61 protein-coding genes, 1 other RNA gene, 2 pseudogenes and 1 riboswitch (1 of these 65 running past the window's edge) are annotated in these 56,981 nt (G+C 45.9%); of the genes and pseudogenes, 11 read left to right on the top strand and 53 right to left on the bottom strand.

All coding sequences use genetic code 11. The features are described 5' to 3' along the window. Positions 1–54: 54 nt before the first annotated feature. The 5 genes from C5I45_RS09150 to C5I45_RS09130 all read right to left on the bottom strand — a co-directional run bounded on the left by C5I45_RS09150 (position 55) and on the right by C5I45_RS09130 (position 5,918). Complete coding sequence (locus C5I45_RS09150) at positions 55–312, bottom strand: YpbS family protein (protein WP_003153568.1); 258 nt, start codon at positions 310–312, stop codon at positions 55–57. Between the two features lie 67 nt (positions 313–379). Beyond that, positions 380–3,961: a dynamin GTPase gene (locus tag C5I45_RS09145; RefSeq protein WP_107994340.1), complete on the bottom strand. Its 3,582-nt coding sequence runs from the start codon at positions 3,959–3,961 to the stop codon at positions 380–382. Between the two features lie 182 nt (positions 3,962–4,143). Further along, positions 4,144–4,239 (bottom strand): Fur-regulated basic protein FbpC, encoded by a 96-nt coding sequence (gene fbpC, locus C5I45_RS09140; RefSeq protein ID WP_025284905.1) that lies wholly within the window; start codon positions 4,237–4,239, stop codon positions 4,144–4,146. Between the two features lie 72 nt (positions 4,240–4,311). Then, a complete protein-coding gene (locus C5I45_RS09135) occupies positions 4,312–4,818 on the bottom strand; it encodes an isoprenylcysteine carboxyl methyltransferase family protein (RefSeq protein ID WP_003153565.1) in 507 nt (168 codons plus the stop codon). Beyond that, positions 4,818–5,918, bottom strand: coding sequence for a type III polyketide synthase (locus C5I45_RS09130; protein WP_024085520.1), 1,101 nt, complete (start codon positions 5,916–5,918; stop codon positions 4,818–4,820). The genes C5I45_RS09135 and C5I45_RS09130 overlap by 1 nt, the downstream gene beginning before the upstream one ends. Before the next feature lie 165 nt (positions 5,919–6,083). On the opposite strand from C5I45_RS09130, the gene C5I45_RS09125 reads away from it, so the two are divergent. Next, positions 6,084–6,692, top strand: coding sequence for a GNAT family N-acetyltransferase (locus tag C5I45_RS09125; protein ID WP_025852545.1), 609 nt, complete (start codon positions 6,084–6,086; stop codon positions 6,690–6,692). Between the two features lie 29 nt (positions 6,693–6,721). On the opposite strand, the gene C5I45_RS09120 is transcribed toward C5I45_RS09125, so the two are convergent. After that, positions 6,722–7,030, bottom strand: a complete 309-nt coding sequence (locus C5I45_RS09120; RefSeq protein WP_014305272.1) for an MGMT family protein — start codon at positions 7,028–7,030, stop codon at positions 6,722–6,724. Positions 7,031–7,251: 221 nt separating this feature from the next. Here C5I45_RS09120 and C5I45_RS09115 point away from each other — a divergent pair, with 221 nt between their 5' ends. Both C5I45_RS09115 and C5I45_RS09110 read left to right on the top strand, forming a co-directional pair. Then, a complete protein-coding gene (locus tag C5I45_RS09115) occupies positions 7,252–7,515 on the top strand; it encodes a hypothetical protein (RefSeq protein ID WP_025852546.1) in 264 nt (87 codons plus the stop codon). Positions 7,516–7,860: 345 nt separating this feature from the next. Continuing rightward, positions 7,861–8,430: pseudogene (locus tag C5I45_RS09110) on the top strand (DUF421 domain-containing protein). Positions 8,431–8,633: 203 nt separating this feature from the next. On the opposite strand, the gene C5I45_RS09105 reads toward C5I45_RS09110, so the two are convergent. Next, positions 8,634–9,200: a cysteine hydrolase family protein gene (locus C5I45_RS09105; RefSeq protein ID WP_003153556.1), complete on the bottom strand. Its 567-nt coding sequence runs from the start codon at positions 9,198–9,200 to the stop codon at positions 8,634–8,636. 351 nt (positions 9,201–9,551) lie between these two features. Here C5I45_RS09105 and C5I45_RS09100 point away from each other — a divergent pair, with 351 nt between their 5' ends. After that, on the top strand, positions 9,552–9,827 hold the full coding sequence (locus tag C5I45_RS09100) for a hypothetical protein (protein ID WP_015388084.1): 276 nt from the start codon (positions 9,552–9,554) through the stop codon (positions 9,825–9,827). Positions 9,828–10,238: 411 nt separating this feature from the next. Here the strand turns inward: C5I45_RS09100 and pbuX are convergent, their stop codons facing one another. The 5 genes from pbuX to C5I45_RS09075 all read right to left on the bottom strand — a co-directional run bounded on the left by pbuX (position 10,239) and on the right by C5I45_RS09075 (position 16,286). Next, on the bottom strand, positions 10,239–11,543 hold the full coding sequence (gene pbuX, locus C5I45_RS09095; RefSeq protein WP_014305276.1) for a xanthine permease PbuX: 1,305 nt from the start codon (positions 11,541–11,543) through the stop codon (positions 10,239–10,241). Further along, positions 11,540–12,124 carry a xanthine phosphoribosyltransferase gene (xpt, locus tag C5I45_RS09090; protein ID WP_003153553.1) on the bottom strand — a complete coding sequence of 195 codons (585 nt, stop codon included), beginning with the start codon at positions 12,122–12,124 and terminating at the stop codon, positions 11,540–11,542. The genes pbuX and xpt overlap by 4 nt, the downstream gene beginning before the upstream one ends. A 99-nt stretch (positions 12,125–12,223) precedes the next feature. Then, positions 12,224–12,323: riboswitch (purine riboswitch) on the bottom strand. Positions 12,324–12,456: 133 nt separating this feature from the next. Further along, positions 12,457–13,959 carry a carboxypeptidase M32 gene (locus C5I45_RS09085; protein ID WP_025852639.1) on the bottom strand — a complete coding sequence of 501 codons (1,503 nt, stop codon included), beginning with the start codon at positions 13,957–13,959 and terminating at the stop codon, positions 12,457–12,459. Positions 13,960–14,070: 111 nt separating this feature from the next. Next, on the bottom strand, positions 14,071–15,990 hold the full coding sequence (locus C5I45_RS09080; protein ID WP_017418013.1) for an ATP-dependent DNA helicase: 1,920 nt from the start codon (positions 15,988–15,990) through the stop codon (positions 14,071–14,073). A gap of 104 nt (positions 15,991–16,094) precedes the next feature. Further along, complete coding sequence (locus tag C5I45_RS09075; RefSeq protein ID WP_107994339.1) at positions 16,095–16,286, bottom strand: hypothetical protein; 192 nt, start codon at positions 16,284–16,286, stop codon at positions 16,095–16,097. 166 nt (positions 16,287–16,452) lie between these two features. Between C5I45_RS09075 and C5I45_RS09070 the strand changes: the two genes are divergently transcribed. Then, entirely contained in the window at positions 16,453–16,605 is a 153-nt protein-coding gene (locus tag C5I45_RS09070; protein WP_003153548.1) for a YpzG family protein, read from the top strand. Positions 16,606–16,645: 40 nt separating this feature from the next. Here the strand turns inward: C5I45_RS09070 and C5I45_RS09065 are convergent, their stop codons facing one another. The 9 genes and pseudogenes from C5I45_RS09065 to C5I45_RS09030 form a co-directional block, all read right to left on the bottom strand. Continuing rightward, entirely contained in the window at positions 16,646–17,812 is a 1,167-nt protein-coding gene (locus tag C5I45_RS09065; protein WP_024085525.1) for a THUMP domain-containing class I SAM-dependent RNA methyltransferase, read from the bottom strand. 96 nt (positions 17,813–17,908) lie between these two features. Continuing rightward, positions 17,909–18,290, bottom strand: an RNA gene (gene rnpB, locus C5I45_RS09060) — RNase P RNA component class B. A gap of 55 nt (positions 18,291–18,345) precedes the next feature. Next, entirely contained in the window at positions 18,346–18,645 is a 300-nt protein-coding gene (gene gpsB, locus C5I45_RS09055; protein WP_003153541.1) for a cell division regulator GpsB, read from the bottom strand. A 79-nt stretch (positions 18,646–18,724) separates the two neighbouring features. Further along, a complete protein-coding gene (locus tag C5I45_RS09050) occupies positions 18,725–19,273 on the bottom strand; it encodes an SLOG family protein (RefSeq protein WP_014305282.1) in 549 nt (182 codons plus the stop codon). A gap of 88 nt (positions 19,274–19,361) precedes the next feature. Next, positions 19,362–19,598 (bottom strand): spore coat protein CotD, encoded by a 237-nt coding sequence (gene cotD / locus C5I45_RS09045; RefSeq protein WP_003153539.1) that lies wholly within the window; start codon positions 19,596–19,598, stop codon positions 19,362–19,364. An 83-nt stretch (positions 19,599–19,681) separates the two neighbouring features. Beyond that, positions 19,682–19,789, bottom strand: a pseudogene (locus C5I45_RS19655) (hypothetical protein); the annotation flags it as partial. Between the two features lie 121 nt (positions 19,790–19,910). Then, positions 19,911–21,149 (bottom strand): ribonuclease H-like domain-containing protein, encoded by a 1,239-nt coding sequence (locus C5I45_RS09040; RefSeq protein ID WP_025852649.1) that lies wholly within the window; start codon positions 21,147–21,149, stop codon positions 19,911–19,913. Positions 21,150–21,168: 19 nt separating this feature from the next. Next, complete coding sequence (locus tag C5I45_RS09035; protein WP_025852651.1) at positions 21,169–23,415, bottom strand: DEAD/DEAH box helicase; 2,247 nt, start codon at positions 23,413–23,415, stop codon at positions 21,169–21,171. A 98-nt stretch (positions 23,416–23,513) separates the two neighbouring features. Next, on the bottom strand, positions 23,514–24,020 hold the full coding sequence (locus tag C5I45_RS09030) for a PTS sugar transporter subunit IIA (RefSeq protein ID WP_003153536.1): 507 nt from the start codon (positions 24,018–24,020) through the stop codon (positions 23,514–23,516). A 138-nt stretch (positions 24,021–24,158) separates the two neighbouring features. On the opposite strand from C5I45_RS09030, the gene C5I45_RS09025 reads away from it, so the two are divergent. Further along, positions 24,159–24,572, top strand: a complete 414-nt coding sequence (locus tag C5I45_RS09025; RefSeq protein WP_003153535.1) for an alpha-crystallin domain-containing protein — start codon at positions 24,159–24,161, stop codon at positions 24,570–24,572. A gap of 29 nt (positions 24,573–24,601) precedes the next feature. Here C5I45_RS09025 and C5I45_RS09020 read toward each other — a convergent pair whose 3' ends face one another. Next, positions 24,602–25,003, bottom strand: coding sequence for a YppG family protein (locus C5I45_RS09020; RefSeq protein ID WP_048367441.1), 402 nt, complete (start codon positions 25,001–25,003; stop codon positions 24,602–24,604). Positions 25,004–25,189: 186 nt separating this feature from the next. Here C5I45_RS09020 and C5I45_RS09015 point away from each other — a divergent pair, with 186 nt between their 5' ends. Continuing rightward, positions 25,190–25,372: a YppF family protein gene (locus C5I45_RS09015; protein WP_107994338.1), complete on the top strand. Its 183-nt coding sequence runs from the start codon at positions 25,190–25,192 to the stop codon at positions 25,370–25,372. A gap of 38 nt (positions 25,373–25,410) precedes the next feature. Here the strand turns inward: C5I45_RS09015 and C5I45_RS09010 are convergent, their stop codons facing one another. Beyond that, positions 25,411–25,779 (bottom strand): YppE family protein, encoded by a 369-nt coding sequence (locus C5I45_RS09010; protein WP_003153529.1) that lies wholly within the window; start codon positions 25,777–25,779, stop codon positions 25,411–25,413. A 45-nt stretch (positions 25,780–25,824) separates the two neighbouring features. Next, positions 25,825–26,070: a DUF5446 family protein gene (locus C5I45_RS09005; RefSeq protein WP_003153527.1), complete on the bottom strand. Its 246-nt coding sequence runs from the start codon at positions 26,068–26,070 to the stop codon at positions 25,825–25,827. Positions 26,071–26,275: 205 nt separating this feature from the next. Here C5I45_RS09005 and sspM point away from each other — a divergent pair, with 205 nt between their 5' ends. Then, on the top strand, positions 26,276–26,380 hold the full coding sequence (gene sspM, locus C5I45_RS09000; RefSeq protein WP_003153525.1) for an acid-soluble spore protein SspM: 105 nt from the start codon (positions 26,276–26,278) through the stop codon (positions 26,378–26,380). A gap of 43 nt (positions 26,381–26,423) precedes the next feature. Here sspM and C5I45_RS08995 read toward each other — a convergent pair whose 3' ends face one another. Beyond that, entirely contained in the window at positions 26,424–27,386 is a 963-nt protein-coding gene (locus C5I45_RS08995) for a DUF2515 domain-containing protein (protein ID WP_014305287.1), read from the bottom strand. A gap of 41 nt (positions 27,387–27,427) precedes the next feature. On the opposite strand from C5I45_RS08995, the gene recU reads away from it, so the two are divergent. After that, the gene (recU, locus tag C5I45_RS08990; RefSeq protein WP_003153521.1) at positions 27,428–28,036 is read left to right on the top strand and encodes a Holliday junction resolvase RecU; all 609 of its coding nucleotides are present in this window, start codon (positions 27,428–27,430) and stop codon (positions 28,034–28,036) included. 38 nt (positions 28,037–28,074) lie between these two features. Next, a complete protein-coding gene (locus C5I45_RS08985; RefSeq protein ID WP_025852655.1) occupies positions 28,075–30,858 on the top strand; it encodes a PBP1A family penicillin-binding protein in 2,784 nt (927 codons plus the stop codon). 77 nt (positions 30,859–30,935) lie between these two features. Here C5I45_RS08985 and C5I45_RS08980 read toward each other — a convergent pair whose 3' ends face one another. The 18 genes from C5I45_RS08980 to C5I45_RS08895 all read right to left on the bottom strand — a co-directional run bounded on the left by C5I45_RS08980 (position 30,936) and on the right by C5I45_RS08895 (position 47,151). Further along, on the bottom strand, positions 30,936–31,427 hold the full coding sequence (locus C5I45_RS08980; RefSeq protein WP_032857086.1) for a YpoC family protein: 492 nt from the start codon (positions 31,425–31,427) through the stop codon (positions 30,936–30,938). Then, positions 31,424–32,083 (bottom strand): endonuclease III, encoded by a 660-nt coding sequence (gene nth, locus C5I45_RS08975; RefSeq protein WP_003153517.1) that lies wholly within the window; start codon positions 32,081–32,083, stop codon positions 31,424–31,426. The genes C5I45_RS08980 and nth overlap by 4 nt, the downstream gene beginning before the upstream one ends. Positions 32,084–32,101: 18 nt before the next feature. Next, positions 32,102–32,800, bottom strand: a complete 699-nt coding sequence (dnaD, locus tag C5I45_RS08970; RefSeq protein ID WP_003153516.1) for a DNA replication protein DnaD — start codon at positions 32,798–32,800, stop codon at positions 32,102–32,104. A 94-nt stretch (positions 32,801–32,894) separates the two neighbouring features. Then, entirely contained in the window at positions 32,895–34,187 is a 1,293-nt protein-coding gene (gene asnS, locus C5I45_RS08965; RefSeq protein WP_003153515.1) for an asparagine--tRNA ligase, read from the bottom strand. A gap of 134 nt (positions 34,188–34,321) precedes the next feature. Continuing rightward, positions 34,322–35,503: a pyridoxal phosphate-dependent aminotransferase gene (locus tag C5I45_RS08960; protein ID WP_044053365.1), complete on the bottom strand. Its 1,182-nt coding sequence runs from the start codon at positions 35,501–35,503 to the stop codon at positions 34,322–34,324. A gap of 22 nt (positions 35,504–35,525) precedes the next feature. Continuing rightward, positions 35,526–36,011, bottom strand: a complete 486-nt coding sequence (gene tseB, locus C5I45_RS08955; RefSeq protein ID WP_014305291.1) for a cell wall elongation/penicillin-binding protein regulator TseB — start codon at positions 36,009–36,011, stop codon at positions 35,526–35,528. A 9-nt stretch (positions 36,012–36,020) separates the two neighbouring features. Continuing rightward, entirely contained in the window at positions 36,021–36,191 is a 171-nt protein-coding gene (locus C5I45_RS08950; protein WP_003153512.1) for a YpmA family protein, read from the bottom strand. 147 nt (positions 36,192–36,338) lie between these two features. Then, the gene (gene dinG, locus C5I45_RS08945; protein ID WP_014305292.1) at positions 36,339–39,125 is read right to left on the bottom strand and encodes an ATP-dependent DNA helicase DinG; all 2,787 of its coding nucleotides are present in this window, start codon (positions 39,123–39,125) and stop codon (positions 36,339–36,341) included. A 121-nt stretch (positions 39,126–39,246) separates the two neighbouring features. Then, a complete protein-coding gene (gene panD / locus C5I45_RS08940) occupies positions 39,247–39,630 on the bottom strand; it encodes an aspartate 1-decarboxylase (RefSeq protein ID WP_003153510.1) in 384 nt (127 codons plus the stop codon). Between the two features lies 1 nt (position 39,631). Next, entirely contained in the window at positions 39,632–40,492 is an 861-nt protein-coding gene (gene panC / locus C5I45_RS08935) for a pantoate--beta-alanine ligase (protein WP_060657622.1), read from the bottom strand. A gap of 3 nt (positions 40,493–40,495) precedes the next feature. Then, on the bottom strand, positions 40,496–41,329 hold the full coding sequence (gene panB, locus C5I45_RS08930) for a 3-methyl-2-oxobutanoate hydroxymethyltransferase (RefSeq protein ID WP_032857093.1): 834 nt from the start codon (positions 41,327–41,329) through the stop codon (positions 40,496–40,498). A gap of 244 nt (positions 41,330–41,573) precedes the next feature. Next, a complete protein-coding gene (locus C5I45_RS08925; RefSeq protein ID WP_003153505.1) occupies positions 41,574–42,551 on the bottom strand; it encodes a bifunctional biotin--[acetyl-CoA-carboxylase] synthetase/biotin operon repressor in 978 nt (325 codons plus the stop codon). Further along, positions 42,536–43,726, bottom strand: a complete 1,191-nt coding sequence (locus C5I45_RS08920; protein WP_003153504.1) for a CCA tRNA nucleotidyltransferase — start codon at positions 43,724–43,726, stop codon at positions 42,536–42,538. The genes C5I45_RS08925 and C5I45_RS08920 overlap by 16 nt, the downstream gene beginning before the upstream one ends. Positions 43,727–43,730: 4 nt before the next feature. Further along, on the bottom strand, positions 43,731–44,864 hold the full coding sequence (gene bshA / locus C5I45_RS08915; protein ID WP_107994337.1) for an N-acetyl-alpha-D-glucosaminyl L-malate synthase BshA: 1,134 nt from the start codon (positions 44,862–44,864) through the stop codon (positions 43,731–43,733). Beyond that, positions 44,861–45,574, bottom strand: coding sequence for a bacillithiol biosynthesis deacetylase BshB1 (bshB1, locus tag C5I45_RS08910; RefSeq protein WP_003153501.1), 714 nt, complete (start codon positions 45,572–45,574; stop codon positions 44,861–44,863). The genes bshA and bshB1 overlap by 4 nt, the downstream gene beginning before the upstream one ends. Beyond that, on the bottom strand, positions 45,567–45,980 hold the full coding sequence (mgsA, locus tag C5I45_RS08905) for a methylglyoxal synthase (RefSeq protein WP_003153499.1): 414 nt from the start codon (positions 45,978–45,980) through the stop codon (positions 45,567–45,569). Before mgsA ends, bshB1 begins: the two co-directional genes overlap by 8 nt. Positions 45,981–46,003: 23 nt before the next feature. Further along, entirely contained in the window at positions 46,004–46,807 is an 804-nt protein-coding gene (gene dapB, locus C5I45_RS08900; protein ID WP_003153497.1) for a 4-hydroxy-tetrahydrodipicolinate reductase, read from the bottom strand. 8 nt (positions 46,808–46,815) lie between these two features. Then, a complete protein-coding gene (locus C5I45_RS08895; protein WP_003153495.1) occupies positions 46,816–47,151 on the bottom strand; it encodes a nucleotide pyrophosphohydrolase in 336 nt (111 codons plus the stop codon). Between the two features lie 142 nt (positions 47,152–47,293). Between C5I45_RS08895 and C5I45_RS08890 the strand changes: the two genes are divergently transcribed. Next, positions 47,294–48,166: a YitT family protein gene (locus C5I45_RS08890; RefSeq protein ID WP_003153493.1), complete on the top strand. Its 873-nt coding sequence runs from the start codon at positions 47,294–47,296 to the stop codon at positions 48,164–48,166. Between the two features lie 23 nt (positions 48,167–48,189). On the opposite strand, the gene C5I45_RS08885 is transcribed toward C5I45_RS08890, so the two are convergent. From C5I45_RS08885 to aroA, 10 genes are all read right to left on the bottom strand, one after another. Beyond that, a complete protein-coding gene (locus C5I45_RS08885) occupies positions 48,190–49,365 on the bottom strand; it encodes an oxalate decarboxylase family bicupin (protein WP_107994336.1) in 1,176 nt (391 codons plus the stop codon). 29 nt (positions 49,366–49,394) lie between these two features. Beyond that, positions 49,395–50,177: a sporulation protein YpjB gene (gene ypjB, locus C5I45_RS08880; RefSeq protein WP_014305298.1), complete on the bottom strand. Its 783-nt coding sequence runs from the start codon at positions 50,175–50,177 to the stop codon at positions 49,395–49,397. Positions 50,178–50,244: 67 nt separating this feature from the next. Beyond that, positions 50,245–50,838, bottom strand: a complete 594-nt coding sequence (locus C5I45_RS08875) for a lipoprotein heptaprenylglyceryl N-acetyltransferase LhaT (protein WP_024085533.1) — start codon at positions 50,836–50,838, stop codon at positions 50,245–50,247. A gap of 106 nt (positions 50,839–50,944) precedes the next feature. Continuing rightward, on the bottom strand, positions 50,945–51,712 hold the full coding sequence (locus C5I45_RS08870) for a menaquinol-cytochrome c reductase cytochrome b/c subunit (RefSeq protein ID WP_003153486.1): 768 nt from the start codon (positions 51,710–51,712) through the stop codon (positions 50,945–50,947). Positions 51,713–51,743: 31 nt separating this feature from the next. After that, positions 51,744–52,418 (bottom strand): menaquinol-cytochrome c reductase cytochrome b subunit, encoded by a 675-nt coding sequence (gene qcrB / locus C5I45_RS08865; RefSeq protein ID WP_003153485.1) that lies wholly within the window; start codon positions 52,416–52,418, stop codon positions 51,744–51,746. 1 nt (position 52,419) lies between these two features. Beyond that, the gene (locus C5I45_RS08860) at positions 52,420–52,923 is read right to left on the bottom strand and encodes a Rieske (2Fe-2S) protein (RefSeq protein WP_003153484.1); all 504 of its coding nucleotides are present in this window, start codon (positions 52,921–52,923) and stop codon (positions 52,420–52,422) included. A gap of 137 nt (positions 52,924–53,060) precedes the next feature. Further along, the gene (locus C5I45_RS08855; RefSeq protein WP_003153483.1) at positions 53,061–53,507 is read right to left on the bottom strand and encodes a YpiF family protein; all 447 of its coding nucleotides are present in this window, start codon (positions 53,505–53,507) and stop codon (positions 53,061–53,063) included. Positions 53,508–53,561: 54 nt separating this feature from the next. Further along, positions 53,562–54,101, bottom strand: a complete 540-nt coding sequence (locus C5I45_RS08850; RefSeq protein ID WP_003153482.1) for a ReoY family proteolytic degradation factor — start codon at positions 54,099–54,101, stop codon at positions 53,562–53,564. A gap of 73 nt (positions 54,102–54,174) precedes the next feature. Then, a complete protein-coding gene (locus tag C5I45_RS08845) occupies positions 54,175–55,446 on the bottom strand; it encodes a tetratricopeptide repeat protein (protein WP_017418032.1) in 1,272 nt (423 codons plus the stop codon). 318 nt (positions 55,447–55,764) lie between these two features. Then, positions 55,765–56,981: the 3' portion of a 3-phosphoshikimate 1-carboxyvinyltransferase gene (aroA, locus tag C5I45_RS08840; RefSeq protein WP_107994335.1), read on the bottom strand. Its footprint extends 70 nt past the window's final position; the window shows 1,217 of its 1,287 coding nt (coding positions 71–1,287); its start codon lies off the right edge, out of view; the stop codon is at positions 55,765–55,767.

Here is a 56,981-nt window from a genome sequence, read left to right as displayed (position 1 = left end):
GATACGGATAGTATGTACAGCAAGCGCTGATGACACACGCGGCAGGTTCATCCATTACTGTCTGCTGACGAATTCTTTCACCATCTCTTCACTTACGAATCGTCTTTGCGGCACGATGCCCTTTTTCGCCAGCTGGTTCATTTTTGCGGTAATGCCATTGATGGCATCTGTCGTGAACGGTTCATTCTGTCTGCATTTTACAATGGCTTCTTCAATGGCCTGTTCACGCTGGTAGTCAAGCTGTACAAATGTTTTGACGTGCTGATGCTGTTTTGCGGAATGTGCTGAAATTGCTTTATGGACTTCTGACATAAAAGGTTTCATCTCGCTTTTTTCATTTTAGTCTACCACGACTGTTATCTGCCCGCCAACCGGATTTTTAAATTTTCAGCATTTCATCTTTCTTTTTCCATGCTTTTTCGGCTTCGTAAAGGTGTTCAATTTCCCTTGCACTCGTATTATCCGCAAGACCTTGTAAATAAGTGTCCCGCTGCTCGCGGATCTGGGACAGGCTTTTATCCGCCATGTCTTCTTGCAGACGGCGCACCTGCTCAGTATATCGCTCTGAAAGGCTTTCTTTCTCCTGCTCAAGCCACTTTTCTGTCACTTTTTGCAGGCTGAGCCTGAGCCCTTCTACAAACGCTGCTTTTCCGTTCTGTTCAAAAAACTGCTTCGGCGATTTAACTTCTTTTATGTGATGTGTGAATGCCGAGACGTCAATGACCGGAGCGACTTCTTTCAGCTGAACGGCAAATTCGTTTTCGGCGCTCACATAAATGGAGAAATCTCCGTCTTCCATAAGCTTCTTCTGACAGTTTTCCATCCATTCCTCAGTCATATGGCGCTCAATAAAACCGGTCATCCGGATATCGAGCGTTTTCAGCTCTTGAATATATTCAAAACGGAATTCCTTGAGCGCTTCATTCAGCGCCGCTGCTATATTTTGTTTCCAATCGCCGTTTTGAAGGCCCGGATGGAAGGCGGTTTTCAGCATATCATTCGCATAAAATGTCAGGCGATGTTTAATGTGATAGAGCTGTTCTTCCGTATCTTTCATCACCTTTCGAATGATGACCTCAGACGTACGGCGCTTTGAAATGTCAGCGAGAGCTTTTTCATAGGAAGACTCCAGACGCTGTTTCTTTTTCTCTTTTTCTTCTGCCGACTGGTGAAGAGATTCGTGAAGCTGTTCCACCATATCGCACAATTTGTCCGCCTCTGTTTTCAGCTGGGCGCAGCTGGCCCTCATTACATCTTCCTCAATAAAGTGCTCAAGTCCGGTTCTTACATCAGAGAACCTGTTATAAAAAGCTGCTTTTTTACCCGCAAGCTCTTCTTTACTTGAGACATGATATAATTTCGGCCGGTTAATTCCCTCTTTTGAGAGTTCTGAGCGGACATAGTCTTTGACGGTTTCCAGCTCGCTTTCGGTTTTGGCCAGATCGGCGGCGTTAATGACAAAAAACATTTTATCCATGCCGAATGATTCTTTGACGAGGCCGAGTTTCTTCAGAAAAGACCTGTCTCCTTTTGAAAAAGAATGCTGATAGTACGTCATATAAAAGAACGCGTCAGCATCTTTTATATATTGAAAGGCAAGTTCCGTATGGCGCTTGTTTATACTGCTTGCTCCCGGCGTATCAACAATTGTGATGCCTTTTTGCGTGAGAGGCGAATCATAATACACGGTGACTTCTTTTACGCAGCAGGCCGTTTTTTCTTCGGCAGCATACGGTTTTAAATCTTCCACCGGCACCGTCAGTGTCTGCCTTTGACGGATCTGTTCTTCATACGTATCAAACGCCTGCAGCATCGTCTGAATCACCGGGATAAGTTCATCCGGAACTTTCCCCTTTTTAATGGCATAATTCCATCTCTCTTTCAGTGAACGCCCCTTTACATCAGCGTCTTTCAGCTCAGTCAGCTGAAGCATTTCAGCGTCCAGATCCTCCTCCGTCTTAAAAACGATCTCCGCAGATTTATGCGGTTTGCCGGCTTGCGGTTTCGTTATTTTGTTAATCGTAGCCGTTGTGGGCGTCGGTGATGACGGAAGCACGTATTCACCTACAAGCGCATTTGCAAATGATGATTTACCGGAACTGAATCCGCCGAATAACGCCAAGGTAAACTGGCGGTTTTCAAGCCGCTCAATCCTGCTTCGAAAGGCTTCTGCCTGTTTTCCTAATATGCTCGAGGATTCAAGAATCCCGGCAAGCTCATAGAACCGATCAGTCTGCTCTTTTATAGGAAGTTCCTTCATCGCATTTTTTTCGGGTTTGTTTACTTCATACTGTACAGTCTCTTTTGGTTTCTCTTTTTGAACGGGCGCTTTTGCAAGGCGTTTTTTTCGCGTATACCAGTCGCCGCTTCCCGTATCACAGGTCAATTCTTCTTCCCACAAAGCGCGGACCCGGGCTGCTTTTTCCAAGGCATTGCGTTCTTCTTTTGCCGATTGCGCGAGCTCATCCCTTATCTTCTTTTCTTTTTCGAGCCGGTTTTTCAAGTTCTCAATGAGCGGTCCGTTTTTTGCCTGAACATAAGCGGTCAGCTCCTCAATGAGTTCCGCTGTCTGTCTTTTGGCTTCCCTTCTGATCATCTCAGCGAGGTCTTTCGTATAAGTTAATACGTATTCAGATGAAAAGGCCGCCCCCTGCTTAAGGGCCTGAGCGGTGATATCATCAGAAAGCGGTGTGCGGTACGCCTGGATTTTCTTGATCAGTTCGTCCGAATCCGCTTCATACCGCTTGGCCGCTTTCGTAAATGTGTCGATAATGTGCCAATCCGCTTCCCCTTCCGTTCTTTTTTTAATATCGGCAAAGAATTCAGCATGCCTTCTCTCTTTCTCCTGAGCCGTTTTCGCTTTTGAAAAGAATAATCCGGTTTTAAATGAGGGCTGCTGTGATTCAATATAAGCAGATGCAAGCTCCCTCATCTCAAAGGGTGTCAAATTAGCGTTTTGCAATATGTTCTGCACGTCTTTTCTGATGTCTTTCTCTGCTGTTTCAGCCTGTTGAACGGCTTTATTAAGCTCATCTTCAACAGAACGGACAAGTGCTTCTTGTTTGTCAAACTGCTCTCCGCTTCCGTTTTTATCATCTTTTACGAGCATCTCTGTATGCTCTTTGACTAAGTGTGCGACTTTTCTCTCCGTTAAGGACCATAAATTTGTTTTTGCCTGCTGTTTCAGCTTCTGCAGATGTTTTTTCAGCTGTTCCATGCCGTTTAAAGGATGGTCAGGCTCAGTGACAGACGTAAAGAAAAGCGATTCTTTCGGTATTCCCGCGCCTTCAAGCATATCTTCCACCTGCCTGCGGTACTCTTCAAACTTCGTTTCAGTTTCATCATGCCTGTCAATTTGGTTGACGATCAGAAACAAATTCGGAATACGGTCTTTGATGGAGCTGAGAAACAGCATATTTTCTTCTGAATGAACGTGATTATAATGAACGACGTAAAATAAAGCGTCAGCCTGATGGAGAACCGAAGCGGCAGATAAAAAATGCGCTTCGTCCGTCGAATCAATTCCCGGTGTGTCAATGTAGGCCGCATAAGGCTCTGACTCCTTAAAGCCGGCATAGACTTCCACCGTTTCAATTTGCTCACCGTCTTTACAGAATTGCTGCACTTGTTTTTTATCGTAACTTCCTTTAATTTCTGCATAAGCCCCGTCCGTCGTATGAAGCACGACTTTATCTTCACCGTGCCGGATGACAACGAGGTTGGCGCTTGTGGGAATCGGGCTTGTCGGCAGTATGTCTTCACCGAGCAATGTGTTTAATAAAGAGGACTTTCCGGCCGAATAATGCCCGGTAAACGCGATATAAACCTCTTCATCAGCCGCTTTTTTCATAATGGCCGCGAGCTGATCGGCCCGTTTTTCATCCTGGTGATCCAAAAATTGTACGTATAAGGCACCCGTTCTGCTGAAAATCTCCCTGTTATGGCGTTCTTCTTCTGTCATGTGTCTTTACCCCTTTGTGTCTGTCGCATCAAATGACGTTTTCATTTTTAGAAAGCTCTGAAAAAAACCTCTCCCCCATTTTACACAAGAATGGCCCACTTTTCTTCAGGAAACGTAAAAAAGCCGCCGATATCGGCAGCTGATAAAGAAAAAACACCCGCGGCATTAAAAACCGCAGATGTTTAAGAAGACATCGATTTATTCGAAACTTTTTTCAATACGAAACCAATCAAAACACTGTATGTACAAACGGCTGCAAATAAAAATAACATTGTCATTTTCGGCACCACCTTGAATGAGAATCATTTTCATATTTACATCTTATCATGAGTGAGAATGATTTTCAATCTCTATTTTGCGGTGTTTTCTTCTAGCGCTTTCTCTTCGGCGCGAATCCTCACAGTGAGCATGCAGGCATTGAGAATCGAAAAGAGAAACAGTGTCCAATACGCTCCGTATAACAGCGGCAGAAAAATAAATTCTAAGATGACGACCGCGTAGTTCGGGTGCTTCATCCACCTGTACGGCCCCTTTCTGACAAGCTCCGCATCCGGCACGACAAGAATTTTCGTATTCCAATACCGCCCTAATGATAATAGAGCCCAATACCTGATCCCCTGTACAAATAAAATAATACATATAATGGCGGCCCACCTTGGAGAAAGCGTTTTTTGAAACGCCGCCACCTCAGCTGTAAGAGAGACAAAAAAGAGCACGTGCATCAGGACGAGAAAGGGATAATGTCCTTCTCCGTATTCGACTGCGCCTTGCTTTTTCACCTTCTGCTCATTGCGCCGGGCCACGATCATCTCCGCAATCCGCTGGGCCGCAAGCAGCATGATAAACAGCCAAAACATTAAGAAGCCCCCTTTTCCCAGCTGAACAGCAAAAGCTCAGACGAAAATCCCGGCCCGAGAGCGCCGATCAGCCCTTTTTCGTTTTCTTTCTGCCGGCCGCGGAGCAACTGTTCTTTTATCACATGAAAAATAGTTGCGGAAGACATGTTCCCATGTTTTTGCAGCACCTTCCGAGATGCCTCCAGCTGACCGATGTCCATTGAAAGACTCGTTAAATAGGCGTCAATGATCTTTTTCCCGCCTGGATGGGCAAGAAAGGTTTTAATGTCGTGAGGACCGACACCATATTCTATTAAAAATTCATCAACATTGTCCTTCAGCCACTGTGAAACCAGGGTGGGAATATCTCTTGAAAAAATGACTTGAAAACCGCTGTCGGTGAATTCCCAGCCCATCACATCTTCCGCATCCGGCATCATCACCGATTGAGTGGCGAATATCCGCGGAAGAAGCGGCTGTTTGACGCCGTTTCGGTTCGCCTTTTCTCCTCCGACTAGTACTGCGGCAATGCCGTCCGCAAACAGGGAAGTTCCGATTAAGTTGCTTTTTGACTTGTCGTTCGGCTGAAACGTTAAGCTGCAGAGTTCAGCCGCGATGACAAGCACGTATGCTTCAGGATATGCGCGGCAGTATTCGTACGCCCTGGACAGGCCGGCCGCTCCGCCCGCGCATCCTAAGCCCCAGATCGGTATCCGTTTTGTTTTCGCAGAAAACGGCAGCTGATTCATCACTTTCGCTTCAATGCTGGGTGTCGAAAGCCCGGTGCTGGAAATAAAAAAGATCGCATCCACTTTTTCATAAGGAAAGGGATTTGTTAAACAATCCGGGTTTGTTAAACAATCAAGCGCCGCATCCGCACTGTGCTTAACGGTTTCTTCCGTATACAGCCGGTTCTTTTCTGAAAAACCCCGCGCCGTTTTATACCATTCAATCGGCCGGACAAACTGCCTTGATTCAATTTCGCCGTTTTGAAAGGCTTTTAACAGCCGGTCAATATCCTTAAATGAATCGGCAAACATCCCTCTCGCAAAATCCGCCGCCGTTTCTTGCGAGACATGATATTCCGGAATGCTCGTTCCGACCGATAACACATATGCCATGCCCATCACCTCTTCACATAAAGGTTTCCGCTTTTTTCCTGAATGTATGCATAAGATTGAATCGAGGATTTCACTGACATGCCATTTTAATTTAAAATTGGCCCTTTTGAATGATAAACCGTTCGACTATACTTGATCCATTCATAAAAAAAGGTTGTGATAAGAATGCTGAAGCCCGTCATTCTTAAAGGGTCACTCGTTCAGTTAGAGCCGATGACGATTGATCACACTCAGGCACTTTGTGAAGCTGCTTCAGAAAATAGGGCGACTTACGCTTACACCCATGTTCCTGACGGAATCGAAGAAACAAAGCGTTATATTGAACGTGCGCTTTCCGATTATGAAAAAGGACTTGCATTGCCATTTGCAGTACGGAGTCTTGAAAAAGAGCGAATCGTCGGAAGCACGCGGTTTATGGATGCGGAAGTGTTTACGCGGCCGGCGGACGCAGCCCCGGAAGTGTGTGAGATCGGCAGCACATGGTATGCCTCTGCCGTACAGCGGACCGGTGTCAATACGGAATGTAAACTTCTGTTGCTGACCCATGCGTTTGACGCGTGGCAAGCTGTCAGGGTGACGCTGAAAACCGATGTTCGCAACCAGCGCTCACGAACTGCGATTTTGCGGATCGGTGCCCAATTTGAAGGGATCCGCCGCGCGCATATTCCGGCTGTCGACGGCGGCCTCAGAGATACCGCCTACTACTCCATCCTTCGGGAGGAATGGCCTTATATCCGGCAAAACCTTTCTGGCCGGCTTGCAGCATATAACTGAAAAACCTGCCGATATATACGGCAGGTTTTTTACATATTCGGATCATGGACGTATAAATTGAGATCGATCCGTCCGTCTGACGTGACCGCTACGCCCTCAGCTTCAAGAGACAGCTTCTGTACAGAAAACATCTCTTCATCTCTTAATCCGATTTCACCCTTTGCATTGATGACCCTGTGCCAAGGAAGACGATGCTTTTTACTCATGGAGTGAAGAATCCTCACAACCTGCCTCGCTCCCCGCGGACTTCCCGCAAGACCGGCAATTTGACCATACGTCATCACTTTTCCTTCAGGAATCTGTTTGATAATGGCTACCGCCCGTTCCGTAAATGTCATGTAACTCCTCATTTCGCAAGAGCAGATGATTTTCGAGAAAATCATCTGCTTCCTGATCTTATTTTTATAGATGATAATTGCTTCATCATCATACTTATTACATCTCTGCGTTTAAATAGATTATCTGTTTGTTCACAAAAAATTAACAAAGATAGGCATGTACATATTTAACATAATATGTAATAATACAATTGTATTAAAAAAGAAAAGGAGTGTTTGCAATGAAAATGAAAAAAGCTTTAGCCGGCTCAGCCCTATCACTCGCTTTACTCTGTTCTGCCGTCCCTGCTTTTGCCGCAGGTCCTGCTGATACACCTTCTGCAGAAAGCAAAACGAAGGAAGTATCTGCTTTGGCGACGTTCATACTTAATGGTTATGGCCCTGATTACCCTACTTCAATTTACCGGAATGGAATCACCTATTATTTAGACAACATCACCTTCCATGGTGCTGATGGCACTTGGACAGCCGTCTACAAAAGCTGATTTTTCATGACGGCGGAATGATTGTCTCAAGTAACAACTAAAAAGCTGCTAATATAAGGGGGCTTTGCCCCTTTTTTTAGTTTCACTCCATTTTATAATTGATCCAGCATATAGCACCTAGGTGCGTAATTTTATTACATCCGATGATCATTATTAGTTGTAATGTTTCTGCTTTTAGACGCAAAAACACATAAACTAAAATTCTCTCCCGCGTGTCTATCCAAAAGCCGAGTCTCAACTCTATCAATCCAGAACGTTTTATCGACGCCTGAGTTCCCCAGCTAACGTTAAGAAACCTCTTACTTGCTCTTTCATTTTTGATAAAACACAATCCAGGGTGATAACATGAGATTTGCTTGGGAAGAATTAATTATAATTGCATTCGGAATGATTTTACTGAGAATTTCAGGGAGAAAATCCATTGCACAAATGACCATCGCACAGACAATGGTGATGATTTCAATCGGTACGATTATCGTTCATCCCATTTTAGAAACCAGTTTATTGAAAACATTAATCGCTGCGTCTATCCTTTTAGTGCTTTAATGTTGATGGAATGGTTTCAAGTAAAAGTAAACTGGATTGAATTTTTTTAACCGAAAAATCTAAATTCGATATAGAAGACGGCCAACTAATATACAAAACTTAAAGAAGCTGAGACTGACAGCAGATCAACTCGAAATGCGTTTAAGGCTTCTTGGCATTTCAATTAAATATGCCACTTTAGAAGCTAATGGACAATTAGGCTACGAATTAAAAGATGACTGTAAGCCTTTAACCATCAAAGATTTTAAAAATGTGACCGACCCAAAATGTCTTAACAAAGAGCCTCAGCCACAAAAAGATGATCAAGCCAATCTATTCGAGGAAATCAAAAGACACCAGACTCAGCACAAGCCAAAAAATCTTGAATAATTCGCTGATTAGTAAAATCTTTTGTTATTCAAAACCGAAGCCGAATCAGACCGTTAACCGCGCCGATCATTTTTTACCAGCCCGTTTTACAAGAAACAAAAAAGCATCTGAAGCAGATGCCATTTTTCAGACGAGATCCTTGTATGCGACTGAATATGCTTTTCAGCCGCTATACCCACCGCCGGCCTTAGCCATAATGTTAATCAGTTTGTTTTTATAAAATCATTGATTAATTGATCAGTCGTTAATATTGTGGCAAATTCGTCATGCAATGTAGCCAGAGATATATTGTGAATAGTCTCGGCATCATAATATGTATCATTTTGGTCTTTCATTCCGAAGGCTGCTGTCGCATCTGAAATGAGGTAGGTATCAAACCCTAAATTACCGCTCATTCTTGTAGTTGTTGAAACACAATGGGGCGTAGTCAAACCAGTTATTACGACAGTTGTTATATCATTTGATTTTAAAATCTCTTCTAGATTAGTCCCGATAAAGCTGCTGTTTACTTTCTTGGTTATAATGACCTCTTTATCCATAGGTTTAACGATTTCCTTTATAGCAACCCCCTCATTTTTTGGATAAAATAAAGAACCAGGTTTATCAGAAATATGTTGTATGTATATGACTGTCCATCCTTTTTCTCTCCATAATTTCAGTATTTTACTAATGTTTTCTTCCGCTTTTACGTTATTTCGTTCTCCCCATTTTTTATCATCGAAAGCTTTTTGTACATCCACAATGATTAAAGCTTTTTTCTTTTCTGCCACCAGATAACCTCCTATATTGAAAATTAGTATTTATAACATTTTAAATAAAGTTTTTACTTTTGTACAATTGTTTCACCTTTCCCGTTGGAAAAGCGCTGGAATAGCTAAAGCAAACACTCACTCAAAGGCTGCAGCTCACCAGAGGCCAGCAATAATCAACTCTTTTTCTCTATATACATATCAGTATCCTGAAATAAGCTGCAACAGCGGATGAAAGGATTGCCCCTTTTGCCATCCACTCCCCTAAAAAAATTCACGCTGCGCCCACAAAATATTAACAAAAAACCTCTTGGTTATTATTGTATTTTGTGTAATAATACAATTGTATTAAAAAACAAAGGAGTGTTAAAAATGAAATTAAAAAAAGTTTTAACTGGTTCTGCCTTGTCTCTCGCTTTACTCGTTTCCGCTTCCCCTGCTTTTGCATCCAGCCCTGGCAATACAAATAGCGACTCAACTGAAACAAAAATTTCGACACAAGCGACCAAAGATTCTTTTACAATGGATTACCTTCATAGATGGGATATCCCAAATACAACTGTTAAAAATGGTGTTACTTATTACCTTAAGAAAGTAGAGATAATCGAAGGGTTCTATCGCGCAACTTTTGAAGGATGGATTAATTAGAAGAAGGGGCTTTCCCTTCTTTTACTCTCTTTTGTAAGGATCGGTGCACAAGACACTCCCCCTCAGCGCCCATTCTGCAGTTGCACTTCGGCATCGGGCATTTCATTCCATGTCTAAACCAAGTTTCGTGTCATCACCGTCCGAACAATGATATTCGTTTATGATATGATCCCCCATTCTCCTTTTTTTCTTACATTCAGTCATATGTTCACGTACATATAGTTCGGGACGGTTTTTCGGCGAAATAAGGCGGATGCCGCATCACTCAATTTATTTCTTTTCAAACAATGAAACTAATAAAAAAAGAGGATGCCTCACAAAAAGTTCAGCAAACTTTCGGAAGCATCCTCGATCTCGGGATTTCATAAAGAAATGTTATTAAAATGTTATTTTTTTAAGAAAAACGGATCACTAACCCTCTTGAACCCTTGTCACATCAAGAGTTTTTTTCGTTTTAGGAATCATATTATAAACAATATTCAAAAGCACGGCGGTAAAGCTTCCGGCGACGATTCCGTTTGTGGTCAGCAGATTTAAGTAAGACGGCAGGTGCTTAAACATATCGGGAACGACGGTTACACCGAGTCCCAATCCGACCGAACACGCGACGATCAGAAGATTTTCCTGCTTTTTAAAGTCAATTTGACTGAGCATTTTAATGCCGTAGGAAATGACCATGCCGAACATGGCCACCATCGCGCCTCCCAGTACTGAAGACGGGATGATGGTCGTGAAGGCTGCGATTTTCGGAAAAAGGCCGAATAGCATTAAAAGTGCGCCCGTGACACCGATGACCGCGTTTTTCTTAATCCCCGTCAGCTGCACGAGGCCGACGTTTTGGGAATAGGCCGTATACGGAAAAGCATTGAAAATGCCGCTGATGAATACCGCCAGGCCTTCCGCGCGGTAGCCTTTTGCTAAATCACGTTCAGACAGGCGCCGGTTTGTCAGGTCACCGAGAGCGAAATAGACGCCGGTTGATTCAACAAGGCTGACAATGGCAACGATGGACATCGTAATAATCGGTGCCGCATGAAATGTCGGCGTCCCGAAGTAAAACGGTTTAATCATTTGAATGGCGTCAGCATTCGCCACATTGTCAAATTGCACTTTTCCCATAAAATATGCGATGGCCGTCCCGATGACAATGCCGATTAAAATCGAAATGGATTTCAAAAATCCTTTTGTAAACCGATAAAGCAGCACGATAATGACGAGCACCGTAAATCCGAGGGCAAGGTTAGCCGGATCACCGAAATCCTTGCTGCCTTCCCCGCCGGCAATATGATTCATCGCGACCGGCATTAAGGTCATCCCGATAATCGTCACGACAGATCCGGTTACGACAGGCGGGAAAAAGGATACGAGCTTGCCGAAGAAAAACGACAGCAGAATGACAAGCAGACCCGATGCCAAAATGCTTCCGTAAATGGCTGAAATCCCGTACTCCTTACCGATGGAAATAATCGGCGCTACCGCGGTGAACGTACAGCCGAGCACAACAGGCAAGCCGATGCCGAAACATTTATTCCTCCATACTTGAAGCAGCGTAGCCGCCCCGCACATAAAAATGTCAATTGATACGAGATATGTCAGCTGTTCTGCGTTCAGTCCCAATGCCGCTCCTACAATTAAAGGAACGACGACGGCGCCGGCATACATGGCAAGCACATGCTGGATACCGAGGGAAAGTGTTTTGGCATAGCCGTTTTTCATGAACGGACCTCCTGTACAAATGTCACTTTTCCGTCTTCAAGCGATTGAATTCTCGCCAGTGATTCGACCCGGCATCCTTTTTTTACCAGCTCGTCTCTTCCCGGCTGAAATGACTTTTCAATGACGATTCCGATCCCGCAAACCGCTGCGCCTGCTTGTTTTACGATGGACAAAAGCCCCTCTGCCGCCTGTCCGTTCGCTAAAAAGTCGTCAATGATTAACACGCGGTCTTCTTTCGAGAGATGATTTCCGGAGATTGCAATCTGACTTTCTGTTTTTTTCGTGAAAGAATAGACGGACGCCGTCAGCAGATCATCCGTTAACGTGAGAGACTTCCTTTTTCTCGCAAAGATGACGGGAACGCCGAGTTCAAGGCCGGCCATTACCGCAGGGGCAATGCCCGAAGATTCAATTGTGACGATTTTGGTTATCTCGTCTTTTTCAAAACGCCGCGCAAATTCCCGGCCGATCTGCTGCATGAGAACCGGATCAATTTGATGGTTTAAAAAAGAATCCACTTTCAGCACTTGATCAGAAAGAACGATTCCGTCTTCTGCTATTTTTCGTTTTAATGCTTCCACAATGATTACCCCCGCTTATAAAAAATAAAAAAAGCATTGCCCGCTCTCCAAAAAAAGAGCAAGCAATGCCGAATGATCTACACGTAACGGCCGAATAAAGCCGTTCCATTGCTCACTCATAGTCGGACATTTACGGTGACCGGTAGAAACTTGCGTGCCATATCCACGCGATTATATGAGTGTTCGTATGATATTAATCAAATTATAACAAGATACACTTCTTTTGCATAGTGAAATTTGAATATTTCCGAACTTTTACAAAGAATTAGTTTTCGATTATTCGTCTTTTTAGAATTTTTAGAAAAACACCCGGTGTATAGCGGGCGTTTCGTTTATAAATATAAATTTGAATATTTGCCGACGAGATACTCAATGAGATATTGAACGTTCAGCTCTTCTCCCGTTGCATCTTTTATGATGTCAAGCGGCATTTTGCGTCTTCCGTGCTGATGAACCTTTTCTGTCAGCCATTGTTTGATCGGCTCAAAGTCGCCCCGTTCTATTAATTGATCAAATTCAGGCAGATCCTCAAGCATGGTATGCTTCAGCTGTGCCGCATACATATATCCGAGCGCATAGGAAGGGAAATAGCCGAAATCGCCGCCCGCCCAATGTACGTCCTGCAAAATGCCTTTTGCGTCAGATGGCGGCGTAATGCCTAAATAATCATGATATTTTTGATTCCACAATGCAGGCAGTTCTTCCACTGTCACTTCATTGCTGAAAATCGCTTTTTCAATTTCATAACGGATAATAATATGAAGCGGATATGTCAACTCATCGGCTTCAATTCGGATAAAGGTCGGTTTCGCCTCATTTACGGCGCGTACAAAGTCCTCTCTTTTCACATCTTGAAATTGATCAGGCGAAGCCTCAACCATTTTTTCATAATAGGCGGTCCAGAAATGTTGATTTCTGGCGATAAAGTTTTCATAAAATAACGATTGGGATTCATGAATTCCCATGGATGCACCGTCAGATAAGTTCGTTCCGCTCAGCGCTTCGTCAATATTCTGCTCGTAGATCGCATGCCCGCATTCATGAATCGTTCCGAAAATCGCCGTGCGGAAATCGTTTTCGTCATATCTGGTCGTCACCCGCACATCGCCGCGGTTGATTGTCGTCGCAAACGGATGCACCGTCTCGTCCAGGCGGCCGCCGTCAAAATCATACCCGAACTCTTTTAAGAAATACAAGGAGAGGTCTCTTTGTTGTTCTTTCGGAAACGTTTTCGTTATAAAGGAAGTGTCCGGTTTATTGCCGGATTCCGTCACTTTTTTGATAAGCGGAATGATCGCTTCCTTCAATTCAGAAAACAGCTGATCCAGCACCTTTACCGTAACACCCGGTTCGAAAATATCGAGCAATGCGTTGTATGGATGATCTTCATAGCCCCAGTAAGAAATAAACCGCTTATTAAAATCAATCAGCTTCTCAAGGTACGGAGCAAACATAGAGAAATCAGAGGCCGCCTTTGCATCCTCCCAAGCCGTTTCCGCTTTCGATGTTAAAATGACATATTCTTTATACTCATCTTCAGGAATTTTTTTATTATGATCATAATCTTTTTTCGCAAGTTCCGCCGCTTTCACTGTATCTTCAGAGAGCTCTTCTGCATGCACGAGAAGGATGTCGATCAGCTCTTTCATCCGGTCGGATGTCTGGATTTGAAAAACGTCAGCCGACAGCTGTCCGATGCTTTCCGCCCGGTCATCAGAGCCTTTTTTCGGGGCTCCCGTTCTTAAGTCCCAATGCATGAGCGCAATGGCTTCTTCATAGTGGGATACTCTTTTTAACAGATCAAAAAACTCTTTTTCATATGTATGTACATCCATATCCGTTCCCCTCCCTTTTCACTATCAATTACAGGCTAATGGAACGCCGTCATAAAGTCAACTTCCCGGATTAAAAAAAGCCGCAGGATAAGATTCCTGCAGCTCTTGTTTTTATACGATTTTCGGTGTAACAGGCAAGACCTTTTTGACTTCGGCCAGGACCCGTTCACTTTCTCCGCCCGCATAAATGGATATGGTTCCGCTGTCCTGATTAGAACGGATGAGGCGGCCGATTCCCTGCCGGACTCTCAAAAGCATGTACGGCAGATCAACTTCCTCAAACGGATCTTTTTTCGCTCCGTTCCGCTTTGCGGTAAACACAGGATCATGAGGCGGATACGGCAATGCCCAAATGGTCACATTCCGGAGCGAGTCACCGGGAATGTCAAGACCTTCCCATAAGTGGACGGAACAAAGCACGGATTCTTCATCCCGCTGGAATTTTTCGACCAGACTGCTGATCTCTTCGTCACCTTCGTAGTAAATCGGATACGGCAGCTCCCACGCGGCAGCCTGTTCTTTAAATTCCTTCATGTCTTCAAAGGAAGGGAAAAGAACGAGGGTGCGTCCTTCATTCTCCTTAATGGTTTCAATCGTTTCGGCTGTTTTCTGCTCAGACGTCATGTCACCGTGAAGCGCAACAGACATTTGCTCCTCGTAATCGTACGGAGATTCAACGGTAAATGATAAAGGATCACGGATTCCGAGACTGTCAGCGATATAATCAAATGAACCGCCCTCAGAAAGAGTGGCCGATGAGAAGATATAAGGTATCTTTTTAGAAAAGACCTTTTCTCCCAAAACTTCGGCTACAGTTCTCGGCATAACGACAAACGTTGAGTCTGTATCCCGCGTTTCAAGCCAGCTGATGGCATCCTTTTGATACAGCGACAGCGAATATGCCATTTGTTCGACGTATTCTTCTACAACTGACAGCTCGTACTTATCAATCGTATACATTTCCGATTCAAATACGAGCGCCTCGCCGATTTTATCGAGCAGACGGCACAGTTCGTCAGCCGCACGCTTAACACGCTGGTCGTTTTGGATGTCCAATCGGTGAGAGCCGGCGATTTCCTTCGATTCCTCTGACAGCACATAGAAAAACTCATCGTTTGCGGCAAGGGCATCTTCAATCAGTTCGGCGAATTCCTCTCTGATGTCATTTTGAAGCAGACGCTCTAAAAACAGCTCAAGCGTCGACTGCTTCACACGATACGTTAACGCTTTTTGCGCGGCGAATTCCAGCAGATGTCCTTCATCAAACACGACGGCGCTGTGATCCGGCAAAAGCGGCAGCTGCCCTTCCCTTTTGCGTGATTCTTCCGTCCATACATGCTCCATGTAGAAATCATGGGAGCAAACAATCAGATCCGTTGATTTTCTGTAATGATCTCTTGAAAGTGTTAAACCGCATCTATGTCTCATATCACATGTTAAACAATCTTGGAAGGAATCATAGCTGACGCCTGCCCACTCTTCATTTGTCAAATCAGCGTACTGTTTGCGGTCGCCGTACGGATAAAAGCGCTGCATCGCTTGTGATTCGTGTACGAATGAAGGCAGCGACTCATAAAGATCCAGCCACTTTTCATCATCAGAACGCTGCATCGTTTTCTCCAGCTTTTTCAGACAGAGATACTGCTCATGGGATTTGGACAGCCGTGTATCAATCTGCAGATCCAAATGTTCTGTCAGCTTGGAAATGTCGCCTTCTTTTTTGACAAGCTGTTCAATTAACGTTTCATCGGCGCATGCGATAATGGCCGGTTTACCCGTATATCTTGCATAGCTGATGGCAAACAGCAGATACACCAGCGTTTTCCCCGTACCGACTCCTGCCTCAGCGAACATGACCTTTTTCTCTTTAAAAGCCCGTTCAAGCTGAAACGCCATAAATACCTGCTCATCCCGAAGGTCAAATCCTTTCTCGGGAAGGATATCGTAAAACACGTCACCAATCCAATTGTTCAATTCTTCGTAAAAATTCTTTTCTTTTGTTAAAGCAAAAGGCAAACGTGATGTTGTCACCCAACTCCAACCCCTAACTATTCGGCATTCAGACCATCTATAATATCATTTAACCCTTTTCAATACAACAAAAAAACTTGGCCACGCCAAGTTTTTGTCATTACTCATTTCCGGTTAATGATATGTGTACATAGGAACGGATGGTCTGTTGAATGTGTATGTTTTACCGCATTTTCAAGTTCTTCCTGTGCGCGTGTCATGACGGAAGGACCGAACTCAGCTCCGGCTTCCTCCAGCCGGAAAGCAGTTGCGTCTAACGCCTTTTGTATTTTACTGAAGTGCTCGCTGTTCAGCATAAAATAAGATCACCTCTCAAATAGAAATAATCATCATTCTATGCCGATGCTTCACTTTCTATACATGCCATCCTGAATGATCCGCACCTGACCTGCACAAACTACAACAGATATTCGATCGAATATCCATCTTCACAAAATTATTCTATCCGGGAGTGATGGTTACATGAGTTATAAAGATCGATTAGATCAGCATTCTGAATTGTTTCATCACAATTGGACGCGGCCGAAACGCTCTAAATCGCAGGTGAACGGCCACACCGAAATGTCCCAGACCAACATTATTTTACGGAGCAACGCAAAAGCGCACCGCTGGTAATGGCAGAATAAAACGTAAAGATGCCGGAGAAGACGCTGTTTCAGGCGTCTTCTCTTTGTTGCGGCTTTTTCCGCTGCGGCCGCACTTTAGCCCAGTACTGATAATAATCCGTTTTGATAAAACCGTTAAAGAGCTTCCGTTTTTTTGTTGCTTTTCTTCCGTAGACCTCTTCAAATTGTTCATTTGACGTTAACATGTAGACAGACCATGTATCAAGAGATTCAAATGCCCGGCCCATTTCTTTATACATCTGCTCTACTTCCCTTTTTTCGCCGAGCCGTTCGCCGTACGGAGGGTTTCCGACGATAACACCGAATTCGAGTTTCGTCGTAAAATCCTGCACTCGCATCTGCTTGCATTCGATCAGGTCCCCAAGTCCCGCTTCTTCTGCGTTTTCTTTGGCGATGTTTACCATCCGGTGATCCACGTCACTGGCAAAGATCTGCAGCGGCTGATCATAGTTCGCCTTTTCTTCCACTTCAAGGCGCGCCTTGTCCCACAGTTCTTTTCCGATCCATTCCCAGTCTTCTGAAGCAAAATCACGGTTAAAACCCGGAGCAATGTTTTGCCCGATTAAAGCGGCTTCGATGGCGATCGTGCCGGAACCGCAGAACGGATCGACGAACGGACGGTCAGGCGTCCAGTTGGTTAACAGAATTAACGCGGCAGCGAGCGTCTCTTTAATCGGAGCTCCGCCCTGATCAACCCTGTATCCCCGTTTGTGAAGGCCTGTTCCTGATGAATCCAGTGTAAGTACGGCTTTATCTTTTAAAAGGGAAATCTCCACCTTATACTCGGGTCCCGTTTCTTCAATCCATTCATTTTGTTTTCCTGATTGAAGTTTCAGCTTTTCCGCTATCGCCTTTTTGACGATCCGCTGGCAGTCAGGCACACTGGCAAGCACTGATTTCACGGACTTTCCGATAACGGGGAACTTTGCGTTTTCCGGAATGTACGCGCGCCAGTCAATCGCTTTTGTTTTTTCAAACAGCTCATCAAACGTTTTTGCCTGAAACTCGGCGACCTGTACTTTGATGCGGTCAGCCGTCCGCAGCCATAAGTTAGCGCGGCAGATCGCAAGCGCATCTCCTTCAAAAATGACTTTTCCGTTGTCTACTTTGCATTCATAACCTAAATCACGCACTTCTTTGGCGACGATCGCTTCAATTCCCATCGGCGCCGTCGCTATTAGTGTGTACTTCTTCATCGTATCACCCTGTCTCTTTTAAGCTTTCGTTTCATTCAAGATAAAAGCTCCCCTTTAAAGGAGAGCTCTAATTTGTCATATCAATAATGTTTAACGTTCTGTAAGCCATGTTTTGTTCCGTCGTACTGCAATCGGCTCATCACCTCGTACTCAGGCGGCAATCATCTATCTACAGAAAGTATTCTGTCCTTCTATCTGTTCAGTTCCTTCAAGAAGGTTCCCCTACCAAAATTTGGGTTTCTCGCTCGAGGGGTTTACCGCGTTCCACTCTCAACATTTCTGATGAGACTTCGTCACTGTGGCACTTTCAAGGATACTCAGCCATATCCGGAGACGTAGGCTTTTTTCCTGCCGTCAGCCTATCAAGGCTGCCCTAGCTTATTTCTTCGCTAGGCACGAACACTACGGGCATCTCAGCACCGTGCGAGCATGGACTTTCCTCTACAGATTCAAAGACCTGCAGCGATTACCCGAACGTTAAGAACACTTGTTCATTATAAAGCAACTTGTCTCATTTGACAAGTGCATCTGCCTTATTCGTCATAAAGTTTGCTGCCGAATACATGTTTCTCAAGGTTGGACAGCCTTTTCAGAATATCAAAGTTGGTCGTATTGGACTGCACCGGCTGTTTTTTGCTTGCTTCTTCAAGCTGTTTTTTCAGCTGCAGATTTTCCTGCTGCAGTTCTTCAATTTCTTGATGAAAGGTTTCATAATCCTTAATAATCATATCTAAAAATTTGTCAACGTCTTCTTGTCTGTAACCTCTAACGCCTGTTTTAAATTCTTTTTCCAAAATGTCTTTCGCAGAAAGCTTTACTTTATCAGCAAGCATCTTTTTCACCTCATATCGTGAATCATCATGTTATATTTTATTCAGAAACACGTCCCGTTGTCAAATATTCTCTGACGTGTTATGTAAAGAAATCTTCTTCCTCAACGGCGGCACGGAGATCATCCATCGTAATCGAATAAATCGGATATCCGTCTGTTTCACGGCGTTTTTCTGCCTGCTGCAGCATATATTTCGGCGATCCTTCCACCTCCGGATCATATAAAAGCAAAAGCGCATCTGACTTTTCAATAAAGAACGCGTTTTTCTGCCGGAATTGGAGCGGACTTTCGTACGGCCGATGCGTCAGGCTCTCCTCATAATCTGCCTGAGCAAGCACCGCTTCATACATTTCTTTATTCGGCTCCTTCCACTTTTCCTCCTGGCCGTAGAAAGGCGTGATAACGGCAACCTTTAATTCCGGATACTCTTCTCTGAGATCGTACGCCGTTTCTGCCGCCCAAAGCTCAGTCCCCAGCTGTCCGGATATGAGAATCCATTCCAAGCCTTCGTCAATAAAGCTTCTGAGTCTGGTTTCTATCGCCTTTTTTATATAAACAAGCGCCCGGTCATCCTGTTTAAAAATCCCGAGCTCAAACGGCTTGTACCCCGTTACGGCTAATACTTTCAATTGATCACCTGCTTAAAAAATGGGGCTCCCCATCGGGCCCCATTTTGATTTGCTGATATCCTAACCGATCTTGCTTAAGCGTTCAATACTAATGATCGCAGCAAGGGCTTCCGCACTGAAAATGCTGGTGAGTTGTCGGGTCAACATTTGAAAAAGTGTGCGGATAGTAATGAACGTGCTCAAAGTTGTGGTGATTTACGTTAGTTGTATGTTGCGGATGAATATGCGGCACAACCGTGTTAGAAAAGCAATGGTGTTCACAGCAATGAGTCGGATGGACAATCGGCGGCATCACGTTTGGTCTGCAACAATGATGATGAAACATGCTAAATCCCCTCTCCATTAACTTTTATTACACTGTTAGGTTATGAAGAAAAGAGGGTGCATGTTCTAATTCAATCACCCAATTTAAAAGTGTGTCAGCAAACTGTCTTTAAAATTCGAAAATACAAACGCAATCAAAAAAACCACGACAAAGAACAAGTAAAAAACACCTTTATACATACCAACTCTCCCCTATAAATAACTAACGCTATTTTACAAGATGCGGCACCATTCTACAACAAAATCGATGCGGATTCAGAAAAAAATATTTTTGGCGAAACAGCTCGGCTTTTGCGCTTTCCCGGGCAATATTTCAAGAGGAATATTTCCTCTTGAGCCGGGCAATTCTCACATGGAGCTTCTCGGCTTCTTTTTCCGATATTTCCTCGTCTTCTGCCGCCTGCTGCGCGGCCTGCAGAGCTTTTTTGTAATCTTTTGCGTAATGCTCAAAATAGATCGCCAGCTCAACCGCTGATTGGTGTCTGCATGTGTGAAGATCAGAGTCCGTCAGTTTCTCCCAAAGGGGCACGGCGTCTTGCCTGCGGTTTTGTTTTTTATAAAGCATCGCTAAGTCAAAAAGGGCCCGATCCGAATCTTCAAAGTCTTTGCCTTGCAGCGCTTCCAGCTGCAAAACGGCGCGATCGGTTTCTTTATGAGCGATAAACCATTTCGCCATGGCGTATGCTTCCTGACGTTCTGACGTCTGATCAGAAGATGCAAAAATCTTTTTTGACATATGGATGTAAAGAGCGATGAGGGAAAGCACATCTTGTTCATTATGCGAGAGCACTCCCTTTAAAAGAGCCGGGTCCTCCGCCTTTAAAAATTGAAAATACAGCATCGGCGCCAAATAACCAGGGGTGTCTTCGTCCCTTTTAAAAGCAAGCTCTTCATTTTCAACCGCCGAAAGCGATACACGCTCTAATTTATGTTTCCAAAGCCGTCTCGCCCCGTGCAGAAGATCAAAGTGCCCGAAGTCAGGAAGTTTCGGAAGCCTGTCCCGCAGCAATGTATGCCTGGTTTTTACCTGCGGCCAGTCAAAGGCTTTTCCGTTATACGTAACAAGGGACGTAATGTCAACCTCACTTAAAAAGCTTTTGTAAAGAGCCGTCTCGTTTCCCGGTTTAGGGAGCAGATGCTGTTTAACCGCTACACGGTCTTCATACACTCTTGCATGGCCGAGCAAAAAGATCATATTGCCGGCCCCGCCGCCGAGGCCGGTCGTTTCAGTATCAAAGAAGAACAGCTGGCTTTTTTCGTATCCTTCTGCTGATAAAGTATGTGTCAAACCGCCTTTATTCCATAATGCCATGACGTCATCAAGTTCACTGAAGCTGTACCGTCCGTGGCGGTGCGAAAGCGGATAGACGGTTTCGCGGATAAGACAGTATTCATCCTCAAAAAAGAAAGGCTTCACTCCGAGTGCCTCCCATTCTTCTCTAAACGGGACTTGAATATCCGGGACCGAAAGTTGTGAAGCTGCCGGCTTTTTTTCAGCTTCCGGCACATTCAAGTGGTTTTTCATCCGCTTTAATTTATTTTTCAAGGACATCTTTCGTCCCCCTTTTCTTTTACACGTAATTCAAGAGCCGGAGTATCGCTTTCTTTGCATCTATTCCTTCTATTTCGGAGCCGATGCAGGAAGGACACCCGTCTTGACATGGACATTGTCGGATCAGGCGCTCAGCCCCTTCATTGATTTCATCAAATCGTTTATATACTTCATCGGCAAGTCCGATTCCGCCCGGATAATGATCATACAGAAAGATTGTCGGAAGTCCCGTATGTGCGGCTTTGATTTGCGGCACGACATGCACGTCATTTCGATCGCACATGACGTATACAGGCACGATATGCTGCAGGACGTGGGCAATGCCTAAAAGCAGCTGTTCAAGCGTTTTTTCGCCGATTTCCGAATCCGTTTCTTTTAATTCAAGCCAGGCTGCACTGGTATGCAGTTCTTCTTCAGGAAGATGAATCGGTCCTGATCCTATATTTTCAAATGTCGTCATTTTAATTTTTTTAAATATTGTCGGAAGTGCGTTCACGGTGACGTCGCCGAAATGTAAGGCCGTTTTCTTTCTGCTGTCCGTTCTGTCAATGTCCAGCACTTTCAGCTGCACCGCTAAATTGGCATCTGTATAATATTCGACATCGACCTTTCGCACGTACGCTTTTTTATGGTCCCAATCAAGCTTTTCAACCTGATACTGCACCCCTTCATGAAGATAAATCGCTTCATCATGAAGAAGCGTCATCGCGCTGAAGCGGTCCATTTCTCCGATGATTTTTACATCAGCCGTCTCTGACCGGTCAACGATGACCACGTTTTCCTGTGACGCTGAACGGAGACTGATATTGGAGGCGGGAAAAGATTCGCTCGCCCAGTGATAGCGTTCGCGGTTTTCGTGAAGCACCCCTTCTTCCTCTAAATACTCGAGAATGTCCCTCGCATCATTTTCTCCGAATGTTTCATCGGCTCTGAAAGGCAGCTCATATGCGGCGCATTTCAGGTGGTCGACCAATATAATGAGATTATCGGGATTAATCCTTGCAGATTCAGGCGAGCGTTTAAAGAAATAATCAGGATGGCGGACAATATATTGGTCAATCGGATCAGAGTTCGCCACCATCACGATAAGCGCCTCACCCTGCCGGCGCCCGGCCCGGCCCGCCTGCTGCCATGCGCTCGCGACACTGCCCGGGTACCCCGTCATCACGCAGACCTGAAGCTGGCCGATATCAACGCCGAGCTCCAGCGCGTTTGTGCTGACAACGCCGAGAATGCTGCCGTCTCTTAACCCCCGCTCTATTTCTCTTCTTTCTTTCGGTAGATATCCGCCGCGATAGCCTCTGACAGACTTCGCGCCGATTTCTTTTTTTACGATCTCCTGAATGTGGCTTAAAATAATTTCGACCCGGACACGGCTTCTGGCAAAAACAATCGTCTGGATCTTATTTTTTAAAAAAGTTTTGGCAAGTTCGTTCACTTCCACGGTGGCGCTTTTTCGAATATGCAGCGGTTTATTTACAATCGGAGGATTGTAAAAAGCAAAGTGCTTTCTTCCTGCCGGGGCACCGTTGTCGTCAATCAGGCGCACGGATTTTCCCGTCAGCTGCTCCGCCAACTCCCTCGGATTGGCGATTGTGGCGGATGTACAGATAAATGACGGCTTGCTTCCGTAAAAAGCGCAGATTCTCATTAAACGGCGGATGACGTTCGCCACATGGCTGCCGAATACACCGCGGTACGTATGTAATTCATCAATGACGATATATTTCAGGTTTTCAAACAGACTCACCCATTTTGTATGATGGGGAAGAATGGCTGAATGAAGCATATCGGGATTTGTGATCACAATATGCCCGGCCTTTCTGACTTTCTGCCTGATAGCCGGAGACGTATCTCCGTCATAGGTGAAGCTTTTAATATCCATGCCCGTCTCGTCTATGATTTCATTCAGCTCGCTTTTTTGATCCTGCGCGAGCGCCTTTGTCGGAAATAAATAAAGTGCGCGGCTTGTGGCATCTTCCGCGATAGACTGAAGAACCGGAAGATTATAGCACAGTGTTTTTCCGGAGGCCGTCGGTGTGACGGCCACAATGCTTTCTCCGTTTTGAACCGTCTGAAAAGCGGAGTATTGATGTGTAAAAAGCCGCTCGATCCCCCTCTTTTCGAGAGCCGCCCGAATGTTCGGATCTACTTGCTCCGGCATCGGCATGGTTTTCGCCTCCCGCGGTTCCTCTTCATGCCAATGCACAATATTTTCATGATTTTTTAATTCCTGAATCAGTTCGCTCAGTGATTTTTTCTTCATCGTTCACACCTCTTTATGAGGTACAGTTTACCGAATATTTGTTTGCCTGGCTAGATGAAAATCCTGCACAAGAAAAAAAGCAGGGAATCAGCCCCTGCCTACTTCATTTTTATCGTAAAAAGCTCTGTTTGTCCTTTTTTCGCTTCATTTGCGCCTGCAAATTGCAAAGGTTCTGCGGCATCGCCATTCATAATCACCATAGGGATGACGGTGCTGCTTGCTTTTTCTTTTATTAAATCCAGCCGGCACGTTAAAAGCAGATCGCCTGTTTTCACTTTGTCTCCTTCTTTTACATGCGCTTCAAAGCCTTCGCCGTTCATATTGACGGTATCCAAACCGACATGTATCAAAAGTTCCGCTCCGGAAAGGGTGCGGATGCCGACAGCGTGTTTTGTATGGAACAGCTGAATCACTTCTCCCTCAACCGGTGAAACAATTTCTCCGTTTGCAGGCTCGACGGCGATCCCGTCCCCCATCATTTTTTGTGAAAATACAGGATCCGGCACTGAAGCCAAATCCATCACCGCTCCGTCAGCCGGAGAAAAAATCACTTCCTCGGCCGGCTTTTTCCGGCTGTCTCCCAATCCGAATAATTTTTTCAGCAATGTGTTGTGCTCCCCTTCCTAAATGTGAATCCGTTACCAGTTTATTCTCCACTATTTAACCATACTTTCTTTTTTCCTTCAATTCTTAACCATACGGCATAGCATCGCATAGTCTGTTTGTAAAAAGGCGGTGGTCATATGGATCAATCCCAAAACGATAAACTTGATCCGCAAAGTAATGAGGACATCATCAGCCATGCGATGGACCAATTTTTTCACTCAGGTCCCTTCGCAGAATTGATGCAGGGTTTTCAGCACCTTGTCAATTCGGCTTTTACTGAAGCGCAAGTGACGATTGACGTCAGAGAAGAGCCGACGGGGCTCGCGGTTGATATCGGCGTTCCCGAGACGTTCCGTGACGGGGATATGCTGGTGGAAACGAAAGGGTGCTACCTTCACGTTACAATCCGCTACGATCATAAACAGGCTCAATCATCCCATGTGTCTTCAAGCATGACAAGAACCGTTGTCCTCCCGTATAAGGTAAGTGAAGAAGATATGGAAACATCCTGGAATGAACAGACGCTTACCCTCTTTTTCCCTAAAAAATAAGCATGAATGATGGATATCATTCATGCTTTTTATTTGAAGATACTGGTGAAGCCTTTCACCAGCGATCCGACCTGATTTACGGCGCTTACCATCTGCCCCGTTGTATCCATCATTTTATTGAAGTCAAACTGTCCATTCGTTTTTTTAAACTGGGAGAGTATGCCTGAGAATTGGGAAGACTGCTGCTGATTCGGTCTGGGAACGGGGTAAGGATTCACAAACCCCGGCTGGCCCCCGGGCATGCCTGCCTGAGGAGGAGCAGGAGCAAACGGCTGCTGTATATGACCGTATTCCTGATTCGGATAAAATTGCTGCGGGTACTGCCCTTGCTGATGATATGGCGGCTGCTGCAATGGCTGTATCTGCTGCGGGTAGAAATATCCCGCCGGCTGCTGGTACATATTTTGATATGGCTGCGCTCTCCATTGCATATGACATTCCCCCTTGTCTCTCACTAAGTTTCTGCTATATATGTATGAATTCCGCCTTGGTTATGTGCTTTCGGTGATTCTGATCTTTGTCAAATGCTGTCGAAAGTCTTAATTTTTTAAAAACAGAAAAAAGTCGAATCGTTATGTTAACATAATCTCAACATACATGAGAGGGGATGCACCATTATGAACGTATCATACTTAAGAAAGCGTTTTGCTGAAGTGAAAAAATATGAAACAGATTGTGCAGATAAACTGATGGACTTTGCAAAATTCCTCTATATTCAAGGCCATTTCACCGCAACCGAATTTCGAAACAGTATGAAGGTTCTCGAAGCAAGTGGAGCAGAAAACCCGGCGTATGAATAACATACCCGACCCCTTTATATAAAAGAAGGCAGCCGTTTTCAGCTGCCTTCTTTTTCAATTTCATCCCTTAATATACGAAGCGTATATAAAACAGATTCAGTTAAATCCCTGTATCTTTTTTTATGAATATGATGAACATATGATTGGAGCATCAGCTCCCCGAAATTTTCTGTAACGGCCTGAATTTGTGCATGATGAACGTATTTCGGACGGTTTTCCTGAATAAACGCAAGCGCTGCTTCTGTCCAAAGCGCGCAAAGCCGGTCTCTTTTTTCAACATCGGGTTTAATCGTCTCAAAAAAATCATATGAACGGCCTGACTCTTTTCCATCCTGATACCTTTTTTCGGCTTCCAGAACCGCCTCTATCATTTGTTCTGTCAGCTCCAATAACGACTGTGTCTGCAAACGGACTCACCTCAGTACATATGGTACCAAAGTTTTTGCACAAAATCAGCTTATCCGGCAGACTCGCGGCAAATCCTTTTTACGCCGGTCAGTCAAAAACAGGTCATCAATACAAACATGAAGCTCCCGCGCCTCTTCCTCAAGACGGGAAAGTTTCTCCTGTCTGATTTCTTCAGCTTCCGCCTGACAGCATCTGACTGCTTGGGTAAGCGTTTTTTCAGCAGCAGAAATCCGGATTTCGATATCAGAAAGCAGACGGAGAATATCAGCCTTGCTCGTGTAAACAGACATTCATGTTCCTCCCTTTTATCACTTGCATCTCTTTCAAATATAATTCTCGTTTTCATACCGCTCTCCTCTGCACATGACAAAACTAGAAGCAGTTCGGCAAACAAACAGAGATTATCCTAAAAGGCGTGCCTTTCGACAAAAAAGTGCCGCAAACTTTGTATGAACCGGCACGTTAATGCAAACGATACAGTTGAGGAGGTGCCGTATGAAAACGAGACCGAAAAATGCAGGTAAACAGCAAAAAACCGAAGCAAAAACGACTGATACGCTTGATAAAAAATTAGGCGGCCCAAACCGCCCTTCCACGTAACACATCAGCAGCCCGAAACCCCAGCGAACGGTTTCGGGCTTTTTCATTTCTTCAGCCACTCTTTAACCGCGAAGAGCGCATGGAGCTCCCGTCTTTTCTGGAAGTACCAGTCCGTCAGTTCAAGCTGTTTCGGCATTTTCTCCTGTAAGAAAGCCCCTTTTCTTAACCTTTTTTGAAACCAATCCGCCCTTTCGCCGTCTAATGGGTGGGCAACAATGGGATAGGTTGTCCTAAGCATCGGTGATGTTCTTTTTTTGATGCCGATCATTTTCTCCATATCAAAGCGTGAACCGGTATGAGGAACGGTATCAAGAAAACGGTAAAAAGAAGCGTGAAGATCAGGGCTGAACAGAAGGCGGGCCAGCTGTTTTCCGAGCGTAATTCTCTCTTCGGTTTTTGAAAACCGTTTGACGGAAATTCCGTATAAATGTCCGTCAAATGAAGGGAATATCACCGTATTAAAGTGAAACCAATCACTTAAATAAAAAGGAATCGTGCCAAAAACATTCTTTTTAAACGAAGGATTTTGTATAATAGGTGCTTGGATAGTGTTTTGTTCATTTATAATAAGAGCATACATGAGCCGTTCCGTATCTCCGTCACGCCAAAAGCGGAACCATTCTTCCTGCATAAAAGCCGAGACGCGGAAATAAGGAAGATGACGGAAAAGAGGTTCGCCGATTTGTTTTGACCACTGGTAGACCAGAAGCTGAGGATAGGCATCAGAAAAAATCAGCCAATTCGCCCTTTCATACGAAAGGAAAAACCAGTTTTTCTGACTGCTGTCAAGGCCCTCCTGATAAAGGACGCCTCTTAAATCAGTCATCGACCAGCCCGCATTGCGGGACACAAAGGATGCCAAAAGCGGCCACTTGATCTCAGGATGGCGGTCATAATATGCTTTATAGGCATTCGTCCGGGAAATATTATCGGCATTTTTTATTTTCGTCTCTTTTTCGATCAGGCGAAGAATGGCGGTTACGGTCTGTCGTTTATGCACGTTCATTCACTTCCGTCACTATTAGTTTGATAAGGAGGATGGAAAAAGTGATTCGGTACCCGAATGGAAAAACTTTTCAGCCGAACAAAACGGTTTCATCCCAAAACAGCCAGAAACGGTCTCATTCATACAGTAATCGCGGCATGACCCTCGAAGACGACCTGAATGAAACGAATAAGTATTATCTGGCTAACCAAATTGCTGTCATTCACAAAAAGCCGACACCCGTCCAGATTGTAAACGTCCACTATCCGAAAAGAAGCGCCGCAGTCATTAAGGAAGCTTATTTTAAACAGTCTTCAACAACTGACTACAACGGCATTTATAAAGGACGCTACATCGATTTCGAGGCAAAAGAAACAAAAAACAAAACGGCATTTCCCCTGCAGAATTTTCATGATCATCAGATTGAGCATATGAAGCAGGTGGTCAGGCAAGACGGCATTTGTTTTGTTATTATATCCGCTTTCGGAAAGGTTTATTTCCTCGAAGCCGACAAGCTGTTTGTCTTTTGGGAGAGAAAGGAGAAGAACGGCAGAAAATCAATTCGCAAAGACGAATTAGAAGATGCTTCCTTTCCGATTTCCCTTGGATACTCACCGAGAATTGATTATATTAGTATTATTGAACAGCTTTATTTTTCGCAGGAACAGTAGACTGAGCGAAAGGTTGATAAACGAAAGGTTGAGATGTTATGTCAGATCAATTTACGAGCCGTGAAGAACGCCGTAAGGCAAGGCAGACGAAAAGCACTAAGCCCTCTTCACCGAAAAAAGGCAAGAAACAGCGTAAAGGCGGTTTATTCAAAAAGATTGTGCTGTCCTTGGTTATTCTGTTTGTCCTTGGCATAGTCGGCGGAGCGGCGGCATTTGCCGTTTTGGTTTCCGGCGCGCCGTCTTTGGACGAAGCCAAGCTGAAAACGCCTTACTCTTCAACGATTTACGATAAAAACGGAAAAGAAATCGCGGAAGTGGGCGGTGAAAAACGAACCTACGTCCCGATTAAGGATATACCCGATGTTGTGAAAGAAGCATTTATCGCAACTGAAGACGCCCGTTTTTATAAGCACCACGGTATAGACCCGATTCGTATCGGAGGCGCTTTGGTCGCCAACTTTACGGATGGGTTCGGTTCAGAGGGAGGAAGCACAATCACCCAGCAGGTTGTGAAAAACTCGCTTTTGACCCATCAGAAAACGATTAAACGGAAAGCACAGGAAGTGTGGCTTTCCCTGCAGCTGGAGCGCCATTATTCTAAAGATGAAATCTTAGAAATGTATTTAAACAGAATTTATTTCTCACCGCGCGCCTACGGCGTCGGAAAAGCGGCTGAAGAATTCTTCGGCGTAAAAGACTTGAGCAAGCTTACGGTTGAACAGGCGGCGACGCTTGCCGGAATGCCGCAAAGCCCGACCGGATATAACCCGGTTAAAAACCCGAAGGCTTCCGAAAAACGACGAAACATCGTTCTCAGCTTAATGGAAAAACAAGGATTCATTTCAAACTCTGAATACCAAAAAGCGAAGAAAGTGTCCATGAAAGATGAAGGCGTCGTCAGCCAAAAGGAATACGATAAAAAGGACACAAATAAATACAGCGCTTTTGTCGAAGAAGTTATGAAAGAAATTGAGACAAAAGAAAAGAAAGACGTCGATATTTCAACTGACGGACTGAAAATTTATACGACTCTTGATACGAAAGCACAAGATTATCTTGATCAATTGATGAACGGCGATACAGCCGGATTTACCGAAGGCATGCAGGGCGGCGTCACGCTCCTTGATACGACAAACGGAGAAATCCGCGCCATCGGAGCAGGACGGAACAGAACTGCAGGCGGATTCAATTATGCAACACAAGGTAAAACCCAGCCCGGTTCAACCATAAAACCGATTCTTGATTACGGCCCGGTCATTGAAAATAAAAAATGGTCGACGTATGAGCAGATTGACGATTCTGCATATACGTACTCTAACGGCACACCGATCCATGATTATGACAATAGATACAGAGGCCAGATATCAATGCGAGAGGCCCTCGCAGACTCACGTAATATCCCTGCTTTAAAAGCATTCCAAGCAGTTGGAAAGGATAATGCCGTGGACTTTGCAAACGACCTGGGATTAGGTTTAAACAAAGATCAAGTATATGAGCCCTATTCTATCGGCGGTTTTGGGGATGAAAATCGCGGTGTATCTACTATGACCATGGCAGGCGCCTACAGCGCTTTCGGAAATAACGGAACGTACAATGAACCGCATGCGGTCACATCAATTGAATTTAATGACGGCACTAAGCTTGATTTAACACCGAAACCGAAAAGTGCTATGAGCGATTACACGGCATTCATGATTACCGATATGCTCAAAACAGTCGTGCAGTCAGGAACAGGCAGACTGGCTCAAGTACCGAACGTGGAAGTCGCCGGTAAAACGGGTACGACAAACTTTACTAAAGGTGATATTCAAAAATATAACATTGCTCCAGGCGGAGTTCCGGATTCCTGGTTTGTCGGATACACCCCTCAATATACTGCGGCGGTTTGGACCGGAGTTGAGTCTGGCAACAAAGCAGGCAAGAAATCACTGTCTTCTGCAGACCAGCAAGTCGCAAAACGGATTTTCCAAAAGCTGATCTCATACGTTGATGACGGTAAAGGAAGCTTCAAGCAGCCTGACAGCGTCGTAAAAGAAACAGTTGAGAAAGGCTCGAATCCTGCCGCTTTAGCCGGACCGAACACGCCGGATGATAAAAAAGTGACGGAGTACTTCGTGAAAGGGACGCAGCCAACTGCCGTTTCTAAAACGTATACGAAAGAAAAAGCCGATAAACCGACAGGATTGCAAGTGAAATACGACAAAGATAAAAAATCATTAACCTTAAGCTGGAATTATGACGGTGATGCAACATTCAATGTCAAACAATCCGTTGACGGCGGAAGCTACAGTGACATTCAAAACAGTTCGGCAAAAGAAGCCGTCGTCTCAGATGTCACGCCAGGCTCCACATACAGCTTCCAGGTGACAGCGGAAAACGATGACGGAAAAAGCGATACGGCATCAGCATCTTTCAAAGTCCCGAAAGATGAAGAAGACGATGCGGATAAAGATAAAGCGACTGACGATGAACAGAAGACTGATGAAGATAAAGATAAGGACAAGACGCAAACCGATGATTCAAACAAAGATGACGATCAGACAAATACGTCTGACGGATCGGATCAAACACCAACTGATGACCCGGATAAAAATCAGGATCAATCCGATAAGGATCAAACAGATAACAACAATCAGAATCAGCCCGGCAACGGGACCGATAACAACGGACAGCAAGATAACGGCTCTGATAATGATTCCGATTCCGGTTCAGACGGCTCAAATAAACCTGACAGCGGTCAAACGGATAAAAACCAAGACTCATCTTCAACTATCAACGGGCAGTCCAATTCGTCAACCATCCAGTCAAATCCCGCTCATTAGCGGACGAAATCCTTCACCCCAAACAGGTGAAGGATTTTTTTCGTACAAAAAAACCTCCTTATGGGAAAAGGAGGTTTTTAACATTTGTTCATGGCTTCATATTTATGATATTGTTTCTTCATCTCCGTCATCAATTCATCCAGCTGAATAAACGAGTGATATTGAGTCGGTTTTGTTAAAATAAACGCCATTCGCTCCGCCCAATTGATCGGTTCCGCGGGAAAATGCTTTGTTTCAAGCACAGTCCAGTCGAGTGATGTGACCCGCTCCCCTGCCGTCCAATGAAAAGCGGCAATCAGACAGGCTATTCCCTTCAGCATGTCATTTTGATCACACCTCGATTTTCTTGTTTGAAAAACGGGAAGCAGCGTTTCTTTCGTTTCATTCCAAATCTGAAAAAGAAACGGGACATATTCGCCCCTTTCCCTCCATGGCTGCACTGTTGGCTGGCCGCTGAAATCCATATACAGCGGATGGCGGCGCAGCGCCGCTTTGATCTCGAGGCTTTCCAAGTCCGTAAGGCTGCGCAGGTATGTTTCATAGCCTGCCAGAATGTCAATCGCCGTCACCGTTTCACCAGCCCTTTTTTGTCACGCTTCTGCCCTTCTCTGCATAGCGGAAGCAAAGGACATTCCGCACAGCGGGGAGATTGCGCTTTACAGTGATACCGGCCGAAAAATATTAATCTGTGATGCGTAACAGACCAATCCTCTTTCGGCACTTTTTTCATTAATGTTTTCTCTACTTCCAAAACAGAGTCCTTCCAGCGGCAGATGCCGAGCCGTTTAGAGACCCGCTCCACATGAGTGTCTACTGCGATCGCAGGTACGCCGAAAGCAACAGACACGACCACATTTGCCGTTTTCCGTCCGACACCCGGCAGCTTCACAAGCTCATCCCGGTCTTTCGGCACTTCTCCGCCGTACTCTTCAATGATCATTTTGCTCAGCTTTTGAATATTTTTGGCTTTATTACGGTACAGACCGATTGATTTAATATCCTGCTGGAGTTCTTCCAGCGATACGGCAAGATAATCTTCAGGCCGTTTATATTTTTGAAATAGCGTTTTTGTCACTCTGTTGACGAGAGCGTCCGTACATTGTGCGGATAATGCGACTGCCACAACCAATTCGAAAGGATTTGAATGGACAAGTTCACATTCTGCGTGCGGAAACATATCGCCGATTTTTTCAAGACAATATTCAATCTGCTTTAAATTTAACACGTTTCTCCCCTTCTCATGTTATTGTTCCAGCCAATTGTAAAAAGGCACCTGCCTCGTATACTCTTTTTGCGGATCATTCTGTTTCGTTTGAACACGCCGGAATTTTTGGCTGTGCGCCTTCGCCTGCTCAACCGTTTTGAAGCCGTTCTTTTTCCATTCAAATAAAATCCGGTCAATATAGCGAAAACTGAGTTTCCCCGATAAAACGGCTTCTTTTAAGGCGTGTTTAATCAGAATCGCATCATGCTGATCCTGATCCTGCCATATGGCCAGCGTCTCGCATTCAAGCGGCGACAGCGGTCTTCCGAACTCTTCTTCAAAGATGGTATACAGGCTTTTTTGTTCTCTTTCTGACGTTCTTTCCTGCGTTTCATTTTGAGAATGCTGCATGTAATCATACAGCTTCGCCCATAACGGCTGCAGAGAATATTTTTCAAACTTTATGCCGTTATGGTCTTCACATTCTTCAATAAACAGAAAACCTTTTTGAATAAACATTCTCAGGCAGCTTGTACACTCTTCAGCAGAGATGGACATGCCTGATTGAAGTTCAAACGGCGTCGGAAAATAAGAGCCCTTTTCCAAATGCATTTTAATCTTCAAAAGCAGGATCAATTCGGTTTCATTCAGCCCGAGCTGCCGGTAATGTGTCAGCAGCAGGTTGGGAATGCTTGAAATGCCGAGTTCCTGCATATCTATAAATTGCTGTTTTTTCATCCTTACACCTCTTACTGTAAAAGGTTATCTCCGGGAGCTTTCCCCTTTACTTAGAAAAAGTCTCCCTTGCAGGAGACTTCGTTTTTCATAACTATTACGGATACAGACGGTTCAGAAGTCTCGGGAACGGAATCGTTTCACGCACGTGAGGCGCTCCGCTGATCCAAGCCACTGTCCGCTCAAGTCCGAGGCCGAAGCCGGAGTGCGGAACTGAACCGTATTGTCTGAGTTCAGCATACCATTTGTAAGCATCTGAATCCAGACCGTGTTCTTTTAATCTTTCTTCCAATAAATCCATATCATGAACGCGTTCTGAACCGCCGATGATTTCCCCGTAGCCTTCCGGAGCGATTAAGTCGGCACATAACACGACATCGTCACGATCTTTGGCAGGCTGCATATAAAACGGTTTTAATGACGTCGGGTAATGAGTGATAAACACCGGTTTGTCATAGCTTTCTGCAATCGCTGTTTCATGCGGCGCACCGAAGTCATCTCCCCACTCAATATCGTCAAAGCCTTTTTCTTTCAGGAATTCAATCGCTTTATCGTACGTAATGCGCGGGAATGGCGCTTTGATTTGTTCAAGCTTCGATGTGTCTCTTCCTAATGTGTTCAGCTCGATCTTACAATGTTCCAGCACACTTTGTACGATGTATGCAACATAATTCTCCTGAACTTCAAGGTTTTCTTCAAATTCAACAAATGCCATTTCAGGCTCAATCATCCAGAATTCGATGAGATGGCGTTTCGTTTTCGATTTTTCCGCTCTGAACGTCGGTCCGAAAGAGAATACTTTTCCGAGCGCCATTGCAGCTGCTTCCATATACAGCTGGCCGCTTTGAGACAAGAAGGCGTCTTCATCAAAATATTTCGTCGCGAACAGCTCAGTCGTGCCTTCGGGAGCGCTTCCCGTCAAAATCGGCGGATCAACTTTCACGAAGCCTTCTTTGTTGAAAAATTCATAAGTCGCACGGATGATTTCGTTACGGATTTTCATAATCGCGTGCTGGCGTTTCGAACGGAGCCATAAATGTCTGTGATCCATTAAGAATTCCGTACCGTGCTCTTTAGGCGTAATCGGATAATCAGTCGCTTCGTGAATGACTTCAATGGATGTAACAGCAAGCTCATAGCCAAGCGGTGAACGCTCGTCCTCTTTCACAATTCCTTTTACATAAAGTGACGTTTCCTGCGTCACTGATTTCGCAATTTGGAAGATGTCTTCTTCTACTTCAGCTTTGACGACAACTCCCTGAATGAAGCCGGTACCGTCTCTCAGCTGTAAAAATGCGATTTTACCGCTTGAGCGTTTATTAGCGACCCAAGCTCCAATCGTTACTTCCTCGCCTGTGTGTTTATACACTTGGTTGATTGTTGTTTTCAAACTCTTTCCCTCCAGAACAAGAAAGACATTCAGGAATCTGCCTGAATCTCTTTTTTCATCACTTTATTATACCCGTTCTACTCTAACGGGGTCAATGTAAGTGAAAAGCGGCTTTAAAAGCCGCTTTTTCAGAATCAGCTGTGTTTTTCCGTAAAGCGGCGGATTCTCTTGACCGCTTCTTCTAAAAGATCGAGTGACGTTGCGTAAGATAAGCGGACGTTGTCCGGTGAACCGAAACCCGAGCCCGGCACGATGGCGACTTTTTCTTCTTCCAGAAGCGCCTTGACGTATTCATCGACATCTTTGAATCCGCAGTTTTCTGCGGCCGCTTTGGCGTTAGGGAACAAGTAAAACGCCCCTTCAGGTTTGACACAGGTGAATCCGGGAATCTCACTGAGCTGAGCGTAAATGGTATTCAGTCTGTCCTCAAATGCCTGTCTCATCTCTTCAAGCGGCTCAGCCGGCCCGTTATAGGCCGCAATGGCGCCGTATTGAGCGATGGACGTCGGATTGGATGTGCTGTGGCTCGCAAGGCTCGTCATCGCTTTAATAATCGTCTCCGAACCCGCCGCATAGCCGATCCTCCAGCCCGTCATGCTGTGAGATTTCGAAACGCCGTTAATGATAATCGTCTGCTCTTTCAATTCATCTGAAAGCTGTGCGATTGAGACGTGTTTTTTTCCTCCGTATGTAAGCTTCTCATAAATCTCGTCAGAAACGATCAGAATGCCATGCTCCAGACACACTTTTCCGAGTTCCGCAAGCTCTTCCTTCGTATACATAACACCTGTCGGGTTGCTCGGTGAATTGATAATGAGGGCTTTTGTTTTCTCGGTGATAGCCTGCTTCAGCTGCTCCGGTGAAATTTTAAACTGATTGGATTCCAGCCCTTCTGCATAGACGGGACGCCCCCCTGCCAGTTTCACCTGCTCAGGATAGCTGACCCAGTAAGGAGTCGGTATAATCACTTCGTCCCCTTCATCGAGAATGACCTGAAATAATGTATACAGAGCGTGTTTCGCTCCAGTGCAGACAATGATTTCTGACGGCTTATATTCAATCCCCTGATCGTTTTTGAATTTTTTTGCGATACTGTCTTTCAAGGCCGGCAGACCGCCTGAAGGCGTATATTTCGTATAGCCTTCATTCATGGAACGCACCGCGGCATCTATAATGTGCTGAGGCGTATTAAAATCCGGTTCTCCTGCTCCGAGGCCGATGACATCATGGCCTTCCGCTTTCAGCTCTTTCGCTTTTGCGGTAATTGCAAGTGTTGCAGACGGTGTTAATGCGGATACTCTTTTTGCCAATTTCAACTTGAACTCCCCCTAATACGTCTCACGGTGTGATGTTTTTGAGAATCTTGCCGCTTGTAAAGTCCACATAGCTAAAGCTATACTGCCCGCTTTTGTTGATATAGGTCACTTCCCATAACGGAACATTGTTTTCTCTCGCCGGGTGAACGCCATTCAGCTTGGAAACAAGCCCTTCGTCCCGAACGATCTTGGCAGCCTTGCCGCTTGAAATGCCGTCACTGGCTTTTTTTGAGAGAATTTTTGCTTTTTTGTCGGCCGGAACCCATACATACATATCTTTTCCATGTTTATCCGTTCCGGTAACAACATAATATTTCTGTTTGCCGACAAAGGTCTCCACTTTCTCAGCGTCTGTCAGATTCGTTTTTTCTTTAGCGGCTGCGGCAGCTGTTTCGTGGCCTTCTTCTTTTTGAGCCATTGCAGATTTAAAAATGCTGGCCGAAAATAAAAGAACTGCTAAAAAAATAATACCAAATACGGCTGTAAATATTAATGCTTTTTTTCTCATCTTTTTCACCTATGTGCGATAAATGGTGAAGACCGCTTCATTTTGATTTTCTTCGTCGAGCGCAAGGCCGAACATCAGGTTGTCCCGTTTCAAAGTCCGGTTTAATGTATCGACGATTTTATATAAATCATCTGAATGCTCCACATTAATCGTTGACAGAATTTCAATTTTGCTTTCCATTTTTATACCCTCCATCGGTCGAACAAATTTTGTTAGTCATAACGGGATGCGCCCGCGGCATAATAAAATCACAAGGCGGCATGAACCCGCTTTTACTATAAAAACAATTCCTCATCCCACACCACGAAAGCCGCGTTTATGCGGCTTTTATTCCGTTTGGCTGACATAAGCCCCGAGTTCGGCATCCGTCAGCTCCAAAAGGGATGAAGTCGGGAGCGCTTCAAGAAACAGCCGTCCGTATCCCGCCGTCTTTACACGCTGATCTAAAAGAACGATCGTTCCCTTGTCTCCCGCCGTACGGAGCAGGCGCCCGATCCCCTGTCTGAACGTTAACACGGCCTCAGGCAGGGAAATCGTCTGAAACGGATTTTTCCCCTGCTTCTTGGCAAATTCGCATTTTGCGGCGTGAAGCGGATTATCAGGCGCCCTGAAAGGAAGTCTTGCGATCATGACGGTTGACAATTCATCCCCCGGAAAATCAACGCCTTCCCAGAAATGATTCGTTCCGAGCAAAATCGCCCGGCTTGCCGTTTTAAAGGTTTTCATTAATTTACCGGGACTCCCGCCTGAAATACCTTGGGCGAGAAGCTGAATGCCTGAGATCTCCATACTGAGTTTCAGTTCCTGATACACTTTTTTCAGCATATCATGAGACGTAAACAGGACAAGGATCTTCGGCTGTTTTCCCTTTGACATGATTTCTGCATACTTGGCAATATGCTCAATGACTTCCCGCTCCCCGTCATATTTAACGGATTTCATCTCTTTCGGAATGATGACGTTCATCTGATCATCGTAAGAAAAAGGAGACGGGATGCTTTTGGTGCGCGGATAAAAATCCGCAAGTCCGAGCCTTTCAATCATAAATTGAAAAGACTGCTCCACCATTAAGGTCGCTGATGTGAGCACAACGCTTTTTTTGCGGGCGAAAAACTGGTCTGCCAGCATTTCACCGGGCTCCAAAGGCTGCGCATAGATGCTGACGGCATTTTTTGCGCCCTTCGCATCAATTTCAACCCAAACGGCTTCTTTCTCATCATTTTCAAACAGCAGCCTGCTGAACGTATCGCGATATTCTTTCAGCCCCCTGATACACTTTACATATTCGCCCGCTAAAAAAGCCGCTCCGCTTTTCATCTGATCAAGCTTTTGGTGTAACAGTTTCTCCTGTACGGAAAACATGTCAAGCAGCTGATCCAGCATCGCACAAAGCCGCTCCGCTCCGTCCGTTATCATGTGAAACCCTTTATCCTGGCTTTTATGATTGAGACTATAGACGAGACGGTTCAGATCGTCTTTAGGTTTTCTTCGTTTGACAAAAGAATGCACTGAACTGAAAAATGCGTCGCTTTCCGATTGAATATGCTTCATCCACTCATCGGCGTCAAAAAAACTTTCCGCCGGCAGTTCATACGTATAAAACAGTTTTCTCATCCGCTTTAACAGTCCGTGTTCCTTTAAGGTCCCGATTCGGCTGAGCTTTGTGTGCAGTCCGATGTATGAAGCTCTCTTCCCCAGGTGCTCGCTGGCGGCGCGTTCGAAATGATGCGCTTCATCAATGATGACCGTTCCGCTTGCAGGCAGTTTTTTCGTTTCACTGCTTTGATCTGAAAACAGCAAAGCATGGTTTGTGATAATCAGATCTGCGGCCTGCGCTTTTTCTTTAGCCCGTTCATAAAACCCGGCAGCCGAGTCCTTCCCTTTTTTCATAAAAGAATTCTCATCGTAAGCCATGCGCTCCCACAGCAATCTGCCGCCTGATGGAAGATTCAGCTCAGCGGCGTCGCCCGTTTCAGTCTCCGTCAGCCAGACGAGAAGCTGCGCTTTCGTCAAAACCGCATCATAGTTGTCATCTTCCTCATGCAGAATATGTTCAAACTTCGGCAGGCACAGATAATGTGATTTCCCTTTTAAAATAGCAGCTTTGACCGGCCAAGGAAACATACGCTCCAAAAGCGGAAGATCTTTAGACATGATCTGCTGCTGCAAAAGAGTAGAGTACGTGCTGATAATGACGGGAGTTTGTTCCGCTTTGGCAAATAAAACAGCCGGAACGAGATAACCGATCGTTTTTCCGATGCCGGGCGCCGCTTCAATCAGCGCATGCTCCCGATTGCGGAAGGCGCCAAGCACTTCATCCATCATCGTAAGCTGTCCTTTCCGCTTTTCATAGCGGGGGATGATGCCGGACAAGATCTGTTCTTTTTCTTCGTTCCACTTTTCAAGGTCAATGGCCGCATTCACCGGACGGGAAACCGGAATGTGATCGGGCTCTTTAATTGAAAAAGAGGCGTATGGAATGCAGCTCTTTTCTTCCGCCGGCCTGCTTTCATGAATAAAAGAATCCAAAAGCAGCGTCAAATCGCTGATAAAATGCTGTGAAAGCCTTCTAAGCTGCTTTAACGTCGGTAAAGGCAGATGTTTCAGTTTATGTAAAATGTCTAAAAAGACCAGGCCCGTAACCTCCGCATCGCTGTCTGCGCGGTGAGGGCGGTCATGAACAATATTCAGCTCTGCGCACAACTCACCGAGCTTATATCCTTCAAACCCCGGGAAAACAATACGCGAAAGCTCAACCGTATCAAGCACTTCACAATCCGGCAGCTCATAGCCCGCTTCGCTCAGTTCATGCCGGACAAATCCGAGGTCGAAATGAATATTGTGGGCAACAAAATACGCGCCGTCAAGCAGATGAAAAATCTCCTCTGCGACCGCTTCAAACGGCAGTTCATTTTCAACCATTCCGGACGAAATTCCGGTCAGCTGTTCAATAAACGGCGGGATGGCCTGATTCGGATTGATATATTTTGAAAACCGCTCAGTTATTTGTCCATTTTCAATGACAACCGCTGCGATTTGAATGATTTTATCGCCCTTTTTCGGCGAATTTCCTGTTGTTTCGACATCTATGACAACGAACCGTTGTTTGTTCATTAAAATGGACACCTCAATTCTTGCATACGAGAAAAGTGTAACACGTTTTGTTGAGAAATGGAGCGGAAAAACAGCTTTTGCCCCTAAATCTTAAAAGAAAACCCCCATGAAGGGGGCTCTTTTACAAAATCGTGTGTGCCGGCTCCTGGCCCAGCATCTGCTCGATTTTATTCTGATCATCCAGAACGGCCACCTTCGGCTGATGGCTTTTTGCTTCCTGATCAGACATCATTTGATAAGAAATAATAATGACTTTATCTCCTTCTTGGACGAGACGGGCGGCAGCTCCGTTTAAACAGATGACGCCGCTCCCCCGCTTACCGGGAATAATATACGTTTCAAGTCTCGCTCCGTTGTTATTATTCACAATCTGAACTTTTTCATTAGCGAGCATTCCGACGGCATCTAAAAGATCTTCATCAATCGTGATGCTGCCGACATAGTTTAAATTGGCTTCCGTCACGGTAGCGCGGTGCAGTTTTCCGGCCATCATAGTGCGGTACATATTATGATCTCTCCCATTCATCAATATCAATAATGATATTATCAATCAGTCTGGCTTTAGAAAATTGGACGGCGCAGGCCAGAATGACCTTGCCGTTTAATGTTTTAAGCGGAGTCAGCTCCGGATAAGCGTACAGTTCGGCATAATCAATGACGCCGCTTGTGTTTTCGATGATACCGGTGACGGTTTTTATAACGGTTTCCGGATTTCTTTCACCGTCTCTGACCAGTTCGGCACCTTGCTGCAATGCTTTATAGATCATCGGCGCTTCTTTGCGTTCCTGCTCAGTCAGATAGACGTTGCGAGAGCTTTTGGCAAGTCCGTCTTCTTCTCTGACCGTGTCCACTGCAACCAATTCGATATCCATAAAGAAATCCTCAATCAATCCGTCCACAACCGCTGCCTGCTGGGCATCTTTCAGGCCGAAGTAGGCGCGGGTCGGTTTAACGAGATTGAAAAACTTCGTCAGCACAGTGGCCACTCCGTCAAAATGGCCGACGCGGGAGACGCCGCACAACACGTCAGTTCTCCTTTTCACTTGCACGGCAACATTTTGCTCGCCCTTATACATGTCACTCGGAGACGGCGTAAACAAAACATCTGCTCCCGCCTGTTCTGCAAGCCGGGCATCGCGCTTTAAATCTCGCGGATATGCTTCGTAATCCTCGCCCGGTCCGAATTGAGTCGGATTGACAAAGATGCTCATCACGACAATATCGTTTTCTTTGTTTGCTTTTTCAACCAGGGTCAGGTGTCCTTCATGAAGAAAACCCATTGTCGGGACGAATCCGATCGTCCGGCCTTCTGAGCGGTATTGTGCAATTAATTCTTTCAGCTGTTGAGTTTCTGTCAGTTGTTTCATCGCTTACTTTCCTCCGTATAAGCCTTGCAGCACAGTTTGGTTTATCTGAAAGGAATGCTTTTCTTCCGGGAAAACCCGTTCTTTCACATCACGGACATAATCGCTGAGGGCCGACTCAATCGTGCCGTCGATTTTGGCGTATTGCTTCACGAACTTCGGTGTTCTGTCCACGCCGTGGCCGACGACGTCATGATAGACAAGGACTTGGCCGTCCGCTTTTGAACCGGCTCCGATTCCGATGACGGGAATGGATACTTCTTCTATTATTTTAGCAGTCAGTTCAGCAGGCACACATTCAAGCACGAGCATCATCGCTCCCGCCTGCTCGCATTTGATACTGTCTTCAATGAGCTTTTTCGCGCTTTGCTCATCTTTTCCCTGCACTTTATATCCGCCTAATACGCCGACAGACTGCGGTGTGAGGCCTAAATGGCTGACGACGGGAATTCCGCCGAGAGTCAGCGCGCGGATGGATTCGAAAACGCCGTCTCCGCCTTCCAGCTTTAACGCGTCCGCGCCGCTTTCCTGAATAATGGCCGCGGCGTTTTTCAATGTATCCTCTTTTGAAAGGTGGTAAGACATAAACGGCATGTCAGTTACGATAAACGTATTTTTCGCACCGCGTTTTACCGCTTTTGTATGGTGAATCATGTCCCTGACCGTTACGCCGACGGTTGAATCGAGTCCGAGCACGACCATTCCGAGCGAATCCCCGACTAAAATCATGTCGACTCCCGCCTGTTCCGCAAGCTTTGCCTGCGGATAATCGTAAGCGGTCAGCATCACGATCGGCTCTCCGTTTTCCTTCATTTTCATGAAATCCAGTTTTGTTTTCATTCTGTTTCTCCTCCTCTAAACGGTGAGGAGATGAGCCGCCAATTCTTCGCAAGCAAAAAAGCCTTCTGTAAAATAAGAAGGATTCCCACTTGTTTAACGTTCGGCGAATGTCATCCCTCTGTCCCAGTCCTTTTTTGGATCAAGGCAGACTTTTCGTAATCTCTGTTCTGCTGATCAGGTGCAGTTCATTATGATACTGCCCATAGGAAGTATACCAAATTCACGAGGCTTGTACCAACTAAGATTAATTGAGCTCAATATCGGCAGAATAGATCTTCTTTATACCGTCTCTCGTTTCCAAAAGAAGAACTCCCTCATCATCAATGCCGAGCGATTTCCCGTAAAACGTTCCTTGCAGCGTTCTCGCTCTGAGCTCGTTCCCCAGTCCGACCGCATAGCTTTCCCATAGCAGCTTGATCGGTGTAAAGCCGTGGTTCAAGTAATCCTGATAGCGTTTTTCAAAAGTCAGCAGAATCTCTTGTATCAGACCCGCTCTGTCAATTTTTTCACCGGCTTCCATGCTCAGGCTCGTCGCAATGTCCTGAAGCTCGCCGGGAAAATCGGTTTCCTGCTGGTTCACGTTGATGCCGATCCCGAGAATAACCGAACGGACACGGTCCTCTTCCGCCTGCAGCTCAGTTAAAATCCCGACGGCTTTTTTGCCGTGAATCATTAAATCATTCGGCCATTTAATGGCGGCCTGTACGCCTGTAAAAGCCTCGATGGCCTGTACGACCGCAACGGCGGATAACAGGGTGAGCTGCGGCGTTTTTTGCAAAGGAACGTCGGGTCTCAGAATGAGGCTCATCCAAATCCCGTTTCCCTCCTGTGAATGCCATACTCTGGCCATTCTTCCTCTGCCTGCCGTTTGTTTATCGGCGACTACGAGGGTCCCTTCCGGCGCGCCGTCATTGGCAAGTTCATGAGCGGTTTTTTGGGTGGACGGCAGGACGTCCCGGTAATGAAGCTGTTTGCCCAAAACCTCTGTTTTCAGCCCGAAACGGATTTCGGATTCACTGAGTTTCCCCGGTTTTTTAATGAGCCTGTACCCTTTTCGTCTGACCGCCTCAACCTCATAGCCCTCTTTGCGGAGCTCCTCTATATGTTTCCAAACGGCGGTTCTCGAGCAGCCGAGCGCGTCACTTATTTTCTGCCCGGAGATAAAGCCGTCACCCGCCTCAGAAAATAAATCAATTAATCGGGTTCTTAATGTTGATCCCATGATGCGAGCCACTCCTTTATGTCATGTTTTCGGTTAGGAAGCTTCCCTGCCAATACCGCTTCTTCAATCCGGCGAAGTTCTTCGGCCACCCATTTACCCGCGCGGCGGTTTCTGAGCTCCATCAGATCAGCGCCTGAAATGTCGAGGTCTCGAAGGCTTTTGATCGGCAGCTGCTCATACAGGCTCTGAACCTCTTTCAGCTTTTGTTCATCAATCGTCTTATGCTGTTTCAGCATCCCGATTTTAACGGCTGAAAACAGCGCCTCTCCCGCTCGGTACATCGCTTCTGCTTCCAGCTGCGCCGGATAAACGCTTATGATCTGCACCGCTTTTTTTATGACCTTTCCCGGCAGTTTCCATTGTTTTAAAAACGCCTCGGCACTTTTCGGACAAAGACCGAGAAACAATAACAGCGCTGCCCAGCGTTCTTCGCGTGCATCTAAAGAAGAAAACGGAAAGCCGCTTGCTTCAAGCATTTGCTGCTCATAACCGGAAAGGCCGGGCAGCTCTTGTATCAGACCTGTCTGCACCATCGTTTGAATCGCTTCTTGTGAGAAAGCGCCCTGCATCAGCTTTTCAAACTCGACGGTCTTTCGTTCTACTGATACATGTGCCAAAAGCTCCCTGTCTTTTATGACGGCCTCTCTTGTTTCTTTTTCTAACAGAAAGCCGAGCTGACTCATAAAGCGGACGGCTCTCATCATCCGCAGAGCGTCTTCCCGAAAACGGTCTTCAGGGTTACCCACCGTACGGATCAGCTTTTGTCCGATATCATGTGCGCCTCCGAAATAATCAAGCAGCTCTCCTTCGGCAGACATCGCCATCGCATTAATCGTTAAGTCTCTCCGCTTTAAGTCTTCTGATAAAGAAGTAATGAACCGCACAGCTTCCGGGCGCCGATAGTCCTTATATTCTGATTCGGCACGAAAAGTGGTGACTTCATAGGTTTCATCTTCCCACAGGACGATGACGGTGCCGTGCTCTTTTCCTACATCGACAGTCCGCTTAAAGAGGCGCTCCACCTCATTCGGCGAAGCGCTGGTTGCGATGTCCACATCACCTATTTTTCGTTTCATATAGCTGTCTCTGACGGCTCCCCCGACAAAGTACGCCTGATGGCCCGCCTTCATCAGATGATGAAGGATGGGGAGGGCTTTGACAAATTCCTGTTCCATAAGATCACTCCGGTCCTGCCAATTCGTCATAAATCCGTTCATACTGACTGACGATTCTTTGCGAAGAAAAGGAGGTCTCCACCATTTTCAGCGCATGATCAGTCAATCGTTTGCTGAGCTGTTTATCTTCTAAAACGGCAAGCGCTTTTTCAGATGCCGCCTGAATATCGCCGACTTCCACCAGAAAACCGCTTACTTGATCTTTAATCACTTCCGGGATGCCGCCGATATTTGTTCCGATGCACGGCACGCCGCAGGCCATCGCCTCAAGGAGGACGAGTCCGAAACTTTCTTTTTCAGACAGAAGAAGCTTAAGATCGCTGATGGAATACAGCTCTTCCATCCTGTCCTGATTTCCGAGGAGCAGCACTTGATCCTGCAGTCCGTATTTTTCGACAAGCTGCCAAGCGACGCACTTTTCCGGCCCGTCACCGACAAGCAGGAGCTTCGCCTTTGTGTTGGCTGCGATATTACGGAAAACGCGGATGACATCTTTAACACGTTTTACTTTTCTGAAGTTCGAAACATGGATGACGACCTTTTCATCCGGCAAAATACCATGTTTCTCTTTTATACTCTCTGTATTTTTCTTAAGATAAACACGTTCATCAATAAAGTTGTAGATGGTCTCAATTTTTTTATCCGGCTTGATTAAGTCATATGTTTCTCCGGCAAGCGCGGTTGATACCGCCGTCACTCTGTCGGACGCTTCGATGGCAAAACGGATTAAATCTTTTAATGACGGATCATATCCTAAAACGGTGATGTCTGTACCGTGAAGCGTCGTCACGATCCCGATGTCACGCTTGAGCATCTGTTTGGCTAGATAAGCGCATACCGCATGCGGCAGCGCATAATGCGCGTGAATGATATCAAGATTTTCCCTCGCGGCCACCTCGGCGATTTTGCTCGCCAGTGTAAGGTCATAAGGCGGATGTTTAAATACCGCGTATTGATTGACTTCCACCTCATGAAAATGAATATTCGGATGATATGTATTTAATCTGAACGGGATGCTTGATGTGATGAAATGAACCTGGTGCCCTTTTTCCGCAAGCAGCTTGCCGAGTTCCGTCGCAATAATACCCGAGCCTCCGACACTCGGGTAGCATGTAATCCCTATTTTTAATGGTCTCATTGTCCGCCCCCAAAAACATCATCATTCAAAACGGGAAGCTGTTTTGAAAAGAAGCCTTCAGCATACCCCGTCCCGGCTTCTTTGCCATACAGTCTTTCCCGCGCTTCCACCATTTCGATATAACCGTTGGTCAGCGGTGTGTTCACTGACTGCGCCGTAGGAATAAACTGGCTTTGATAAGCGTGCAGGCTTTCTTTTTTCAGATCGATGGTTTCCGTTATGTCGATTACAAAGTCCGGACGGTGAAACCCGTTGATCATATAATAGTATACGCGCTGAGCCTTATGAGCCGGCAGTTCCTGATGATCTCTGTATTTATGAATTCCCGCCGAGAACACCGCTTCTTCGACCAAAGCCGCCGCATTGCCGTGGTCAGGATGGCGGTCTTTCGGATAAGGCATGAAAACGGTTTTCGGCCGGCAGGCTCTGATGACACTGACAATCCGGCGGATGCCGTCCTCACTTTTCAAAAGCCCGCGGTCGGGAAGCGTAAGCTGGATTCTCTCTTTTACGCCGAGAATTCGTGCCGCCTCTGCCGCTTCTTCTTTTCTTATCCCTACCGTTCCGTTAGATGATAGTTCGGCCTCGGTCAAATCGCATATCACCGCGGTTTTTCCTTGAGCCGTAAATTTTGCGATCGTGCCGCCCATACCGATCTCGACATCATCACTATGGGCGCCGAACGCCAGGATATCAACGTGTTCAGACATTCGGCTCTCCTCCGCGCACAAGATTGCGGAAATCAAATGCCCCGCCGTCCAGCGTCCGGACGAGGATTTCCGCTGTTCCCATATTTGTGGCGAGCGGGATCGCGTATACGTCACACAGCCGGATCAGCGCGGAGACATCCGGTTCGTGAGGCTGCGCAGTTAACGGATCGCGCAGAAAAATGACGAGATCCAGGGCGTTTGCCGCAATCAATGCGCCGATTTGCTGATCTCCGCCGAGCGGGCCGGATTGAAAACGTTCAACGGACAATCCGGTCGCTTCCTGGATTTTTAAGCCTGTCGTACCCGTCGCGTATAACTCATGATGGCTCAATATATCTTTATATGCGGTCGTAAACTGAACCATATCCTGCTTTTTTTTATCGTGAGCAATCAAAGCAATTTTCATTTGATGTTCTCCCCCTTGCCGATTCAGTCGATAATATTTTCGAGTCCGTATACAAGCTGGTCGATTTTCATCACTTGCTCCACTGACAGCTTCACTCCTGACATAAAGGAAGCCCGGTTATAGGAGTCATGGCGCAGTTTCAGCGTTTGGCCGTCCATGCCGAACATGACTTCCTGGTGGGCGATAAGGCCCGGCAGACGCACGCTGTGAAGGCGGATGCCGTTTAATTCAGCACCGCGGGCGCCCGGCAGAATTTCTTTTTCATCAGGATGGCCCTGCTGCTTTTCTGTACGGACGCTTGAAATCATTTCCGCTGTTTTCAGCGCCGTTCCGCTCGGGGCATCCAGCTTTTGATCATGATGAAGCTCAATGATTTCTACATCTTCAAAATAGTTGGCGGCCATTTGTGAGAACTTCATCATCAGCACCGCGCCCAATGCAAAATTCGGAGCGATGATGGCGCCGATTCCTTTTTCTTCAGTCAAGGCTTGAAGCTCCTCTAAATCCGCTTCAGAAAATCCGGTCGTTCCCACAACGGGGCGGACGCCGTGTTCAAGAGCGGCTTTCGTATGTTTTTTGCCGATTTCAGGCGTTGTCAAATCGATCAGCACATCCGGTTTTGTTTCTTGGAAACATGCGCGGATATCCGTATAAATAAGAGCGTCTGAATCAGCTGACATCACTTCCCGTAATGTTTGCTGATCGTATGTATGGTCAATGGCGCCGACAAGCTCAAAATGAGGCGTGCGGACGGCAAGTTTTACGGCCTCCTGGCCCATTCTGCCTCTCGGTCCGGCAATGACGACTTTAATGGTTTCATTTGACATGGTTTCTCCTACTTTCCTTCTTCTTTTCTAGTCCAGCGGTCTTTATCACGTGTATTAAATTTATGCATGACGCGGTTATGAGCTTCCTCCAATGAAATATCAAGGGAGTTGGCGAGGCAGATCAGAACGAACAGCACATCGCCCATTTCCTCTTCCATGCTTTTCTCATTTTCCGTCGTTTTCTTCGGCTTTTCCCCATAATAATGGTTGACTTCTCTTGCAAGTTCGCCCAGTTCTTCCGTGAGACGGGCCATCATGGCAAGCGGGCTGAAATAGCCTTCTTTGAATTGGCCGATATATTCATCGACCTCAGCTTGTAAGTCTTTCATCGTTTTGTCACTCACTGTGCGAATACCTCCTGTCATCTCTTCCATGTTAGCTAATTCAAGTACATTTGACAAATGTTAAAAACGGCAGTTTGCTGTTTTCTTTTGTATCCACTATAATATTTACGCAATCTTATGGAAGGAAAAGGGGTTTGATGCAATGCTTGGAGAAATCAGAATCAAAAACATTTGCTTTATTTTAATCGGCGCCGCTGTTTTTTCATTCGGACTGGTTCACTTTAATATGCAGAACAATTTGGCGGAAGGCGGATTTACCGGCATTACGCTGCTTTTATATGCGTTATTCCACATCAGCCCTTCTATTTCCAACCTGGTATTAAACATTCCTATCTTTTTCATCGGCTGGCGTATGCTCGGCCGGACGATGTTTGTCTATACCCTGATCGGCACCGTCTCTCTTTCCGTTTTTCTGAGTGTTTTTCAGCGCTACGAAATTCATATGCCGCTGTCGCATGATTTAGCGCTGGCCGCCTTGTTCGCCGGTGTATTTATCGGCGCGGGTCTCGGCATTATTTTTAAATACGGCGGCACGACGGGCGGGGTCGATATCATCGCTCGGCTGATCAACAAATTTTTCGGAATCCCGATGGGCCGGACGATGTTTGCCTTTGACGCCTGTGTCATTCTGCTTTCTTTGTTTACGTATCTTTCTTACAAGGAAGCGATGTACACGCTTGTAGCCGTTTTTGTCGCTGCGAGATTGATTGATTTTATACAGGAAGGCGGCTATGCCGCAAAAGGGGCAACGATTATTTCTTCGAAAAACGATTTGATCCAGCAAAAAATCATTGAAGAGATGGAGCGCGGCGTCACCGTTTTAAAAGGACAGGGATCATATACAAAAGAAGACAGGGACGTTCTTTACTGCGTCGTTCCGAAAAACGAAATTGTGCTTTTGAAAAGCGTCATCACTTCCGTTGACCCGCACGCCTTTGTTGCAGTAAGCGACGTCCATGATGTGCTCGGCGAAGGATTTACGCTTGATGAAAATAAAAATCCGATCAGACGATAATAAAAAGGCGGCTTTTGCCGCCTTTACTGTTCGTGTTTCCATTTGACAACCGGTGATTTTTTCTTTTTCAATCGGCGGGCGAATGCCGGACTGACATTGAGCGTCTGCTCGACGAAGCGCTGCGGCGTCAGTGCCAGCCATTGGTTTAAGGAGACGTCTTCGAAACGGTCGCTTTTGAAGATTTCCAGAAAGCGAAGCACGGTGTCACCGGTATTCTGAACATAATGTCCCATTGCAACAGGAACATATCCTACGTCACCCGCTTGATAGTTAAATGTCCGCGCTCTTCCCTCCGCCGCAAACACCGTCATTTTCGCTTCTCCTGAAAGGTAATACTGCCACTCGTCCGTATTCGGGTGCCAATGCAATTCTCTCATGCCTCCGGGTTCGACCTCCACAAGAGCTGCAGCAATCGTTTTTGACACCTTAAACGTTTTTGAATCGACAATCTTTACTCTTCCCCCGCTGGTAACAAGAGGCTCCTGCCGGGAAAGCTTGTAGCTGAACGGCTCTAAAACGGGGCCTTCCGGGGAAGAGACTGCTGCCCGCTCAATTGGGGGCGGCGCTTCCAACTGGAACATATAACGCTCTTTCTTGTGAATGTAAGCCAGCTCATAACCCGGAACACCGAAGTTCGCCTCCAGCACGCTGCGCGGGGTGTGGGCAAACCAGTCCGTTACTGAAAAGGTGCTGTTTTCTGAAAAAGAGCCGTCATCAAAGACGAGCAAAAACTCACTTCCCTGCTCTAATCCTTGAATGGAATGAGGAATGCCGGAAGGAAAATACCACAGGTCCCCTTCACTTACGTTATCAATAAAATTCCGCCCATTTTGATCGACCGCAGTTAAACGTACTCCTCCGTTAATCACATATCCCCATTCGGCTTCTTTATGCCAATGAAGCTCCCGCACAGCTCCCGGTTTCAGCCTCATGTTCACCGCCGCGATGTTTTTGGATACCGGCAGTTCCCTGACCGTCACCTCTCTGGACCATCCGCCGTCTTCAAGCCTCATATGCGTATCAGAAAATGAGAATTTCAAGTTTTGAACCGTTCCTGCATCCGTTGAAGGCGGAACGAGCATGTCAGGATTCTGGAAGTCACGCGCGAGGTTTCGCGGTCCTTCGTCAGTCGCCCCTTTTCTGCCTCTGATCGGCTGCGGGAGGTGTTTTGAAGCCAATTGCTGGATGAGTTTTTTCACTGACTTAGCTCCTTTACAGCAATTTGTGTTTATTTAGACTTAGGATACTCACGCTTTTTCTCTTTCTTTTTTTCCGCTCTGTATTTTCGGTAGCCGACATATGTCAGCGCAGTAATAATGATACCGCCTGTTGTCAGAATGACCCAGAGCAGCGAAGGGTCAGCGTCATCCCGCTCCACCTTGTCAAAAACCCGCTTTAAATCCTGCTGCAGGAGCGTCAGACGCTCAAGCTTTGTTCCTTTTGTCATCTGCTGAAACCCTTCCTGCTCAATCACCTCGATATGTTTCGCCACCGTATCAAGCTGGCCGGCCGACACATCCATTGTCAGGCTGGGATAAATTAAATCATATAATGATATAAATTCATTCCACTTTTCATTGAAATTTCCACTTCCGTTTCCGCTGACATCTTCTTTTAAGGCGCTGAATGTCGCCATAATCGGTCTTTCAAGCGAACCCCACAGCGGATCGGAGTGGTCTTCCATCGCATCCATTACCAACCTGAACTGGGCGGCTGCCCGGATTTTTTCGGTATCTGAGGCGTCTGCCTGTTTCAGGACGCGCACTAAATCATTGAAACCCAGAGTCACCTGCCTGACTTCGGCGCCGCTCAGTGAGTTTACGTGTGTCATTTTTTTCTTAAAGTAGCCAAGCACTTGCAGAGCCTCATCATACTGCGAATGCCGCGTCATTTGGAAAACGGTATCCGAAAGGTCGTTCAGTTCCTTGAGACCGCCCTCATCTTCAGCTTTGGCAGTTGTGATGAAACACATAAGAGCAAGTAAAAGACAGATCGTCAGCTTTCGTTTCATAGAGGTCCCTCCCACTCCTTCTCTTTACAGAATATGAGGAGCGGGACAAGGTTAGACCAAGATTCTATCAGTGTAAGTCAAGCTTTATCCGTCTTTTAGAAATCACCAAATAGTATGCAAGGCCGAGTGAAAATATGCTCAGCCAGAATGTAGCATAGCCGATCTCTTGCATATAGTCATTGAGCATTGAGTAGCGGGGCATCATGCCGAAAAGATAATCAATGACGTCATTATGAAGCGTCCAAACAGCGGCAACGGCAAGATGCCATAACCGGAACCGAAAATACGGGCTGTATAAAACGCCTTGAACGGCCATGGCAAAATGTGAAGCAATCAGCATGTACCCTTCCCAAGGCATCTGCCCCATTTTGACCAGCACAAAGACATTCATTCCGACCGCCCACAGCCCGTATTTTACAAGGGTTACAAGAGCCAGCGCTTCAAACAGCGGCGCGTTTCTTCTCATGAGAAATGCCAGAAGCACAAACAGGAAGAAAAACGTCGCCGTCGGGCTGTCAGGCACAAATATCAGAAATCGGAACGGCGTGTCCGCAAGCTGCGGCACATACCAATAATAGCCGTACACCGTACCGATAAAATTAACGGCAAGAACAAGCAGAAGCATGCCGCGCAACCCTAAAAGATAAGAAATCCACCTCATACCATCAACTCTCAGTCCGTAAAAAGTATGTATCATGCAAAAAAAGCTGACATCCGGTCAGCTCTTTTCATAAAGTATATCCTGCTGTTGTCTACTTCACAATACGTTATTTCGCTGTCGTTTCAGAAATGAACTTCGCCAGCTGATCAAGCTGTTTGTCATTCCCTTTAAAAATACCGGCTGGCATCTGCCCTTTCCCTTTGACGGCGATTTTTTTAATTTCTTCCGGGCTCAGCCCGTTATCGACCAGGGACGGACCGGCGCCCCCCCCTTGAAGATTATCCCCGTGACAGGAAATACAGCCTTGTTCTTTAAATACCTTATAACCGTCTGATTCAGTATCAATGGCGGCTTCTTTTTTAATTTTCCCTTGCTCCTCCGCCTTCGCCCAGTCATGTGTCGCGACTGACTGCCACGTTAAAAAGACCGTAGCGCAAAGCGCCAAAAGCATCATCCCGACGGCAACCGGACGCTTCCACGGCCTTCTTTCAGACCCCCTGTCGAGAAACGGAGCCAAAAGCAGCGACCCGAAGGCAAGCCCCGGTATAATCATCGCTCCGATAACGGTGTAGCTCCCTGCGGCATATTCATATTTTAAAAGCTGGTATAAAAATAGAAAATACCAATCCGGCAGCGGAATATACCCTGTATCCGTAGGATCCGCCACCCGTTCCAAAGGCGGCTCGTGCACAATCGTTAAAACGAGAAACCCGACGAGGAAAACGGCCCCGACCATCCATTCTTTCAGCAGAAAGTTCGGCCAAAACGCCTCTGTCTTTCCAGGATACTCTGAATAGTCTTTCGGTATATTCGGTTTTTTTTCAGCCGGTATCCTTGAATCTCCTACAAACTTCATTCCTTTCCCCCGGTGCATGTCATCCCCTCCCTTTTATATCAGATTTGTATTAAAGCGGTCCTGAAATTCCCTGCTTGCGGATCATAACAAAGTGGGCGCCCATGAGCGCAAACAAAGCGGCAGGGAGAAAAAATACGTGAATCGCAAAAAATCTCGTCAGCGTTTGAGCGCCGACAATATCGTGGTGGCCGGCAAGAAGAGTTTTCACCTGCGCTCCGATCAATGGCGTCGCCTCGGCAATCTGAAGACCTACCTTTGTCGCAAACAGCGCCTTCATATCCCACGGAAGCAAATACCCTGTAAATCCGAGACCGAGCATCACAAAAAAGATCAGAACACCGACGATCCAGTTCAATTCCCGAGGCTTTTTATAAGCTCCCTGAAAGAAAACCCGCAGCGTATGTAAAAACATCATCACGATGACTAAACTTGCGCCCCAATGGTGCATACCCCTTACAATCTGCCCGAAAGCGACTTCATTCTGCAAATAATACACAGATTCCCACGCGTTTTTTATATCCGGCACATAATACATCGTTAAAAACATCCCGGAGAGCACTTGGATAACGGTTACAAAAAACGTCAAACCGCCGAAACAATAGACAAAAGCCGAGAAATGGTGAGCGGGATTTACATGTTCCGGCACTTCATGGTCGGCGATATCCCGCCACATCGGCGTAATATCGAGACGTTCATCCACCCAGTCATAAATTTTATTCAGCATGTCACCCTTCCCCCCTAGGCTTTGCTTTTCCAAGATACAAAAAGCCGTCCTTTACTTTTTGCTCATAACGGTCAAGAGGCGCGAGCGGCGGCGTGCCCGGAACGTTCGTGCCGTCTTTTTCATACAGCCCGTAATGGCAGGGACAAAAGAATTTGTTCGGATTTTTAGGATCATTGTTCCAGTTTACGGTGCAGCCCAAATGCTTGCAGATCGGAGAAAGCGCTATAATTTCATCCCCATGCTTGTAAACCCAGGCTGACCTGGATTCTTCCGATTCGTACCAGGCGTCGACTTGATGAATTTTAAAGTCAAACCGCTTCGGCTCCTTCGTCAGCTCATCCACACTGACAACCTGCACCATTTTTTGATCTCCCGTCGGTTTTAATACCGGATCCAGCGCAAAACGGACCATAGGCATAAGCGCACTGGCGGCCATAAATCCCCCCACGCCGGTGAGCGCATAGTTTAAAAATTGTCTTCTTGATATATCTTGTTTTCCGCCCATCTCTTTCCCCCCTAAAGATTGACCAAAAATTAACTAAAATAGAAAATAATTCTGAGGTTTGACACCCTCATAATATATGAATCTTTCAGCAAGGTCAACAGAGGCAAAACGGGTGTTTTGCAGGATGCCTGGAGTTTTTAAGAATTGTTCCACTTCTGTAACAAAACGTTCAAAATTTCTCCGCACTTGTCATCCGCAATTTTTCTCTTTAAAGAGTCTTTCATATGTTCAAACGGAACGGCAGGTATGTATATGACATCAGACCCTATTTCAGAATCCTTCCATTTTTCGTCTGCCGTCAGGAACAAGGCGTGCCTGAAGTTGGTCATCACCTCTTCTTTGAGTTTTTGAAGCAGGGCGATTTGTGATTGGTCTATATCAACATATGTATAAGAGGGGAATAAATATACCCGTCCCTTCAATTGGCGCTCAAGCTCTTCAGAAAGCAATTGGGTGCTTTCCCCCTGTTCAACGGCCTCTTTTAAGCCTCCTGAAGACGTTATGGAAATTAACGGAATGACAGCGGTATCAATGTAATCCGCAGATTGTAAATAGGCATCGGCATCAGCGGCCCTCCATCTCATGTCTCGTTCCTCCTCTTTACGCAACAAGCCTTGCATATTCTGCAAGGCTGTCATTTATGTGAGCTGATTCAATTGGCGGGAAAGCTTTTCAAATGTTTCTTTGTCGTGGCGGTCCAGCGCCTCGTCGATATCTTTAAGCAGCTTTTCCCGCTGGAAAGTGGAAATGGCATGTTCTAATATTTTTTCAGCCATCCCCTGATCCTGTTTATTTTCAAACAGGTCTTTCGGCAGATGCGGATTTGATTCAAGAACAGCGGCATATTCCGGTGAGCTGTAGGCCGAACGGAAATTCAGCTGGATAAATAAATCCTGCTGTTTATTTAACCGGATGTCGTGAAAAGATTTTTCCGCGTCCGTAGTCATGACATTTTCTTTGTAAAACCTAAACGGCACCTCATCAACGCAATGAGTAGACATGATAATGCCTCTCGGGCAAAATTCGGCTTGTTCTACAAAATGGACTTTTTCCATTAATGAATCATGACTCATTAAATAATTTAAAATCCAGACGCACTCCCGGCGTTTAAGCTGATAATGATTTAAAAACCAACGGATAAAATCCTTTTTTTCATTGACAGAAACAGGGGTCTGCATGTAATTCCCTCCTCTATCGATCGTATAATCTGACATCACTTATACATTCAGCAAGCATGGTCCAAAATCCTGCTTATCTTAAAAATTCATCCTCTATCCGTAAGATTGTTTCTTCAAGCTCTTCGTTTGTTCCATCCATTGAAAGCACTTGTTTTAAAAGCGGCAGCGCTTCTTTCTGGAGACCCTCTTCCAATAAGAAGTGAGCGTATTCATATAAGAAATCCCGATCATCCTGATAATGGAGATACGCAGCTTCGAAGCTTTTTTTCGCTTCAGCGTATTGCTCCAGGCCTGTATAGGCCCCCGCCAAATACCAATTGTATTTCGGATCTTCTTCTCCGTAGCCGCGGACTTCCTGAATCAGATCAATAATCTCTTCAAAGCTTTCTTCTTTATGATAGACGGCTAAAAGCGTATGGAGCGCTTCCACGTAACCCGGATCGAGCGCCAGCGCTTCCTGAAGAAGCTTTTTGCCTTCCTCTTCGCTGCCGAGCTTTAACGCCATTTTCGCCGCATAGAGAAAAAGCTCTTTATTGTATTCATCGTAAGTAATACCTTCTTTAGCGGTTTTTAATGCATCTTCATACATGCCTTCTGCCTCGTAGCTTTTTGCAAGCGGCATATAAAGCGATGAATAGGAAGGATCAAGCCCTTTTAAATCAGACAGCTGCTTGATGGCTGTTTTGACCATTCCCGCCTGATAGGCTGTGAACCCGTACCCGAAAATCGTATTCGGTTCTGTATGTTCTGCCGCCGCTTTTTCATACCATGAAATCGCTTCCTCAAATTCACCCGCCGCGCTCAATGACTCAGCCAGCCTCTGATGAACGTTTACGCCGCCGATTTCGTGCCGTTCTTTTGCCGTCTCTTCATAGTAAGGAACGGCTTTTGCATATGATCCCTGAGTGAAGTATAATTCCCCCAGAGCGAAATCAATAACAGGTTCATCTTGTAACATCGCTTTCGCCTGTAACAGCTTTTGCTCACTTACTTCAAATAAGCCCTGCATCTGATACAGATCAGCCATTAAAAGGAGGCTTTCCGCGTAAGACGGGTCTTCCGGAGAAATCGTCTCCAGCACCTCAAGAGCTTTTTCTTCTTCATCAATATCTATTAACAATTCGGCGTAAAAATTCGTCAGCTCAGACTCATCCGGATAGAGGTCATGCAGATCACTGATCAGCGCTAACGCTTTTTCGGCGTTTCCCCATTCATAGTAGAGCTGGGCTGCAATGGCTTTGTCTTCGTCATGGAGCTCTGTTTCAGCTTTTGAAAGCGCTTTGAGTCCCTTTTCGGTTTCACCTGCTTCAACTAATTTTATGGCTTCTTGAATCAATGTATTCAAATCAGACCGGTCCTTTCTTTTCCTATACCTCATCAACCAAATGAAAAGGGTTTTTATTCGGGTTATTCTTATCATAATTCAGACAGGGCCTGCCCGCAAATAAGATGCTTCACCCGGCATTATAGTTTATCAGAAAATGGTTAAGAGGAAAACGGCAAAAAAGGGGACGGCATCTTTATACGCAAACAGCGCAATTTGTTCCGGCTGTTTCTGTAACGAAAACGCATTCCCCCTTTCTTTTAGTTTTCTGTTTAAGACAAGCTATGTCAAAGCCCAAGATTTTATGACACATGAAGAAAAAAGCCCGAAGAATCGTCTTCAGGCTTTTTTGGCTAATTGATCTAAATGCTCAAAGAATGTCGGATATGAGACATGGATCGCCTCTGTATCACGGATGTCGATCGGCTCTTCTGTCAGGCATGAAGCGATACCGAGCATCATGCCGATGCGGTGGTCGCCGTGGCTTGACACATCGGCTCCGCCCGCAAGCGTTTTTTTGCCGTGTATTTTCATGCCGTCTTCAGTCGGTTCAATGTCTGCGCCGATTTTCCGGAGCTCTGATACGACGGTGTCGATCCGGTTCGTTTCCTTCACCTTCAGCTCCGCAGCGTCTTTAATGACAGTTGTGCCTTCAGCCTGCGTTGCCAAAAGGGCGATAATCGGGATCTCGTCAATTAAACGGGGAATGATTTCTCCGCCGATTTCTGCCGCTTTCAGAGCTGAGGTTTCAATAACCAGGTCTCCGTAAGGCTCCGCACTGTCCGCTTCTGAAGGAATCACTTCAAGTGAAGCCCCCATTTGCTTTAAGACATCAATCATTCCCGTGCGTGTCGGGTTCAGGCCGACGTTTTTCAGCACAATCCGGCTTCCGGGAACGACAGCGCCTGCCGCGAGGAAAAAGGCCGCTGAAGAAATATCGCCGGGCACGAAAATATCGGCTCCCCGAAGTTTCTGACCGCCCGTTACGGAAGCCCTCGTCTCCGTTTCCGCAAGCTCGGCGCCAAAAGCGTTCAGCATCCGTTCCGTATGGTCTCTTGATTTATGAGGCTCAGTGACGGTCGTCGTCCCTTCAGCCTGCAATCCGGCAAGCAGCACGGCAGATTTGATCTGCGCGCTTGCAACAGGGGAGACGTAATCAATGCCTTTCAATTGTCCGCCTCTTACGGATAAAGGCGTAAACCCTCCGTCCGCTCTTCCGTCAATCGCGGCTCCCATCTGTTTTAAAGGCTCCGTCACCCTCTTCATCGGGCGCTTTGCAATGCTTTCGTCGCCCGCTACCGTACTGTGAAATGGGCGTCCGGCTAAAATGCCGAGCATCAGGCGGATGGTCGTGCCGGAATTTCCGACATCAAGAAGGCTGTCAGGCTCACAAAGTGCGTCAATGCCCTTTCCGTATATCGTTACATCACTTCCGTTTTGTTCAATGGAGACACCCATTTTTCTGAAGCAGGCAATGGTGCTCAGACAATCGGCTCCGGGCAAAAAGTTTTTTACCGTTGTCGTTCCTTCCGCAAGCGCTCCGAACATAACAGAAC

The sequence above is a fragment of the Bacillus sp. ZY-1-1 genome (assembly GCF_003047165.1).
GTDB lineage: Bacteria > Bacillota > Bacilli > Bacillales > Bacillaceae > Bacillus > Bacillus velezensis.
The sequence above is the reverse complement of the archived record's forward strand: the minus strand, read 5'-3'. Positions and strand labels throughout refer to the sequence as shown.

Coding starts and splice junctions, on each gene's coding strand:
- C5I45_RS09150 (WP_003153568.1), bottom strand. CDS start 312: ATGTCAGAAGTCCATAAAGCAATTTCAGCACATTCCGCAAAACAGCAT.
- C5I45_RS09145 (WP_107994340.1), bottom strand. CDS start 3,961: ATGACAGAAGAAGAACGCCATAACAGGGAGATTTTCAGCAGAACGGGT.
- fbpC (WP_025284905.1), bottom strand. CDS start 4,239: ATGACAATGTTATTTTTATTTGCAGCCGTTTGTACATACAGTGTTTTG.
- C5I45_RS09135 (WP_003153565.1), bottom strand. CDS start 4,818: ATGTTTTGGCTGTTTATCATGCTGCTTGCGGCCCAGCGGATTGCGGAG.
- C5I45_RS09130 (WP_024085520.1), bottom strand. CDS start 5,918: ATGGCATATGTGTTATCGGTCGGAACGAGCATTCCGGAATATCATGTC.
- C5I45_RS09125 (WP_025852545.1), top strand. CDS start 6,084: ATGCTGAAGCCCGTCATTCTTAAAGGGTCACTCGTTCAGTTAGAGCCG.
- C5I45_RS09120 (WP_014305272.1), bottom strand. CDS start 7,030: ATGACATTTACGGAACGGGCGGTAGCCATTATCAAACAGATTCCTGAA.
- C5I45_RS09115 (WP_025852546.1), top strand. CDS start 7,252: ATGAAAATGAAAAAAGCTTTAGCCGGCTCAGCCCTATCACTCGCTTTA.
- C5I45_RS09100 (WP_015388084.1), top strand. CDS start 9,552: ATGAAATTAAAAAAAGTTTTAACTGGTTCTGCCTTGTCTCTCGCTTTA.
- pbuX (WP_014305276.1), bottom strand. CDS start 11,543: ATGAAAAACGGCTATGCCAAAACACTTTCCCTCGGTATCCAGCATGTG.
- C5I45_RS09085 (WP_025852639.1), bottom strand. CDS start 13,959: ATGGATGTACATACATATGAAAAAGAGTTTTTTGATCTGTTAAAAAGA.
- C5I45_RS09075 (WP_107994339.1), bottom strand. CDS start 16,286: ATGCTGAACAGCGAGCACTTCAGTAAAATACAAAAGGCGTTAGACGCA.
- C5I45_RS09070 (WP_003153548.1), top strand. CDS start 16,453: ATGAGTTATAAAGATCGATTAGATCAGCATTCTGAATTGTTTCATCAC.
- C5I45_RS09065 (WP_024085525.1), bottom strand. CDS start 17,812: ATGAAGAAGTACACACTAATAGCGACGGCGCCGATGGGAATTGAAGCG.
- gpsB (WP_003153541.1), bottom strand. CDS start 18,645: ATGCTTGCTGATAAAGTAAAGCTTTCTGCGAAAGACATTTTGGAAAAA.
- cotD (WP_003153539.1), bottom strand. CDS start 19,598: ATGTTTCATCATCATTGTTGCAGACCAAACGTGATGCCGCCGATTGTC.
- C5I45_RS09040 (WP_025852649.1), bottom strand. CDS start 21,149: ATGTCCTTGAAAAATAAATTAAAGCGGATGAAAAACCACTTGAATGTG.
- C5I45_RS09035 (WP_025852651.1), bottom strand. CDS start 23,415: ATGAAGAAAAAATCACTGAGCGAACTGATTCAGGAATTAAAAAATCAT.
- C5I45_RS09025 (WP_003153535.1), top strand. CDS start 24,159: ATGGATCAATCCCAAAACGATAAACTTGATCCGCAAAGTAATGAGGAC.
- C5I45_RS09020 (WP_048367441.1), bottom strand. CDS start 25,003: ATGCAATGGAGAGCGCAGCCATATCAAAATATGTACCAGCAGCCGGCG.
- C5I45_RS09015 (WP_107994338.1), top strand. CDS start 25,190: ATGAACGTATCATACTTAAGAAAGCGTTTTGCTGAAGTGAAAAAATAT.
- C5I45_RS09005 (WP_003153527.1), bottom strand. CDS start 26,070: ATGTCTGTTTACACGAGCAAGGCTGATATTCTCCGTCTGCTTTCTGAT.
- sspM (WP_003153525.1), top strand. CDS start 26,276: ATGAAAACGAGACCGAAAAATGCAGGTAAACAGCAAAAAACCGAAGCA.
- C5I45_RS08995 (WP_014305287.1), bottom strand. CDS start 27,386: ATGAACGTGCATAAACGACAGACCGTAACCGCCATTCTTCGCCTGATC.
- C5I45_RS08985 (WP_025852655.1), top strand. CDS start 28,075: ATGTCAGATCAATTTACGAGCCGTGAAGAACGCCGTAAGGCAAGGCAG.
- dnaD (WP_003153516.1), bottom strand. CDS start 32,800: ATGAAAAAACAGCAATTTATAGATATGCAGGAACTCGGCATTTCAAGC.
- tseB (WP_014305291.1), bottom strand. CDS start 36,011: ATGAGAAAAAAAGCATTAATATTTACAGCCGTATTTGGTATTATTTTT.
- C5I45_RS08950 (WP_003153512.1), bottom strand. CDS start 36,191: ATGGAAAGCAAAATTGAAATTCTGTCAACGATTAATGTGGAGCATTCA.
- dinG (WP_014305292.1), bottom strand. CDS start 39,125: ATGAACAAACAACGGTTCGTTGTCATAGATGTCGAAACAACAGGAAAT.
- panD (WP_003153510.1), bottom strand. CDS start 39,630: ATGTACCGCACTATGATGGCCGGAAAACTGCACCGCGCTACCGTGACG.
- panC (WP_060657622.1), bottom strand. CDS start 40,492: ATGAAACAACTGACAGAAACTCAACAGCTGAAAGAATTAATTGCACAA.
- panB (WP_032857093.1), bottom strand. CDS start 41,329: ATGAAAACAAAACTGGATTTCATGAAAATGAAGGAAAACGGAGAGCCG.
- C5I45_RS08925 (WP_003153505.1), bottom strand. CDS start 42,551: ATGGGATCAACATTAAGAACCCGATTAATTGATTTATTTTCTGAGGCG.
- C5I45_RS08920 (WP_003153504.1), bottom strand. CDS start 43,726: ATGGAACAGGAATTTGTCAAAGCCCTCCCCATCCTTCATCATCTGATG.
- bshA (WP_107994337.1), bottom strand. CDS start 44,864: ATGAGACCATTAAAAATAGGGATTACATGCTACCCGAGTGTCGGAGGC.
- bshB1 (WP_003153501.1), bottom strand. CDS start 45,574: ATGTCTGAACACGTTGATATCCTGGCGTTCGGCGCCCATAGTGATGAT.
- mgsA (WP_003153499.1), bottom strand. CDS start 45,980: ATGAAAATTGCTTTGATTGCTCACGATAAAAAAAAGCAGGATATGGTT.
- dapB (WP_003153497.1), bottom strand. CDS start 46,807: ATGTCAAATGAAACCATTAAAGTCGTCATTGCCGGACCGAGAGGCAGA.
- C5I45_RS08890 (WP_003153493.1), top strand. CDS start 47,294: ATGCTTGGAGAAATCAGAATCAAAAACATTTGCTTTATTTTAATCGGC.
- ypjB (WP_014305298.1), bottom strand. CDS start 50,177: ATGAAACGAAAGCTGACGATCTGTCTTTTACTTGCTCTTATGTGTTTC.
- C5I45_RS08875 (WP_024085533.1), bottom strand. CDS start 50,838: ATGAGGTGGATTTCTTATCTTTTAGGGTTGCGCGGCATGCTTCTGCTT.
- C5I45_RS08870 (WP_003153486.1), bottom strand. CDS start 51,712: ATGCACCGGGGGAAAGGAATGAAGTTTGTAGGAGATTCAAGGATACCG.
- qcrB (WP_003153485.1), bottom strand. CDS start 52,418: ATGCTGAATAAAATTTATGACTGGGTGGATGAACGTCTCGATATTACG.
- C5I45_RS08860 (WP_003153484.1), bottom strand. CDS start 52,923: ATGGGCGGAAAACAAGATATATCAAGAAGACAATTTTTAAACTATGCG.
- C5I45_RS08855 (WP_003153483.1), bottom strand. CDS start 53,507: ATGAGATGGAGGGCCGCTGATGCCGATGCCTATTTACAATCTGCGGAT.
- C5I45_RS08850 (WP_003153482.1), bottom strand. CDS start 54,101: ATGCAGACCCCTGTTTCTGTCAATGAAAAAAAGGATTTTATCCGTTGG.